Raw genomic sequence first — 56410 nt, 5'->3', positions numbered from 1 at the left:
CGACACCGCCGAGAAGCTCGGCTTCGACACCGGGCTTGCCGTCGAGCATCCGCTCGATCCCGACTGGCATCTGCCGGTGTGGGTCGTGAACTATGTGCTGATGGACTATGGCACCGGTGCGATCTTCGGCTGCCCGGCGCACGACCAGCGCGACCTCGACTTCGCGCATAAATATGGGCTGCAGGTCCACCGCGTCATCGCCGACGGCGACGAGAGTGCGCAGCATTTCACCGGAACCGAGGCCTATACCGGCCCCGGCAAGCTGGTGAACAGCCACTTCCTCGACGGCATGAGCATCGACGCCGCCAAGGCCGCGGTCGCCGCGCGCGCCGAGCATGAGGGCTGGGGCAAGGGCACCACCGTATGGCGCCTGCGCGACTGGGGCGTCTCGCGCCAGCGTTATTGGGGCACCCCGATCCCCTTCATCCATTGCGACGCGTGCGGCCTGGTGCCGGTGCCGAAGAGCCAGCTGCCCGTCATCCTGCCCGAGGACGCCGATTTCTCGGTCCCGGGCAACCCCTTGGACCGCCATCCGACGTGGAAGCACGTCGCCTGCCCGAGCTGCGGCGGCGCGGCGCAACGCGAGACCGACACGCTCGACACCTTCGTCGATTCGTCGTGGTATTTCCTGCGCTTCGCCTCGGCGCCGAGCGATCGGCCCTTCGATCCCGAGGTGATCCGCCGCTGGCTGCCCGTCGACCAGTATATCGGCGGCATCGAGCATGCGATCCTCCACCTGCTCTACGCGCGCTTCTGGACGCGCGCGCTGCAGAAGATGGGAATGATCGACATCGCCGAGCCCTTCGCCAGCCTGTTCACGCAGGGCATGGTGACGCATGAGACCTACAGCCGCGAGCAGGGCGAAGGCCTGCCGCCGATCTTCTTCACCCCCGAAGAGGTCGAGCGTAGCGCCGAGGGCGCGACGCTGATCGCCGAAGGCACGCCGGTACAGGTGGGGCGTGTGATCAAGATGTCGAAGTCGAAGAAGAATGTCGTCGATCCCGATGCCATCCTCGACCAATATGGCGCCGACGCCGCGCGCTGGTTCATGCTCTCCGACAGCCCGCCCGAGCGCGACCTGCCGTGGAGCGAGGCGGGCATCGAGGGCGCGTGGCGCTTCGTCCAGCGCTTGTGGCGGATTTTCGGCGACACCGAGACGGTCGGTGATGGCGGCGAGGACAAGGCGCTGGCGCGGAGGCTCCACCAGACGATCGCCGGGGTCGCCGCCGATATCGAGGCCTTGGGCTTCAACAAGGCGGTCGCCAAGGTCCACGCGCTCGCCAACGAGATCGAGAAGGCGCAGCCCTCGGCGACGCGCGCCGAGGCGTGCCGCACGCTGATCCTGCTCGTCGCGCCGATGCTGCCGCATCTCGCCGAGGAAGCCTGGGCGGCGCTGCCCGCAGGTCAGCGCAGCACTGCGATGATCGCCGACGCGGCATGGCCGGCCGCCGACCCCGCGCTGCTCGTCGACGACGAGGTGACGATCGCGATCCAGGTCGCGGGCAAGCTGCGCGATACGATGACCGCGGCGAAGGGCGCCGACAAGGACGCGCTCGAAGCCGCGGCGCTCGCGCGCCCGCGGATCGTCGAGCTGCTCGGCGGCGCGGGGCCCAGGAAGGTGATCGTGGTGCCCGACCGCTTGGTGAATATCGTACCCTGACAGGATGGCCCGGAACTTATCCTCCCCCTTTCCGTTCGCATCGAGCGAAGTCGAGATGCCCATCGGCGTGTCTCGACTTCGCTCGACACGAACGGGGATTAGAGGCATGGATGACCGCAATGCGTAGCCTTCTCACTGCCTCGATCGTCGCTGTGTCGCTGCTTCTCGGCGGCTGCGGCCTGCGTCCGCTCTATGCCAGCGGCAGCGAGGGCGCGGTGGCGACGATCCTCGCCGACATCGACGTCGCGCCGATCGAGGGGCATAATGGCTGGCTCGTGCGCAACGCGCTCCGCGACCGGCTCGTCGCGGCGCAGAACGGGCAGGGCGCGGGCAAGCGCCTGCGGCTCGACGTGCGGCTCGAGGACAGCATCACCGGCTTCGGCGTGCGTGCCGACGATGCGGTGACGCGCGAACGCCGGACGCTGCGCGCGCGCTACCAGCTCGTCGATGCCGGCACCGGCCAGGTACTGCTCGATGCGACCGCCTTCTCGGACGCCGGGATCGACGTCGTCGGCAGCGAATATGCGACGATCGCCGCCGAATCGACCGCGCTCGAACGCCTGTCGCAGGCGGTCGCCGACCAGATCGTCGCGCGCATCGCGGTCTTCGCCGACCGTGGCGGCGGCCGGACCCCCGACGCCCCCGCCACGCCCAGCGGCTAGGCGCGCGTGAAGAGCGTCAAGCCCGCCGAGCTGGAACGCGTCACGCGGCTCGACCCCGCGGTCCGCCTCACCCTGCTGACCGGCCCCGACGAAGCGACGATGGAGACGCTCGCCGCGCGGCTGATCGCCCTCGCGGGCAAGGAGGCCGAGCGGCTCGACCTGACCTCGTCGCAGATGAACCAGGACCCCTCGCTGCTCGCCGCCGAGGCGGCGTCGATGTCGCTCTTCTCGAGCGCGCGCGTCATCCGGCTGGAAATCGCTGGCAGCGGCGACGACTGCCTCGCCGCGGTCGAGGCCTTGCTGGCGAGCGAAAATGCGATCAACCCGGTGGTTGCGACCGGCGCCTCGATCACCGCCAAGTCGAAGCTGGTCAAGCTGGTCGAGGGATCGAATAGCGCGGTCGCCGCCATCTGCTACCAGCCCGACCGCCGCGCGCTGATCGGCATCGCGATGGCGGCCGCCGAAGAACAGGGGCTTCGGCTCGGCAATGCCGAGGCGCAATTGCTCGTCGACCTCGTCTCGGGCGACCAGGCGCTGATGCGCCGCGAGCTCGAGAAGATGGCGCTCTACCTCGACGCCGGCCCCGACCGCCAGCGCCAGGTCACCGCCGCCGACCTCGCCGCGCTCGGTGCCGCGACGCACGAGGAGGATGTCAGCGAATGCATCAACATCGCGCTCGGCGGCAAGGTGCGCGAACTGCCCGCGATGCTCGCACAGGCGGCGGCGGTCGGCGTCGCCGAGATTCGCCTGATCCGCGCGCTCGCGATCCGCGCGACGCAATTGGCGCGGCTGCGCGCCGAGGTCGATGCCGGCGCGCACCCCGCGACCGTGGTGTCGGCGCGCAGCAGCGGGATATTCTGGAAAGAGCAGGGCGCGGTGACCGCGCAGCTCCACATCTGGGATTCGGTGCGCATCGCGCGGCTGATGAGCCGGCTGCTCGACTGCGAGCGCGCGCTCAAGGCGTCGGGCACGGCGGGTGCGGTGCTGTTCCGCAAGCTCGTCACCGACATCGCGCACCAGGCGGCGCGGGCGCGTTGACCCCAGCCGATCCTCCCCCGCAGGGGGAGGGGGACCATGCGAAGCATGGTGGAGGGGCACAGGAGGTGTTTCCTTCCGCCGATACGTCGCGCGACGCCGACTGTACCCCTCCACCACCCTTCGGGTGGTCCCCCTCCCCGTTCCGGGGAGGATCCTTATCCCCTGGGGAGGGTCCGCCGCGGCCGTGCCCTTGCCGCGGCGGACCGCTCCCGCCCCATCCCTCGCGGGACGGGGGGAGAGCCCTCAGAACTGCCCGCGCAGCGTCAGGCCGTAAGTGCGCGGCTCGCCGGGGAAGCCGACGAACAGCTGGTTCGCGGTCCCCGCCAGCCCGCTCGACGCCGGCGCGGCGACGGCGCGGAAGGTGCCGCCGCCCTGCAGCGGCATGTCGGCGCCGATCATATAATATTTCCTGTTGAAGATATTCTGCGCCCACAGCTCGACACCCCAGCGCCGCCCGGCGCCGTAGATCCCGAGCCGGCCGTTGAACACCGCGAAGCCGTCCTGGATCTTCTCGACATCGAGGTCGGACCCGGTGTTGGTGTCGCTCTGCATACGCGTGTCGAAATAGACGAGCCCGGTCAGCCCCGAATTGCCGATTGGCGGGGTCCAGCTGATCCCCGCGGTCGCGACATATTGGGCGGCGTTCGACACCCCGCGCCCGGGCAGCTGGAACAGCACCGGCGACAGCGGCCGCCCGCCGGTACCCACCAGGTTGCGGCGATAGAGGGTGTCGACATAGGTCAGCCCCATATTGACCGTCAGGTAGCGCGCGGGGCGCAGGAAGGTCTCGATCTCGATCCCCTTCGCGCGCACCCCGGGCTTCAGCTGGTCGGGCGCGCAGGCGCCGGTCAGCGCCGAGCCGTCGCTGTCGGCGCCGCCGAGGTCGGTCTGGCACGCCTGGATGTTGGTGACCTCGAAATTGACCCCGTTGAAGGTGTTGAGCTGGTAATTGCTATATTCCTGATAGAAGGCCGCGAGGTTCACGTCGACGCCGTCGCCGTCATATTTGACCCCGAATTCATAGGCATCGACCTTCTCGCTCGCGAATTGCAAATCGCTCGCCTCGGGCCGGCCGTTGCCGCTCGTGTTGGCGGGCAGCGCGAGCCGCGCCGCGCAGGCGGCGTCGAACGCGGTATTGCACGGCCGGTCGAGCGCCGAGAAGTCGAGGTTGAAGCCCCCCGCCTTGTACCCCTTCGACGCCGAGCCATAAACGAGCAGGTCCTGGGTCGGTTTCCAGCTGAGCACCACCGTGCCGGTCCACTCATTGTCCTTGAACTTCGTGCCCGGGCTGCCCGCGGGCAGGTCGGGCGCGGTGCCGTTGATCACGCACGGCAGCGAGGCGAGCGACTGGAAGGGCGAATTGACGATCAGCGAGCAGATGCCGTTGTTGAAATTCGCATCGGCATCGAGCGTCTTGCGCTCGCTGGTGTAGCGCGCGCCGACGGTCAGCGTCAGCGCATCTTCGATGATGTCGAAGCTGTTGTGGGTGAAGACCGCGAAATTGCGACTCTTCTGCTCGAAGGTCGACCCCGCGTTGCCGGTGCCGTTGATCGCGAGGTTCGGCTGGCCGAGCGCCGCGGCGAGCGAGCCGAAGCCCGGGCGCGCCGGATTGGCGATCAGCGCCTGGAGCAGGCTGCGCGTCGCACCCGGCGGCAGCACGTTGATCGTGCCCTGCACCACGGGGACGTTCACGCAGCTCGTATTGCTCGGCAGCACCGCCGACGGCAGCGCCTGCGCGAACAGCAGGCAGTTGGCGAATTTCTCGTAATTGGCGCCGTAGACGATGTCGTCGTCGACATCGAGCCGCTCGTTGGCGTAATAGCCGCCGACCAGCCAGTCGAGCCGCCCGTCGAACGCCTCGCCCTGTAGCCTGAGTTCCTGCGTGAACAGCCGGAAGCGGCGGTCGAGATCGGTGCGCCGCAGGATGTCGAGCGCGTTGAAGTCGGCGTCCTGCCCCTGCGCATTCTTGTAGTCGCGGTACGCGGTGATCGCGGTCAGCGATGCGCCGCCGAGGTCCCAGCTGACCTCGCCCGACACGCCCCAATCCTTGGTGTCCGAGCGATAGCTGACCCCGGGGGTCGTCGCCTGGCGGCGCACGAAGCTGGTCCCCGCGGGCGCCGGCTGGTGGTTCGACCCGAGCACGAGCAGCAGCGGCAGCAAGGTGTTCGGCGACGCGACGGGGAAGCCGTCGGGGCCGCGCGCCAGGTTGCGCACGGGGTTCAGCAGCACCCCGCCGCAGCAATTTTCCTTGCGCTGGCTGTAATCGGCGATCAGCCGGACCTTGAGGCTGTCGTTGGGCTCGAACGCCAGCTGGCCGCGCACCAGCCAGCGGTCGCGGTCGTTGATGTCGGGCTCGCCCGGGGTGACGTTCTGGATAAAGCCGTCGCGCTTCTGCCACACGCCGTCGACGCGCACCGCGGCGCTGTCGCCCAGCGGGGCGTTGATCATGCCGTCGGCGCGCCAATAATCATAATTGCCATAGCTCACCGACCCCTTGGCACCGAAGCCGGTCATGTCGGGACCCTTGGTGACGATGTTGATCAGCCCCGCGGTCGAGTTGCGCCCGAACAAGGTCCCCTGCGGGCCGCGCAGCACCTCGACGCGTTCGATATCGCCCAGCTCGGACAGGCCGACCCCGGTGCGGCTGCGATAGACGCCGTCGATGAACAGCCCGACCGAGCTCTCGAGCCCGGGATTCTCGCCGACGGTGCCGATGCCGCGGATACGCGCGGTGAAATTGACCTCGCTCGTCGCGCCCGAGACGAGCAGCGACGGGGCGACCTGCCCCAAAGCACGAACGTCGGTCGCGCCGGTCTTTTCCAGCGTGTCGCCCGACACCGCCGACACCGCGATCGGCACGTCGGAGAGCAATTCGCTGCGCCGCGTCGCGGTGACGATGATCGTGTCGTCGTCGGTTTCGGCGGCGGGCGCCGGCGCGTCCTGCGCCAGGCCCGGCGTTGCCAGCAGCAGGGCCGCGAGCGCCGCGCCCGGCGCGGTGCTGCGGGCGAAACGCGCAATTCTCCTGTCGGTCATTTTCATGTCATCCTCCCACCAAGCTTCTTTTTATTCTCAGCGATGATAACAGATTTTTCGGCGATGCCAAAACCAAAAACCGCCCGCATCCGGTGGGATGCGGGCGGCTCTGAAAGTCCGGAGAACCGGATGTCTGGCGCTTAGAATTTGCCGCGCAGCGTCAGGCCATAGGTCCGGGGTTCGGCCAGGAACTGCGAGAAGATCTGGCGCCCGCCGGGGAAGCCGTTCGCATCGTTGAACGGCGCCGAGCTCGTGCCCGCCTGGAAGGGCGAGTTGAACGCGACCTGGGCATAATCGGCGTTGAGGATATTCTGCGCCCACAGTTCGACCGCCCACTTCTCGTCGGGGCCGCGCACGCCGAGGCGCGCGTTGAACACCGTGAAGCTTTCCTGTTCCTTCTGCGGGAACAGGTCGGAACCGGTGTTGTAGCCGCTGGTCGCGCGGCCATCGACATAGACGAGGCCGGTGAGCCCGCCGCTGCCGATCGCCGGGGTCCAGGTCATGCTGGCGGTGCCGACCAGTTCGGGGGCGTTCGACAGATTGTCGCCCGGCAGGAAGCGCAGCGCGGGGTCGAGCGGCCCGCCGGCGTTGGTGCCGACCAGGTTGGCGCGATATTTGGTCTTCGAATAGGTCACGCCCGCCGCGAGGCGAAGGTCGTCCGACGGCGCGAAGGAGGATTCGAGCTCGAAGCCCTCGGCGCGCACGCCCCAGCTGACATCGCCCGTCGGGCAGGCGCCGGTGGCGGCGCTCGCGTCGCGGTCGGCGCCACCCAGGTCGGTTTCGCAGCCGTTGATGTTCTGGACCAGGAACACCGTGCCGTTGAAGGTGTTGAGCTGGAAGCTCGAGAAGTCCGACCGGAACAGCGACACGCCGAGGTTGAACCCGCCCGCCGAATATTTGGCGCCGATTTCATAGCTGTCGACCTTTTCGGGGTCGAACTGCAGATTGTTGACCAGCGCCTGCGCACCGCCCGGGGTCGCCGCGAACGGCAGGATCGGCGATTTCAGCGCCGAGCGGTCGAGGTTGAACCCGCCCGCCTTGTAGCCGCGCGAATAGCTGGCATAGGTCAGCAGGTCTTCCATCGGCTTCCACGACAGGATCGCGGTGCCGGTGAACTCGTCCTCGCTGCGCTTGCTGTTGATCGACACGCCGTTGAGCTCGGCGGTCGAATTGCCCTGGCAGCCGAGCCCGATCAGCGCCCCGGCCAGCGCGCGCGCGGTGGCGCGCTGGGTCAGCACTGCCGGGGTGTCGCCCGGCTGGTTCGCCTGCGTCAGATCGTCGAGCAGCAGCCCCTGGATCGTCGTGCACCGCGTGTTGTCGTTGGTGAAGCTCGCGTTGAACTTCTTCTTGTCGTTGGTGTAGCGGATGCCGAACGTGAAATCGAGCGTATCGGTGATGTGGAAGATATTGTGCGTGAACAGCGCCCAATTCTTGCCGTTCTGGCGATAGGTGTCGTTGATCGTGCCGAGGTTGTTCAGGCTGTCGAGCGCGGTGAAGCCCGCGACGATGTCGGCACCCGACGCCCCGGTCGCGCCGGCCAGCGTCGCCGGGCCGACCACCGGAGCGACGCAGAGCGGGCTGGTCGGCGAATAGAGGCCGGCGAGGCCGCCGCCCGAGATGATGCGGCAGGTCGCGAAACGGCCGTACTGGTTGCCGAAGCGGAGGTTGTCGCGGACGGTCAGCTTCTCGTTGGCGTAGAAGCCGCCGACCAGCCAGTCGAGCTTGCCGTCGAACGCTTCGCCCTGCAGGCGCAGTTCCTGGGTGAAGGTGTGGAACTGGCGATAGGCGTCGTCGTCCTCGGCGCGGTAGAGGATGTCGACCGTGCCATAATCGACGTCGCCCGCCTGGCCCGAGCGATATTCGCGGTAGCCGGTGATCGAGGTCAAAGTCGCGCCGCCCAGATCATAGTCGATCTGGCCCGAGAAGCCGTAATCCTTGGTCTTGCCGGCATAGCTGCGCCCGGGGGTGACCGACAGGGTGCGCGCATAGCGCTGGCTGAACGCCGGCAGCGCCTGACCGAGGTCGCGCAGCACGTTGATGATGTTGTTGCCGTTGGTCTGCAGCGGCGCCAGCGGCACCGACGGGTTGTTCAAATTGCCGACCGCGGCGTTGACCGCGCCGTCGACATAGGTCGCGCCGCAGCATTTCTCGTCGCGATAGGTGTAATCGGCGATCAGCCGGATCGACAGCGCGTCGGTCGGCTCGAACAGCAATTGCCCGCGCACGAAATAGCGGTCGCGGTCGTTGATATCGGTGTTGTTGTTGACGTCGCGATAGAAACCGTCGCGCTTGACCCAGATGCCGTCGAGGCGCGCGGCGATCGTGTCGCTCAGCGGGCCGGTGATGCTGCCGCCGAGGCGGAAATAGTCATAATTGCCATAGGTCGCCTCGGCGGTGCCGCCGAACTCGAAATCGGGCTTTTTCGAATAGATGCTGATCAGGCCCGCCGACGAGTTGCGGCCGCCGAGCGTGCCCTGCGGGCCGCGCTGCACCTCGACGCGGTCGATCTCGCCCAGTTCGTTGAGGCCGATGCCCGAGCGCGAGCGATAGACGCCGTCGATGAACACCGGGACCGAGCTTTCGAGGCCGGGGTTGTCGCCGACGGTGCCGATGCCGCGGATACGCGCCGAGCCATTGGCTTCCGACCCGGTCGACGAGACGAGCAGCGACGGTGCGACCTGGTTGAGCTGGCGGATGTCGTTGGCGCCGCTGTTCTGCAGCGCTTCGGCGTTCACCGCCGAGATCGCGACCGGCACGTCCGACAGCAATTGCGAACGGCCCTGCGCGGTGACGACGATTTCGCTGTCGGCGCTTTCGTCGGCGGTCGTCGCGGTGTCGGTCGCCGTATCCTGGGCATAGGCGGGAACCGCCATGCCGACGATCGCCAGCGAGGCGCCGAGCGCGCTGGTGCGCAGAAGGCGGGCAGCACAAAGGGTATAGGATTTCATTTCGGGCACTCCTCTCAACATTTCGTTGTTATTATTGGACCCACTTCATACGCATAATTATGCGGCGATCCAGCCGAGGGCGCGCGTTTCCATCATGTTTTCGGCGAGTGCGGCTTTTCGGTCACAGGCGCAAAAGCGCGGATTTCGGGGGAATCAGGCACGGCGCGGCATTGCCGTAACGTCATCCGCGGCGCGGGCGCCGCAGCGCAGCGACAGCAATTTCCCGCCCGTCACCAGCATCGCGCGATAATCGCCCGCGAAATTGGCCGCGATCGCCGTGTCGCCGACGTCGAGCCCGCCGGTCAGGCTGCCGAAAGCGGGCAGGATCAGCCGCCGCGCGTCGCCCGCGAAACAGGGCCGCGACACCAGCCGCCCGCGCAGCTGGAGCCTCAGCTTGGGGTGGAAATGCCCCGATATCTCGGGCCGCGTCTCGCTGCTCACGCACTGGTGGCGAAAGATAATGCCATCTACTTCGATCTCGTCGGCGACGGTGCCGCCCCACGCGCCGCCCGCCAGCCCGTCGTGATTGCCCGCGATCCAGGTCAGCTGTGCGGCGCCCGCCTGGCGGACCAGCCGCTCGGCGACCGCGGGGGCGATCCGTGTCGCGGCGGCGCGGTCGTGGAAACTGTCGCCGAGGCACCAGATCGCGCGCGCGCCCGTCTCGGCGGCGAGCCGCGCCAGCCGGTCGAGCGTATCGTGGCTGTCATAGGGCGGCAGCGGCTGGCCGTGCGCGGCGTACCAGCTCGCCTTCTCGAGGTGCAGGTCGGCGACGATCAGCGCGCCATGGCGCGGCCAGAACAGGGCGCGCCCCGCGAGCGGAACGAACCGATGTCCGGCAAAATCGAGCAAGGGTGCGGCGGGCATGGCTGGCGCTATGCCGCCATGGCACGATTCCGTCCAGTATATGGTCTCGTTTCCGCGGCTGCCGCTAGCTGCCCTTCGCCGCGAAATTGGCGGCGAAGCGCTGCCCCGTCGTCCGTCCCGCGCGATCGGGCAGGTCGAACACGACCCGCCGGTTCGGGAAATCGATCTCGACCCGGTCGAACAGCGCGAGGCTGTCCATGCCGAGCAGCAGCGCGGGCCGCTCGACGAGCCCCAGCGCGCGGAACGCCTGGCTGTCGGCAAAGCTCACCGGCAGGTCGTTGACGTCCATGCCGGTGATGACGATGCGCTTGATCACGGTGCGTTTCGCGGGGACATTTTCGCCGGTCACCGCGCCCAGCGTCGTATCGATGAAGGGAAAGCTGTTCGCGCGCCTCGACGCGACGAGCCGCTGCAGCGCGAGGTTGCCGACGCTCGTCTGCGCGCCGGTGTCGACGATCACGTCGATGCGCTTGCCGTCGAGCCGCGCGTCGGACAGGATCAGCCGCCCCGCCGAGTTGCGCGCGGTGACGACGATCGCATCGTCGTCGCGGATCAGCGGCCGCGCGCGCTTGCGCGTCTCGAGCACCTGCATGCTTTCCTTGGTGAAATCGATCAGGATGCGCCGATCCTCGAGCATGTCGACCCCGATCAGCCCCGCGGCGCCGATGTGGCGCCCGAAAAAGGAGGGCGCGTCGAAGCCGTGCATGCTGAGATTGGTCATCTGCAGCGCGGCAACGCGAAAACTGGGCACCGTCGCCGACCCGCCGATCGTCGCCATGCGAAGCTTGCCGCCCTCGACCAGCTTCAGCCGGTCGGCGAGCTCGCGCGCGATGATCGTGCGCTCGGCGCCGGTGTCGACCAGGAAGGAAAAGGGCCCCTGCCCGCCGACCATCACCTGCACCGCCATCCGCCGCGTCGCGTCGAGGTCGAAGGGCTGGATGAAGGGGGTGATCTCGCTCGTCAGCGCGGGTTCGACGATCGGCGCCGTGGCGGGGGCGGGCACCGCGGGCGGCGCCGGCGGCTGGCTGGCGCCGAGCAGCAGCGGCGCCGCGGCGAGCGCGCTCCAGATCATCGGCCGCCTCAGGACATGGGTCATCGCGGGCATCCTCATTATATTTGCGCGCAGTCTACGCCTCTACGCGGTTCGCGGCAAGCGGCGCGGGGGTTACGGAAGAGGGCGATGAGGGTGGCGGCTTCGGGGTGGAGAGCTGTCGTTGCAGTTCTTCCCTTCGTCATCCCGGACTTGATCCGGGATCCGCCTTTTTCTTCAAGACAAGGCAGACCCCGGGTCAAGCCCGGGGTGACGGTTATGGGTTACGCGAATGCCGCATTTCACCCGAAACCGGCCTTCGCCTCTCAAACCCCCATCGCCGCCTCCGCCAGCTCATCCGCCAATTCCCCCAGCAGCGCGTCGTCGATATCCGCCGCGGCGACATTTTCGCGCCCGATCAGCACCAGCACCGGGATCGCCAGCGGGCTGATCCGCTCGAGCCTTTGGTGCAGCATCGTCCCCGCCGCGCGGTCGAGCAGGTCGCCGAGGCGCGCGACGTCGGTCAGCCGCTCGCGCGCATCGGCCCAGGCCGCCTCGAGCAGCAGATGGTCGGGCTCGTACTTGCGCAGCACGTCGAAGATCAGGTCGGTCGAAAAGGTCACCTGCTTGCCCGTCTTGCGCTTGCCCGGATGCTGGCGCTCGATCAGCCCGCCGATCACTGCGACCTCGCGGAACGCACGCTTGAGCAAATGCGACCCCTCGACCCACTCGACGAACTCGTCCTCGAGGATCGCGGCGTCGAACAAGGCCGCGGGGTCGGTCACCGGGCGCAGCGACCAGATCGCCAGCGCATAGTCCGACGCGACGAAGCCGAGCGGCTGCAACCCCGCGCGCTCCATCCGCTTCGAAATCAGCATGCCCAGCGACTGATGCGCATTCCACCCCTCGAACGGATAGGCGACGAGATAATGATTGCCCTCGTGCGGAAAGGTCTCGACCAGCAATTCGCCGGGGCGCGGCAACACCGAGCGCAACTGCTGCATCTCCAGCCAGAAGCGCACATCCGCGGGAAAGCGCGCCCAGCTTTCGGGCTCGGCGAGGAAAGCGCGCACGCGGTCGGCGAGCCGCGTCGTCAGCGCCATGCGCGCGCCGACATAGGAGGGGATGCGCGCCGGCCGCGTCGTCGCGCGCACCAGCAGGTCCATGTCGCGGATCGCCTCGACCTCGAGGCTGAGCCCCGCAAAGGCGAAAGTGTCGCCGGGACTCAGCGTGCTCGCGAAATATTCCTCGACGCTCCCTAATCTGCGCCCGTTCTTGAAGCGCACGTCGAGCGTCGGCGCGTCGACGATGATCCCGGCGTTGAGCCGGTGCTGCGCCGCCAATCGCGGATGCGCAATCCGCCAGCGGCCTTGCCCGTCGGGGGCGAGGCGGCGGAAGCCGTCGTAGCTTTTGAGCGCATAGCCCCCGTCGCGCACGAAGCCGAGCAGCCGCGCGAAGGTCGTGGCATTGACCCAGCGATAGGGCGCCGCCGAGCGGATCTCTTCGAGCAATTCCGCCTCGGCAAAGGGCGCGGCGCAGGCGAGCGCCATCACATGCTGCGCCAGTACGTCGAGCGCGCCGGGGCGGAAACGGTCGGCGTCGCGCTCGCCCGCGCCCACGGCGTCCAAGGCCGCCTGCGCCTCGAGATATTCGAAGCGGTTGCCCGGCACGATCAGCGCCTTGCTCGGCTCGTCGAGGCGGTGGTTGGCGCGCCCGATCCGCTGGAGCAGCCGCGACGACCCCTTGGGCGCGCCCATCTGGATCACGCAGTCTACGTCGCCCCAGTCGAGCCCCAAATCGAGGCTCGACGTTGCGACCAGCGCGCGCAGCCGCCCCTCGGCCATCGCCGCCTCGGCGCGCTGGCGCGCCTCGCGGTCGAGGCTGCCGTGATGGATCGCGATCGGCAGCGACAGGTCGTTGACCTTCCACAATTCCTGAAAGATCAGCTCGGCCAGCCCGCGCGTGTTGCAGAAGATGATCGTCGTACGGTTCTTCGCGACCTCGGCCATCACCTGGTGCACCGCATAGCGGCCCGAATGCCCCGCCCAGGGCACCGCGCCCTCGGGCAGCAATATCGATATATCGGGGTCGGCCCCCGCCTCGCCCGCGACGATGGTGACCGTGTCGCCCGCGGCTTCGGGCGCGAGCCATTCGGCATATTGCGCCGGATCGGCGATCGTCGCCGACAGCCCGACGCGGCGCATGCCGGGGACGATCTGCCGCAGCCGCGCCAGCGCGAGGCTCAGCAAATCGCCGCGCTTGCCCGGCGCAAAGGCGTGGATCTCGTCGATCACCACGGTCTGCAGATCGGCGAACATGGTGAAGCTGTCGGGATAGGAGAGCAAAAGCGACAGCGATTCGGGGGTGGTCAGCAGGATGTTCGGCGGCCGGCTGCGCTGGCGCGCCTTCTTGTCCGACGATGTGTCGCCGCTGCGGCTCTCGACGCTGATCGCGAGCCCCATCTCCTCGATCGGTATGATCAAATTGCGTTCGACGTCGGCGGCGAGTGCCTTGAGCGGCGACACGTACAGCGTGTGCAGCCGGTCGGAGGGACGCGCCGCCAGATTGACGAGCGTCGGCAGGAAGCCCGCGAGCGTCTTCCCCGCCCCCGTCGCTGCGACGAGCAACGCATGCTCGCCGCGCGCCGCCGCCGCGAGCATAGCGGCCTGATGCCCCCGCACCCGCCACCCGCGCGCGGCGAACCAGTCGGTGAAAGGGGCGGGCAGCGGCATGGGGGAGATGTGGGATGATATGCGCATGGGAGCAAGTGCCGCTCCCCTCCCTGCAAGGGAGGGGCTGGGGGGTGGGTGCGCCGCACCGCGGCGCCGCGACCTGTCGAGATGGCGTTAACTCGCTTCGCTCGTACCCACCCCCAACCCCTCCCTTGCAGGGAGGGGAAGGACGCCCATCGACAACCTCCCCAAAACCCGCAATACACCCGCCGGGGTCGCGTCCTTGGGGGATGCTCATGTTCAAATCCACACTGGCTGCGAGCGCCGCTGCGGCGCTGCTGTTCCCGTTGCCGGTCGCCGCCGAAGAGCCGATGATGAAGCTCGCGGGCATGCTGCGCTGCGCCGCCGTCTATCAGGTGACCAGCGAAGCCGCGCCGAAGGACAGCGCGGCCCAGCTGGCCGCGGGGCGCCATTTCCTGCAATATTATATGATCATGCTCGCGCTCGCCGAGAACAAGCCCGACGACAAATTCGACGCGAAGACACTGAAGACCTTGTTCGAAGCCGAAAATGCCATCGCCGATTCGGACGCGGTGCTCGCGCGCGTCGAAGGCAAGACCGACGTCTTCGCCGCCGACATCGCCACCTGCGCAGGCTTCCGCGAGCGCCAGCCCGAGCTGTTCGCGAGCGCCGACCGGACGATCGACACGATGGCGAAGGCGCAGGTGTCGAATTAGGGAAGCGATCCTCCCCCTGCGGGGGAGGATCGCTCAAACCCGCGCCCCCACCTTCCCCAGCAACCCGCGCCAATGCTCGCCCAGCCGGCGCTGGAACAGCATCAGCTCGAAGCCGTGCCGCGCGACATGCTTCTGCGGGATCGCATCCCAGCCGCGATGCTCGACCGTCACCCGCGTTTCGGCGCCGACCGCCTCGAAGCGCACCTCGACCTCGGTCGTCTGCCCGGGTTTGAAACTCGGCAGCCGCCAGCCGAACGCCAGCCTTTCGCCGGGCTCCCAGCAGCGCACCGCGCCGATCTCCCACTCGTGCCCGTCGGCGAAGCGCGTCACCAGCCGCCCGCCGGGGCCCTCGGGGTCGAAGCGCAGTTCGCCGTCGCCCTGCCGCGACAGCGCGAACAGCGCATGGCTCTGCCACCACAGCCCGATCTCGCGCGTGAACACGTCGAACGCGCGCGCCGGCGAGGCCGCGACGCGCAGCGCGACGATCACCGCGGCGTTCATGCGCCGCCCTCGATATGGCGCTTGAATGCCGCGAGCTGGTCGGCCCATAGCGCCTCGGTCTCGGCCAGCCATTGCTTGAGTTCGGCGGTCGCGCCGTCCTTCAGCCGATAGATGCGCACCCGCGCGTCGAAGACTTGGAAACCGTCCTCGACCAGCCCGCCCTCCTTCAGCGCGCGCAGGTGCCGGCTCATCGCCGGCGGCGCGAGGCCGAGCGCCGACGCCAGCTCGCCCGCGCTGTGCGGGCGCTGCCCCAGCAGCTCGACCGCGCGCCGCCGTTTCGGGTCGGCGAGCGCCGCGAAGACGCGGTCGACCCGCTCGCTCGATCTTTCGGCGCTCAATCGTCGAGCCGCGTCTTGGTCGTGAAACCGCCCTCGGCATCCCACTGCTCGGCGCTCTTTTCCTCGACGGTCACGCCAAAGGTCCAGATATGCCCCTCGGGGTCCTTGGCGCGGTAGCTGCGGTCGCCGTAGAATTGCGTCTCGGGCTCGGCGACGATCGCCGCCCCCGCGGCGCGCGCGACTTCGCAATGCGCGTCGATATCCTCGCCGACCGCCAGCTGCACATGCACCGTCTGGCTGTTCTTGCCGCCCAGCGACTTCGGGCTCTTGTGGTCGGCGGACCATTCATTGCCGACCATGATCGTCGAATGGCCGTAACCCATCTCGCTATGCGCCAGATTGCCCTCGGCATCGAGCAGCACGAACAAGGGTTCGAAGCCGAACGCCTCCTCCAGCCAGCGGAACGCCGCCTTGGCATCCTGGTAACAGACGGCGCTCGAAAGCCCCTTGCCGCGCGGATGATCGACCATGTTTCTTCTCCCGATTCGGATATGATTTCGTATCTGTACAATATTTTCGCATAAATGAAAATACATGCAATCGCGAATGAAGTTGCTAGGGATAGGGCCATGACCGACCTCGCCCGCTGCCTCGCCGAAGCTTATGAAATCGCGCTGCCGCACCGCGGCCAGGGCAAGGTCGCCGACTATATCCCGGCGCTGGCGAAGGTCGATCCGAACCGCTTCGGCATGGCGCTCGCGCTCCCCGACGGTACGCTGCACACCGCCGGCGATGCCGGTGAGGCCTTCTCGATCCAGTCGGTGTCGAAGGTCTTCACGCTCGCGCTCGCGCTCCGCCGCGTCGGTTCTTCGCTCTGGGACAGCGTCGGCCGCGAACCCTCGGGCAGCGCGTTCAACTCGATCGTCCAGCTCGAAAACGAGGCGGGGGTGCCGCGCAACCCCTTCATCAACGCCGGCGCGATCGTCACCACTGACCGGCTGATCGACGGCCGCGACCTGGATGAGACGGTCGACGAAATCCTCGCCTTCATGCGCGCCCGTGCCGGCGACGAAGCGGTCGATATCGACCTCGACGTCGCCTTTTCCGAATCCGAAACCGGCGCGCGCAACCGCAGCCTGACGCATTTCATGGACGCCTTCGGCAATTTGCGGCATCCCGTCGAGACCGCGCTCGGCGTCTATTTCCGCCAATGCGCGATCGCGATGGGCTGCACCCAGCTCGCCCGCGCCGGGCTGTTCCTCGCCATGGAAGGCCGCGACCCGCGCACCGGCGAGCAGCTCCTCGAAGCCCACCGCGCGCGCCGCATCAACGCGATCATGATGCTGTGCGGCCATTACGACAACAGCGGCGAATTCGCCTTCCGCGTCGGCCTGCCGGGCAAGAGCGGGGTCGGCGGCGGCATCCTCTGCATCGCGCCGGGGCAGGGCTCGATCGCGGTCTGGTCGCCGGGGCTCAACGAGGCGGGGACCTCGCTGGTCGGCGCGATCGCGCTCGAACATTTCGCCTATGCCGCGGGCTGGTCGGTGTTCGATTAGCGGAGAGGGGGAGCTTCGGGGTGGGACTGAGCCATTCCCCTCCCTTCTAGGGAGGGGTTAGGGGTGGGTAGCGAGCGCAGCGAGCAAGAGGCAGAGCGCCGCCTTCGGCGGCAAACCCACCCCCAGCCCCTCCCTTTCAGGGAGGGGAGCTAACGGCGAATAACGCCCGTCATCGGGCCTCAATCCTCCAGCAACGCCAGCCTCACCCGCGCCGTCCCGCTGCGGTGCATGCCGATTTCCTTCGCCGCGGCGTGGCTGATGTCGATCACCCGTCCGCGCCCGAACGGCCCGCGGTCGTTGATCCGCACCACGACGCTCTGCCCGTTCGACAAATTGGTCACGCGCACCTTGCTGCCGAAGGGCAGGGTGCGGTGCGCCGCGGTCAGCTTGTTCGGATCGCAGACCTCGCCATTGGCGGTGCGGTTGCCGGCGATTTCGCGGCTGTAATAGCTCGCCATTCCGGTCGCGACTTCGGTTTCGGCGGCGACCTCGTCGTCGTCGCCCGCATCCTGCGCGGTCGCCGGAAGCGCCAGCAGTACCGGCATCAGCATGGCCAAGAGCGCCCGCATGACATCCTCCCCTGTTCTCCGGCGCCACCGAACCGCGCCCGGCCCGCCAAGGCAAGCCGGGCCGCGTTACGCCGCGCGGTAATTGCGGTCAGACGTCGAGATTGGCCACGCTGAGCGCGTTGGTCTGGATGAAATCGCGCCGCGGCTCGACCTCGTCGCCCATCAGCCGCTCGAAGATTTCGTGCGCGACGTCGGCCTGTTCGGCCTCGACGCGCAGCAGCGAGCGGTTCGACGGATCGAGCGTGGTTTCCCAAAGCTGCTCGGCGTTCATCTCGCCCAGCCCCTTGTAGCGGCTGATCGCGAGCCCCTTGCGGCTGTGCGCGAAAATCGCCTCGAGCAGTTCGGACGGGCGCGTGATCGGCGTGACCTTGCCGCCGCTCGCGGCGGGCAGGTCGCTGTCGGTCGCTTCGGCATCATCTTCGGCGGCCTCGGCGGCGGCGAGCGCGGCGGCGTCGGCCGCCTGTGCCGCGGCGCTGCTGCCCTTCACCAGCCGCGCCGGATGGGCATAGGTTTCGGCCTGTTCGGCGGCGAGCGTGTGCAGCCGGCGCGCTTCCTGGCTCGCGAGGAAGGCAGCGTCGATCGCATGATGGTCGCTGACCCCGCGCCAGCGCTTTTCGAGCGTATAGCCGCCACCTGCCGCGACGATCGTCCATTTCGCTTCGGCGCCGCCGGTCAGCGCGCGCTCGGCGGCGTTGAGCCACTCGGCGGCGCGGATGCCGGCTGCGGTGCGTCCGGCGCTGTCGAGCGCTGGATCGAGCGCGCCGTTCAGCGCCAGTGCTTCGACCAGCTCGTAATTATGGCCGCGCGGGACATAGCGCATCAGCGCGCGGAGGCGCCGCCCATGCTCGATCAGGCTGCGCAGATCGGCGCCCGACCGCGCGCCGCCCATGGTTTCGAGCATCAGCGCGTCGATGCCGCCGTCGACGAGGTAATTTTCGAGCGCGCTGTCGTCCTTCAGATAGACCTCGCTCCGCCCCTTCGCGACCTTGTAGAGCGGCGGCTGGGCGATGTAGAGGTGCCCGCCCTCGATGATCTCGGGCATCTGGCGATAGAAGAAGGTGAGCAGCAAGGTGCGGATATGCGCGCCGTCGACGTCGGCGTCGGTCATGATCACGATCTTGTGATAGCGCAGCTTTTCGAGGTTGAACTCGTCGCGGATGCCCGTCCCGAGCGCCTGGATCAACGTCCCGACTTCCTTCGACGAGATGATGCGGTCGAAACGCGCGCGCTCGACGTTCAAAATCTTGCCCTTGAGCGGCAGGATCGCCTGCACATGCCGGTCGCGGCCCTGCTTGGCGCTGCCACCTGCCGAATCGCCCTCGACGAGGAAGAGTTCGCATTTGGTGGGGTCGCGTTCCTGGCAGTCGGCGAGCTTGCCGGGCAGGCTCGCGATGTCCATCGCGCCCTTGCGCCGCGTCAGTTCGCGCGCCTTTTTCGCGGCCTCGCGCGCCGCGGCGGCGTCGATCACCTTCTGGATCACCGCCTTGGCATAAGCGGGATTTTCCTCGAGCCATTCGGTCATCCGGTCGGCCATCAGGCTTTCGAGCGGCTGGCGCACCTCGGACGAGACGAGCTTGTCCTTGGTCTGCGAGCTGAACTTCGGATCGGGCAGCTTGACCGACACGATCGCGGTCAGGCCTTCGCGCATATCCTCGCCGGTCAGCGAGACCTTCTCTTTCTTGAGGATGCCCGACTTGTCGCCATAGCCGTTGAGCGTGCGCGTCAGCGCGGCGCGGAACGCCGCGAGGTGCGTGCCGCCGTCGCGCTGCGGGATGTTGTTCGTGAAGCAGAGGACATTTTCATAATAGCTGTCGTTCCACTCGAGCGCGACGTCGATGCCGATGCCGTCGCGCTCGCTGCTGATCGCGATCGGATCGGGCAGCAGCGCGGTCTTGTTGCGGTCGAGATAGCGGACGAAGGCGCCGATCCCGCCTTCGTAGAACAGGTCGTGGCTGACATGCTCGGCATGGCGCGCATCGACCAGCTTGATCCGCACCCCCGAATTGAGGAACGCCAGCTCGCGATAGCGATGCTCCAGCTTCTCGAAATCGAATTCGAGGACGTTCTTGAAGGTCTCGGTCGACGCCTGGAAGGTCACGCGCGTGCCCTTCTTGCCCGCCGGGGCGGGGCCGTTGATCTTCAAGGGCGCGACCGAATCGCCATGCTCGAAGCGCATCCAATGTTCTTCGCCGTCGCGCCAGATGGTGAGTTCGAGCCATTCGCTGAGCGCGTTGACGACCGAGACGCCGACGCCGTGCAAGCCGCCCGACACCTTGTACGCATTGTCGTCGCTGGTGTTCTCGAACTTCCCGCCCGCGTGGAGCTGGGTCATGATGACCTCGGCCGCCGAAATGCCTTCCTCGGCGTGGATGCCCGTCGGGATGCCGCGGCCATTGTCCTCGACGCTGACCGACCCGTCGCTGTTCAGCGTGATCAGGACGAGGTCGCAATGCCCCGCGAGCGCTTCGTCGATCGCATTGTCGCTGACCTCGAACACCATGTGGTGCAGCCCCGACCCGTCGTCGGTGTCGCCGATATACATGCCCGGCCGTTTGCGTACCGCGTCGAGGCCCTTCAGAACCTTGATCGAATCGGCGCCATAGGCGTTGGCGTTGGGCTGGTTGGCGGGCGCGACCGGCGCCATATTTTCTGGGGTGTCCGTCATAACGATTATATAGGGTCGGAGCCCCGAAAACCCAAGCGAAAATGCGCCTCTCGCCCCCATGGCATGGGGCGTTGCGCCGCCGCGCCGCGGCGGCTAGTTTCGCGCTCATGAACCATCGTCTCCCCGCTTCGCTTGCCGTCCTTCTCGCCTTCGCGCTCGCCGCCTGTTCGCAGCCCGCGCCGCCCGCCGACAATGCCCCGGTCGTCGCCGGCGAGCCGCTCGCGTCGCGCCCGGTGATGATCGGCACTGAGGGTCCCCAGCTTCCCGCCTGTTCGAGCATCAGCCGCGTCAAGGACGGCGGCACCGACGTCTATTGGGCGCCGGGCGAAACGCGCGCGGTCAAGGCGAAGCTCGCCGGCGGGGTGCGCGTGTCGCTGTGCGAGGCGACCGACGACGACGCCTGGTTCGGGGTGATCTTCCCGCCCGCGGGGCAGGACGACACGCTCTGCGGCATCGGCCGTCCGATCCGCACCGCGCGCGAATATCAGGGTCCGTGCCGCTGGGGCTGGATCAAGGGCGGGACGGTCCGGCTGGGGGCCTGAATAAAGCCCCTCCCCTTCAGGGGAGGGGTTGGGGTGGGGTCTCGCAGCTTAGAGCAAGGCCGATGGACCCCACCCGCTGCGACTAACGAACAAGTTCGTAAGTCTCGCTGCCCTCCCCTGAAGGGGAGGGCTGGTTCACCCCCGGCAATCCTCGATCAGCCGGCCGATCTCCGACTGCACGGGCAGCGTCAGCGTGCTGCCGTTGCTCGCTTCGAGCGCGAAGCGCCCGCGGCTGAAGGCGATGCGGTCGAGCTTCACGTCCCGCGCGCCGAGCGCGACGCGCCCGCCGGTCAGCCGCAGCGGGTCGGTCCCCGCGCTGGTCCTCAGTTGCACGTCGAGCGGCGTATCGGCCGCGCCCAGCCCGGCGCCGAGCTCGATCGATCCGCCGCTGCAGACCATCGTCACCAGCGGCGATGCGGCGCCCGCCTGCGCGAAGCGCGCGGTGCGCGATCCCGCGTCATAGCGCCATTCGCCGGCGTCGAGCTGGCGCTGGTCCCACGGCCGGGCGGGCGACGCGGGCGGCAAGGGCGCCGGGGCGGGCGCGACCGCGACGGGCCGCGGCTGCTGCACCGGCGCCGGGGTCGGCACCGCGGTGCAGCTCGCGATCGCCAGCGTCATCGGCAGGGCCGTGCCATAGCGCCACCAGGCGCGCTTTCTGCTCATCGGGAAAACCCCCGCCAGTCGATCACTTCATCGAGGCCAACGCGCGGCACCGGCCATTGGTTCACCGCGGCGCTTTCGTCGGCGTAACCGATCGCCAGCCCGGTGAAGAGGATCTGCTCGTCGCCGAGGCCCAGCGTCTGCCGGATGGTTTCGCCATACATCGCCCAGCATTCCTGCGGACAGCTGGCGAGGCCGTGCTCGACGAGCAGCAGCATCACCGACTGCAGCCACATCCCCATGTCGGACCATTGCGGCGGCCCCATGATCCGCGAGCAATGGAGGAACAGCATCACCGGCGCGCCGAAGCCGGTGTAATTGTGCATGAACTGGCCGAGCCGCCCCTTCTTGTCCTCGCGCGGAATGCCGAGCGCGGCATAGAGCCCCTCGCCGACCCCGAAGCGCCGCGTCTCCCACGGATCGGTCAGCCCCTTGGGATAGATGTCATATTCGGCCTGTTGCCCCTCGCGCCCCATCGCGATGCGCGCCGCGACGGCGTCCTTCACCGCCTGCCAGGGCTCGCCCGCCAGCACCACCGCCTGCCAGGGCTGGAGGTTGCCCCCCGACGGCGCGCGCTGCGCGGCGGCAAAAACCGCCTCGAGCAGCGCGGGATCGACCGGCCGGTCGGCAAAGGCGCGCACCGAGCGGCGCTTGTGCAGCGCCTCGGTCACCGAAGCTGCGGACGTGTCAGTCGCTGGCATATTTATCCTCTCGCCGCTTGCCGAACAGCAATTTGCGTTCGAGCCGCGCCTTGAGCTGCCGGTAATAGGAGAGGAGGAAGGCATCGTCCTCCTCCGCCACCGGCCGCCCGATCTTGGCGCGGATCGTATCGGCGACCTCGCGCATGGCGCGCGGATCGCGGACGCGCAAGACCCGCTCGAGCTCCTGCAACTCGTAAATGCCGTAAACCGCGAGTTCGTTCTCGCCGAATAGCATCGCCGCCGTGCTGTCGGCCTCGGCGGCGATATCGCGGTCGAGCCGCACGCGCTGCGCCATCACGACCCAGGTCCCCGCGATCAGGTCGCCCATCCGCATCCGGTCCTTGTTGAACAGCAGGAACAGGCTCAATGTCAGCGACCATAAGATGCCCGCCGCCACGGTCAGCCCCGACACGCTGTCTTCGCCCGCGCCGAAGCCCAGCATCATCAGCGGCAGGAACATCTCCAGCTCGCGGATCAGGTTGCGCGCGACCACCGCGTCGGCGGTCAGCCGCCCGCCGTCGCGCGCGACGACGCGGATGCCCATCAGCCGTTTGCCCGGCGTCGCGGCGCGCTGCCCCAGCTCGAAGCCGATGAACCAGAAGGTGCGCAGGAGGAAGGCGCCGAGCAGCCAGATCGAAACCGCGACCGACGATTGCGAGGATACGCCGATCCACAGCATGAACAGGCTGAACAGGAACAGCACCAGGACCATCAACCCGATATCGACGACCAGCGCGCCGAACCGCAGCCCCGAACTCGCGATCTTCAGCTCCAGATCGACCCCCTCGGGGGTGATGAACTGGCGCAGCTTCCCCTTGCGCTCCAGCCGTTCGCGCGCGTTGGACGCGGCGCTCATGCGGCCTCGCCGCGGCGCGGGATATAATAGTAAGCGAGCCAGAAGAGCAGCATCGCCGTGCCGATCGCATAGCGCGTCACCGTGTCGGTGATCAGCTGGCGCCCGAAGCCTTCGAGCAGCCCGGCGACGAGCAGCATGATGATCACCCCGACCATCACCTTGCCCGCGGTGCGTCCGGCGTCGGAGGCGGCCTGCAACCGGCTGCGCGCGCCCGGAAAGACCACCGCGGCGCCGATGCGCAGCCCCGCGGCCCCCGACAGCGCGGCGGCGAACAGCTCGGTCGTGCCGTGGATGAACAGCCAGCCGCCGAAATCATAGCCCAGCCCCTTGGAGGTGAAGATGGCGACGATCGCGCCGATGTTGATGCCCTGGTAGAATTCGAGCATCATCGTCGGGATGCCGAAGGCGAAACCCAGCGCGAAGGACATGATCGAAACGCCGCTGTTGTGCGTGAACAGGAAGGTCGCGAAGATATGCAGCGCGCCGTCCGCCTCGCCCGCCGCCGCCTTGCCATGGCCCAGGGTCGACCGGAGATATTCGGCGGTCGCGCGCGGGTCGCGCCCGCCCGCCATGCCCTCGTCGACGAAATTATAGAACCATTGCGGGTCGTTGGTGACCAGCGACCAGCTGGTCAGCGCGCCCAGCACGATGATCAGCGCGATGATCAAAGTCTCTTTCCACACCGCCTGCACCGCGAGCGGCCAGTCGCGCGCGAAGAAGCGCGCCAGCCGGTCGAGCCGCGACTGGCGCACGCCATAGATCAGGAAATAGCCGCGCATCGACAGCGCTTCGAGATGGTCGAGCAGCGCCTTGTCGAGGCTCGTCGCACGCGCGATCGACAGCGACGACAGGGTGGCGCGATAGAGCACCGGCAGCTGGAGCAGTTCCTCGCTCGACAGCCCCTTGGCGCCCTTTTTCTCGAGCCGCGTCAGCAGCGCGTCGAAGGCGATCCAGTCGGCCTCGCGCTCGGCGCGGAAGCGCACGGTCGAGAAGGCCGGCGCGCCGATCGCGGCGGCGGGGACGGACGGCACGATCACAGGCTGCCCTCGCGCTTGATGTTCAGATAGGCGTCGATCACCCCGCCCGCCATCGCATCGGCGGGCACTTCGAGCACGTCGGCGCCCAGCCGCTGCAGCCGCGCGATGACCAGCTGGCGGTCGCGCAGCATCGCCGCGGCGACGTTCGAGCGGGTGACGTCCGCCGCGCTTTCGGGGCGGCGCCGTTCCTCGCTTTCCAGCTCCTCGTCCTTGAGCACGACGAACAGCAGCCGATGCTTCTTCACCAGCCGCCCCGCCGCGCGGATCATCAGGTCGGCGCTCGTCGCGTCGGTGAATTCGGTGAACAGGATGATCAGCGACCGGCGGTTGAGCTGCGCCGACAGCGTCGTCAGCGCGAGGGTGAAATTGCTCTCGACCGGGGCATAGTCGATCAGGCTCGCGGCGCGTTGCAGCGCCGGGAAATCCTGCGTGTGCATATAGGCGGGGGTCATCGCCTGCGGCTTGGCCGCGAAGGAAAACAGGCTGATCCGGTCGTTGATCTTCAGCCCGACATAGGCGAGCAGCAGCGCCGCCGACACCGCGCGGTCGACGCGCGGCATGCCGTCGACGGCCTCGGCCATCGTCCGTCCGCCGTCGATCGCCAGCACGACGCGATTGTCGCGTTCGACGCGATATTCCTTGGCGAGCAACTTCACATGGCGCGCGGTCGCGTTCCAGTCGATCGACCGCCGGTCCATACCCGGCTGAAACTCGGCGAGCGCCTCGAATTCGGCGCCCTCGCCGCGGATGCGCTGCTGGCGCAGCCCGAACCAGCTGTTGCGCTGGAACAGCCGGCTGCCCTCCTCGGTCACCGCGCGCAGGCTGGGGACGACCGCGATGCTGCCATCGACGCCGAACTTGCGCTGTTTCCACACCAGCCCCAGCGGCCCGCGCCAGCGGATCCACGCCGCGTCGATCACCGCCTTGCCGCGCCGGCTCGCCGCCAGCGGCATCATCCGCGTCAGCGGCCCCCCGTCGGCGGCGCGCATTTCGTCGGTGAGCCGGCCTCCGACCGCCAGCCGCTCGTCGACGGCGAGCGCGACCTCGGCGTGCTTCGGCACCCCGCGCGGGCTTGCCGCGGTCAGCCGCAGGTCGAACGGATCGCCCACCCCGACCTGGTGCGGATATTTGGCGTCGAGCGTCAGATGGCGCGGATGCGCGCCGGCGAGGCCGTCGACCAGCAGACAGGCGACCAGGAAAGCGATCCAGCCGGGCGCGAACAGCCACAGCTCGGGCCGGATCAGCCCGAGCAGGAGCGCCACGGGGGCGCCAAGCAGCAGCAAGAAAATCGCCCGGCGGGTCGGGTAGATCACCGCGGGACTTCCTCGCGTTCGAGCAGCGCGCCGACGACCTGTTCGACGCTACGCCCCTCGATCTCGGCCGCGGCCGACAGGATCACGCGGTGGCGCAGCACGCCGGCGGCGAGGCGCTGGATATCGTCGGGGATCACATAATCGCGCCCGTCGAGCGCCGCCGCCGCGCTCGCGGCGCGCGCGAGCAGCGAGGCGGCGCGCGGGCTCGCGCCGCACTCCAGGTCGGCGCTCTCGCGCGTCGCGCGGACCAGCCTTACGATATAATCGACGATCTCGTCGGCCAGCCGGACGTTCGAGATGATGTCGATCGCCTCGCCGATCGTCGCGGCATCGGCGACCTGCGCCACCCCGAAGTCGGCGACCGCGGGGCTCTTGAAGCGCCCGCCATGCTCGGCGACGATCCGCCGTTCCTCCTCGATCGCCGGATAATCGACCACCAGCTTGAACAGGAAGCGGTCGAGCTGCGCCTCGGGCAGCGGATAGACGCCCTGCTGCTCGATCGGGTTCTGCGTCGCGAGCACGGTGAAACGCGGGCTCATCACATGCGCCTCGCCGTTGATCGTCACGCGCCGCTCCTGCATCGCCTCGAGCAAAGCCGCCTGCGTCTTGGGCGGGGTGCGGTTGATTTCGTCGGCGAGCAGCAGTTCGGTGAAGATCGGCCCCTTGGTAAGGGTGAAGCTCGACGTCTGGAAGTTGAACAGGTTCGACCCCAGGATATCGCCCGGCATCAGGTCGGGGGTGAACTGGATGCGCCCGAAATCGAGCCCGCTCGCGCGCGCGAAGGCCTGCGCGAGCAGGGTCTTGGCGGTTCCCGGCGGCCCTTCGAGCAGCACATGGCCGCCCGCGAGCAGCGCGATCGTCACCATCCGCGTCAGCGGCTGCTGGCCGAACACCGCCTTGGCGACCTCGGCGTCGATCGCGGCGCCCAGCGCCTGCACGCGCTCGACGCCCTTGGCCCCGTCGCCCTTGGCGAGTAGATCAGCTGTCACGGATTAAGTCCTTCCTGATGTCGTGCAGCGCCTGCGCGTCTGCGAGGAATTCATGCTTGTTGCGCGCGAGCGGCAGCCGCCGCGCGAGCGAGGAAAACAGGTCGCCGCCCGGCGGCAGATGCCGGTCGATCCAGCTGTCGGTCGCGGCGGCGTCGAGCCCCGCGGGGGCGTGCAGCCGCCGCGCGATCGCACCGCGCAGGCTCGCGACATAGCTGTCGGCGCCCTCCAGCTCGCGCTCGGCCTGCTTGATCAGGTCGGCGCTGTTCGCGATCAATGCCGCCTTCGACACCGCGATGGCGCGCTCGGGCCTCAGCGCCGGGCCGAAGCGCGCCCACGCCTGCCACAGCGCGAACAGCCCCGCCGCGATCAGGCACAAGGTGATACCGATGAACGGCGGGACGAAAGCGAAGCGGAGCAGCGAACGTCCGCCGCCGAGCCCGTTCAAGGTCACGTCGAAGGCGATGCTGTCGGCGTCGGCGTCCTCGGCGATCCCGTCGATCAGCATCGCCGCGCCGCGCGCGCGGTCGCGGCTGGCAAAGGCGAAATTGTTGATCAAATCGGGGTCGGCGAGAATATAGACGTCGCGTTCGCGCGACCGCGCCAGCACCGCGCCGCCGCCCGGCGCCGCGGCCAGCGTCTCGATCGCGTCGCCCGATACCGTCTGCACCCCGGCAGGCAGCGACAGGCTGATCTGGCGCCCCGCGACCCATGCCGGGGCCTCCGCTGCCTGGCCCTTCGACGCCTCGATCTTGACCTTGCCGAAGGACGTCTCGGGCAGCAGCTTCGACGGCGGCACGACCGGGGCGCCGACGCTGACCCAGCCGGGTTTGGTGTCGCTCCCCGGGATGCGCATCGCCCGCCATTTGGGCAAGATGATCAGCACCGGCGAGCCCCCGGCGTTCGCGAGCAGCTCGGCGATTTCTTCGGGACGCGTGTCGTGTTTCGGGGTCAGGACGATCAGCGGCTGATAATCGTCATAGCTATAGGTTTCGATGCCGCGCCGGATATCGACCGTCGCGCCCGCGCGTTCGACCAGATCGACGATCCCGGCATAGCCCGGCGCCGCCTTCGACAGCGCATGACCCTGGCCGTCCTTGCCGCTGCTCAGCTGTGGGCCGAGCGCGACCAGCGCCCACAGCGCGATGAAGGCGATGATGCCGATCACGACCACGCCGGCGATCAGCCGCGGGTTGAAGGCGCCCTCGCCGCTCGCCGTCTCGCCGCTCATGCGCGCGCCCAATTCTTCGGCACCGTCATCTCGGCATAGGCGGCGCGGCATTGTTCCCAGGCGCCGGCGTCGATCGCGCGGCCGCCGAACAGGCTGATCTCGACCGCGCGCGCGATGCGGCTGAACGCCTCGCGCGCGACCGCGGGCAGGTCGGTCGCGCCCGCCAGCTCGCGCGAGGTCATCGCGGGCTTGACCAGCCCGGGGCGGCGGCCCTCGATATCCTCGACGCTGCGATAGAGCAGCAAATGCGCGGCCTCGGCGAAACGCCCCGCCGCCGCCAGTGCATCGGCCTCGGCGAGCAGTGCGCGCGCCGCGCCGGCCTCGGCCTGCCCGACCAGCTCTTCCTCGTCCGCCGCGCCGCGCTTGCGGCGCAGACGCAGGTCGTCGACCCAGGTCGCAAAGGCGGGGACGAACAGATAGAGCAATAGCAGGACGAGCAGGATCCCCGCGATCCACAGCAAAGGCTGCGCCGCGGGAGCGAGGAATTCGAACAGGTTGCGGATGCCCCGCCCGATCGCGGCCAGCCAGCCGGGGGTTTCGGGCACCGGCGGCGGCGGCGGAAATTCGGTCTGGATCGTGCCGCCCGCCATCGTCTGCACATAGCCCGGCTCGACGAGTTCAGGATCGACGAGCCAGCCTTCGCCGCCTTCGCGCGGGGTTTCGGCGGCGGCCGACGCCTGGGCGATCCACAGCGATATCATGTTGAAAAGAGTGCCCGGCCCCGCATCGTCATTGCCGTTGGTGGTAGCGCGCCCGGCGGCGCGATGGCAAGAGATGCTTGCAAGCGCCCACGCGCCATAATAGCGCGCCGCGACGAAGCGGCACATGGTTACGCCTGCAACGACGATGATATGGGAGGACCGGCGTGGACGCGGCGCAGGCGGTACATGAAAAATTCCTCGCCGCACTGGCGGAAGGCCGGCTGCCCGGCCGCGCCGATGCGCCGGACCCCGCGGCGATCGGCCTGTCGCGCGCCGAGGCGACCGACATCTTCCTGTCGCAGCTGACCAGCCGCCAGATGGACCGGCTGTCGCGCCATCTGCAGGCGCGCGGCGAGGGCTTCTATACGATCGGTTCGTCGGGGCATGAAGGCAATGCCGCGGTCGCCGCGGCGCTGCGCGTCACCGACATGGCCTTCCTCCATTATCGCTCGAACGCCTTCCAGCTCCACCGCGCGCGCCAGCTTCCGGGGGGTACCCCGACGTGGGACATGCTGCTCAGCTTCGCCGCCTCGTCCGATGACCCGATCTCGGGCGGCCGGCACAAGGTGATCGGCTCGAAACCGCTCGCCATCCCGCCGCAGACCTCGACCATCGCCTCGCATCTGCCCAAGGCGGTCGGCGCGGCCTTCTCGATCGGCATCGCGCGCCGCAATGGCATGAAGGACCTGCCGCTGCCTGACGATGCCGTGGTGCTGACCAGCTTCGGCGATGCCTCGGCGAACCATTCGACCGCGCAGGGCGCGTTCAACACCGCGGGCTGGGCGGCGTTCCAGGGCTCGCCGATGCCGCTGATCTTCCTCTGCGAAGACAATGGCATCGGCATTTCGACACGCACCCCGACGGGCTGGATCGAGGCGCAGTTCCGCCACCGCGCGGGGCTCCACTATATCCAGTGCGACGGCACCGACCTCGCCGCGGCCTATGCCGGGGCAAAGGAAGCCGCCGACCATGCGCGCCGTACCCGCAAGCCCGTCTTCCTCCACATGGCGACCGTGCGTCTCTATGGCCACGCCGGTTCGGACGTACAGGGCGCCTATCTGCCCAAGGCGCTGATCGAATCGGACGAGGCGCGCGATCCGCTGCTCAAGGGCGCGGCGCTGATGGCCGGGCAGGGCTGGATGACCGCCGCCGAGATCGCCGAAGCCTATGAAGAGATCGGCGCGACGCTCGCGCGGCAAGCCGAGGCGGCGATTCTGCGTCCCAAGATCACGACACCGACGCATGTGATGGCCAGCCTCGTCCCGCCGAAGCGCGAGGTCATGCGCGCCAATACCCCCTCGGCCGAGGATCGCAAGGCGATGTTCGGCAGCGACGCGGCGCAGATGGACAAGCCGATGCACATGGCGCGGCTCCTCTCCTGGGCACTCGCCGACCTGATGCTCGCGCACAAGGAAATCGCCGTCATGGGCGAGGATGTCGGGCCGAAGGGTGGCGTCTACAACGTCACCGCGAAACTCCACCAGCGCTTCGGCTCGTCGCGCGTGATCAACACCCTGCTCGACGAGCAGGCGATCCTCGGTCTCGCGATCGGCATGGCGCACAACGGCTTCGTGCCCATGCCCGAGATCCAGTTCCTCGCTTATGTCCACAATGCCGAGGACCAGATCCGCGGCGAGGCGGCGACATTGAGCTTCTTCTCGAACGGACAATATACCAACCCGATGGTGATCCGCATCGCGGGGCTCGGTTACCAGAAGGGCTTCGGCGGCCATTTCCACAACGACAACAGCCTCGCGGTCTTCCGCGACATCCCCGGGGTGATCCTCGCGGTGCCGTCGAACGGCCGCGATGCGGTCGCGATGCTCCGCGAATGCGTTCGCCTGGCGCGCGAGGAACAGCGGGTGGTGGTGTTCGTCGAACCGATCGCGCTCTACATGACGCGCGACCTGCACGAAGAAGGCGACGGCCTGTGGACCAGCGTCTATGAGGCGCCGGGCGAAGGCGCGCCGATCGGCTTTGGCGACGTCGGCGTCCACGGCGACGGCACCGATCTCGCGATCGTGACCTACGGCAACGGCACTTATCTGTCGCGGCAGGCCGAGAAACTGCTCGCCGAGGACGGCGTCAAGGCGCGCGTGATCGACCTGCGCTGGCTCGGCCCGGTCGACGAGGACAAGCTCGTCGCGGCGGTCGGCGAAGCCAAGCGCATCCTGATCGTCGACGAATGCCGCATCACCGGCTCGCAGAGCGAGGCGCTGATGGCGAGTTTCGTCGAGCGCACCCCCGACAAGAAGCTCAAGCGGATCGCCGCCGACGACAGCTTCATCCCGCTCGGCCGCGCGGCGACGCTGACGCTCCCCAGCCGCGATTCGATCGTCGCTGCCGCTCGAGAGCTTCTGGCCAAGAGCTGATATTCACAAGCCGTTCGCCCTGAGCTTGTCGAAGGGCCGTCCTTTATCTTTGACGACGCAGAAGGAAGAACAGTGCTTCGACAAGCTCAGCACGAACGGATGAGAGGGTAGCGATGACCGCAGCAAAGAAAACCGCGCTCGTCGTCGCCCCCGGCCGCGGCACCTATGGCAAGAACGAACTCGGCAGCATCGCGCGGCTCCACGGCGCGCGCTTTGCCGACCTCATCGCCAATTTCGACGCCCAGCGCACCGAGCGCGGCCAGCCGACGGTCACCGAACTCGACGGCGCCGACCGCTTCAGCGTCGCGACCCATATGCGCGGCGATGTCGCGGCGCCGCTGATCTACACCGCCACCGCGCTCGATTATCTCAGCATCGACCGCGACAGGTTCGACGTGGTCGCGGTCGCGGGCAATTCGATGGGCTGGTATAGCGCGCTCGCGCTCGGCGGCGCGGTGTCGGTCGCCGACGGCTTTCGCATCAGCAACGCGATGGGCCTCAACAGCCAGACGCACGGCCCCGGCGGGCAGATATTGCTGCAGGTCGTCGACGAGGACTGGCGCCCCGTTCCGGGCCTGCGCGACCGGCTGCTCGACCTCGTCGCGTCCATCGCGGCGCGCGCCGGCCACGCCCTCGCGCTGTCGATCGATCTCGCGGGCATGCTCGTCCTCGCGGGCAATGAGGAAGGCCTCGCCGCGCTGCTCGCCGAGGCACCGCCGACCCCCGGCCGCGATCCGCTGCGCCTCGCGGGCCACGGCCCCTTCCATACGCCGCTGATGTTCGGCAGCTCGGACAAGGCGAAGGCCGAACTCCCCGCCTCGCTCTTCGTCGCCCCCGCGATCCCGATGGTCGATGGCCGCGGCCATATCTGGCGGCGCTTCGCCAGCGATCCCGCCCAGGTCTGGGACTATAGCTTCGGCCACCAGATCCTCGCGCCTTACGACTTCGCGCTGTCGGTGCAGGTCGCGGTCAAGGAATTCGCCCCCGACGTCGTCATCCTGCCCGGCCCCGGCGACACGCTCGGCGGCGCGATCGCGCAGTCGCTGATCGGCATCGAATGGCAGGGGATCGCCGGCAAGGCCGACTTCATGGCGCGGCAGGCGTCGGACCCGATCCTGCTGTCGATGGGCCGCGCCGAACAGCGCGCGCTGGTCATGCGGTAGGAGTCGCCCGTTGGGGCCGGCGAAGGGGGACCCTCGCCGGCCCCGCCGGTGGTTGGAACGGCCGCGTGGGTGGCTTGGCCGCGCGATCGAACGGCAGCGCCCCCGGGGACCAACTCAGGGGCACGGCGCCGTTCATCCTGTCTTTAGGACGCTTGCCGGTCCCGCGGTCGCGCCGCGGCGGCGATCATGCTCCGTAACGGACCATGTCGGGCGCCGGGCCCGCTCCCATTTCGGCCATAAAGCGCAGCCGCAGCAGCTCGGCGATGCTCCCCGCTTCGGCGCGGCGCATGATGTTCGCGCGGTGCACCTCGACCGTGCGCGGGCTGAGTTCGAGCCTGCGGGCAATGGCCTTATTGCCCAGCCCCGCCGCGATCGCATCGAGGATATCCTGCTCGCGCGGGGTCAGCGCCGCCAGCCGCGCGGTCGCCTCGCGCCGCCGCGTCTCGGCCTGCCGGCGCAGCCGCCATTCGTCGATCGCGGCGTCGATCGCCGGGCGCACCCGCCGCGGGTCGAGCGGCGCGGGCAGCAGGTCATAGGCGCCGCCGCGCAGGACCGTGCGCGCTTCGGCCATGCCCAGCCGCTCGGCGGCGACGAGCAGCACGATGTCGGGCCGCCCGCAGATGCGCTCGAGCAACGCCGCGCCGCCGGTGCATCCCGGCTGGTCCCAGTGCATCAGCACGATGCCACCCGCCGCCTCGGCGCCTGCCGCCAGATAATCGTCGGCGCTCGCAAAGCCGCGCACGACGCGCGGCACCCCCGCGACGAGCGCGCGGAAACAGGCGCTGCGCTCGATCGCGTCGGGCAATATCAGCTGGATCTGGCCATGGTCCTCGCTCACCCCTCCCTGCTGCCGTGCCCGGCCGCGCGCGGACAGCGCAGATACTTCCGCGCCGGCGCCAGATCGGAGAAGAGGGATTGCGCGATCCCTATCGGGCCGCGGCGGGGCGGAGTATCTGAATTGTGAGCGTTGGTGACCCCTACGGGAATCGAACCCGTGTTTCAGCCGTGAGAGGGCCGCGTCCTGACCGCTAGACGAAGGGGCCGCGCAAGCGACCGCCGATGGTGACCCCTACGGGACTCGAACCCGTGTTTTCGCCGTGAAAGGGCGACGTCCTAGACCGCTAGACGAAGGGGCCGTCGTTCGGTGAGCGGGCGCCTTAGACTCGCATATCGGCGCGGTCAAGCGCTTCGCTGCGCCGCCATGGTCAATCGGCCCAGGCGGCATCCTCGAGATGCAGCTCGGCGGCGGGGCGGCTGCCCCAATCGTCGCGTTTCGCGCGCCCCGCGAGCCAGAGCTTGCGCCCGCGCGCGTGGAGCAAGGTCTGCCCCAGCTCGGTCTCGGCGCTGCGAAAGGCGATCGCCTTGAAGCGCGCGCCGTCGTCGCCCGACACGATCAGCCGGACATGGTCGGTGCCGACGATCCCCGCCTCGACGATTCGCACCGGTCCGGTCGCGACGCGCGGCGCGGGCCAGCCGGCGCCGTACGGCCCGGCGCTCTCGATCGCCTCGCACCACAAAGGCGAGATGCCGCGCGGCGCCAGCACCGCATCGATCAGCAGCGCGCGGTCGCTGCTCGCGCGCTCGACGTCGGCCGCCAGCCGTTCGTTGAGGAAAGCGCCGAGCGCATCGAGCTTGTCCGCCGCGACGGTCAGCCCCGCCGCCATCGCATGCCCGCCACCCGCGATCAGCAGGCCCGATTCCTTGGCGGCGAGGATCGCGGCGCCCAGGTCGACGCCCGAAATCGAGCGCCCCGACCCCTTGCCGATGCCGTCCTCGTCCAGCGCAATCACGATCGCCGGGCGATGGAGCTTTTCCTTCAGCCGCCCCGCGACGATGCCGATCACCCCGGGGTGCCAGCCGGGTCCCGCGACGATCGCGACCGGCGCGTTGGCGGCGCGCTCGCTCATCGCCATCGCCTCGTCGAGCACGCCGGCCTCGATCGCACGGCGCTCCTCGTTGAGGCGGTTGAGCTCCTGCGAAATCTCCGCCGCTTCGTCGGGGTCCGACGTGGTGAGCAGCCGCACGCCGAGGTCGGATTTGCCGACGCGCCCGCCCGCGTTGATCCGCGGCCCCAGCGCGAAGCCCATGTCGGTCGCGGTCGGCGCCTTGGTCAGCCGCGCCGCGTCCATCAGCGCGGCGAGCCCGATATTGCCGCGCCGTGCCATGATCTTCAGCCCCTGCGTCACCAGCGCGCGGTTGAAGCCGGTCAGCCGCGCGACATCGGCGACGGTGCCGAGCGCGACGAGGTCGAGCAGCTCGATCAGCACCGGCTCGCTGCGATTCGCGAAAAAGCCGCGCGTGCGAAGCTCGCGGAGAAGCGCTGCGCCGAGCAGGAAGGCGACCCCGACCGCCGCCAGATTGCCGTGCATCGCGGCATCGGGCACCTCGTCGAGGCGGTTGGGGTTCACCACCGCAAAGGCGGCCGGGAGCGTGGTCGCGCATTGGTGATGGTCGACGATGATCGTCTCGACCCCCGCTGCATTGGCCTCGGCGATCGCCTCGAACGCCTGCGCGCCGCAATCGACGGTGACGACCAGCTTCGATCCCGCCTCGCCGATCTTCACCAGCGCCGCCCCCGACGGGCCATAGCCCTCCATCAGCCGGTCGGGGATATAGGCGCCGACCGGGACATCGAGGTCGCGCAGCAGCCGCACGAGCAGCGCCGCGGAGGTTGCGCCGTCGACGTCATAATCGCCGAAGATGGTGATCGCTTGCCTATCCTCGACGGCGTCGGCGAGGCGCGCTGCGGCGACATCCATGTCCTTGAACAGCGCCGGGTCGGGCATGAAGCCGCGCAAGGTCGGCACCCGCTGGCGATCGAGATCGTCACGCGGCACCCCGCGCGCGAGCAGCAATTGCGTGACGAGGTCGTCGGGCGCCAGATTCTCCGACGCCATATCGGCGCTCGCGCGGCGCCAATGCCACGGCTGCCCGGCGATCGAGCGCGTGATACCCAGAGCGGTGTCGGTCATGCCCGTGCTTTGGCGGTCAGGATGCGTGCGCGCAACTCTTCCGCGACGCCGCGCGGGATCGCCGGGATTTCATGGCTCGCGAGCGAACTGCCCCCGGGCACCCCGAACACCAGGGTCGCAAGGCCCAGCGGGCGCAGGATGAAGTCGGTCTTGAGGTCGGCGCTCTGCACCGACGCGTGCGGCAGCAGGGTCGTCTTGGGCTTCCACATGCCGCGCCGGATCGCGACGCGGTCGCCCAGATCGACCCAGCGGTGGAAGCGCGCCCCGAACAACGAGCCCAGCGCGATCAGCACGCCGATGATCGGCCCGAGCCAGCCGAGCGGCTGCCCGAACGACACCGCGGTCAGCCCGCCGAGCGTCGCGCCGGTCGCACCGACAAAACCGCCGAGCGCGACGATGCGGTGGCTATGCTGCCAGCCCGCGTCGTCGCCCGGCCGCGCGATCGCGATCTCGGCCAGCACCGGGTCGATCTCGGCCAGCCTGGCAAAGGGGACGACCTCATGGTCCTTCTCCTTGCCCCCGTCGCTCGCCAGGCTCTGAAGCCGCAGTTGGTGCCAGCCGAAGCGTTTCCGGAACCAGCCGGTGACGAGGATCGCCGCCTGCACGCGGCGCACCGGGATCGCGACGTCGGTGCGCGTCGTCAGCCCGCGCGTGCGGCGCAGCGATTTGGGCTCGCGCGCCAGGCGGAACCCCCAGTTCGCGAAGGCCATCGTCGCGATGCCGCTGACGAAGCCGATCAGCAGCAGCGAGAAAAGCGCGCCCAGCCCCGCGACCCAGCGGTGCGCGATCACCCATTGGTCGAGCCCATATTGCCCCGCTAGGTCGATCCAGTCGCCGGGATCGAACATGTTGAAGTCGAAGGGCAGCAGGTCGTCGAAGAACTGCATCGCCGCGCCGACCACCGCGAGCGCGGCGAGCGAGAAGTTGAACAGCCCCGCGACCAGCAGCCGGCGCGGCCCCATCGCAAAGAGCAGCCGGTCCTCCTCTTCGGCAGGCGCAGCGACGGGCGCCGCATCGCCCACCGTAGCCGCCGCCGTAGCCGCGGGCGCCGCCCCCGCGCCGCTGCGATGCGCGCGGATCGTCGTGCGCAGCGCCTGCGCGGCTTCGAGCGAGATCGCGTCGAGATTGGCCTCATTCTCCTTGCCCGCGCCGCCCGCGCCGGTCTCGAACCCGACCTTGGCGATGCCGAGCGCGCGCGCGACCAGCCCCTGTTCGATGCCGACGTCCTGGATGCGGTCGAAGGGGATGGTGCGGTGCTGGCGCGACAGGACCCCGCTCTCGATCACCACCGCGTCGTCGCCGACGAGGAAGCGGAAGCGCAGCCAGTTCAACCAGGCAAAGGCCAGCGAGATGACGAGATAGGCGAGGACCGCCGGCACGATCCAGATCCATTTGCCGACCACGCCCAACCCCACGACCGCGGGCAGAAAGTTGATGCTGCGCGGCCCCAGCTTGACGATCGCCAGCGCCAGCGTCGCGGGGTGCAGCCGCTGCCAGTCGGCATCGTCGCCGGCGGGTGGGGGGGCAACGGGCGGGGCAGCGGCAGGATCGGCGGTGATACTCTCGCTCATGCGAAATCGGTCTGGATATGGCGGCGGATCGTCTCGCGCATCGCGGCGGCCAGGTCGGCGGGCAGGCCGGGCAGGGTGACCGTGCTGTTGTGCGTGCCCGAGGTATGGACGATCAGGTGCGACAGCCCGAACCAGCGCTCGACCGGCCCCTGCCCGACGTCGATATGCTGGACGCGCACGAAGGGCACGATCGTGTCGGTGCGGAACATCCAGCCGCGCGCGACGCGCAGCTGCCCCTCGCCGATCCGGTAGCCCCAGCGCTGCATGCGCCGCGCCGGGAAGCTGACGATCATCACGATCGCGATCAGCCAGGCGAGCGCGGTGATCAGCCCGTACGGCCCTTCGAGATGCCGGATCAGCAGCGCGTCGAACACGCTCGCGGCGATCGCCAGCGGCACCATGTTGAGCGCGGTCGTGACGCGCAGCACATGCGCATAGCGCCGGTCGACGGGGTCGAGCCCCTCGACCGCGTTGCTCGCATCGGGGTCGAAGGGGTCGGTCGGGTGCGCGGGGGCGACGGTGTCGGTCATGATGCTCCGTTAGTCGGTCGGGGGGTCAGGGGACAACCACATTGAAACGCGGGTCGGCGGGCGGGTGCAGCGCGAACCACGACAGGAATGCCATTCGGTCGCCGTCGATCTTTATGGCGCCCGACTGCATCAGCGCCGGGAATTGCGCCTGCCCCAGCATGACGTCGTCGAGCGTCTTGCGGTCGATGCTGATCGTCGCGGTCGGCGCGGGGTCGGTCCAGCCATAGCGCGGGAACTCGACCCCGCCGCCGACCACCACCGCGACCGTCTCCTTGCTGTCGGGCAAAACGAACTGGAACGTTCCTTTCAGGCCGCTGCCCTTGGCGGCGTCGAAGCGCGTCGCGAGTGCGTCGAAAAACACCGCGGTCGGGATCGCGCTGACGAAGCTGCGGCTCTGACCATTACCCGACACGCCATCGACCGCATTGCCGCGCAGGCTCGCGGCGGCCGCCAGATAATAGTTGCGCCACGCTCCGGACTCGGCCTGATAGCCGAGCTGGTCGTATGCCGAGGCCAATGCCGACCGCGCATCCCTATTCTCGGGCTCGGCGAACACCAGCTTGTTCAGCAATTCGGCCGCCCAGCGATACTCGCCCGCCGCAATGGCCTTCTTTCCCGTCGACAGCAATTTGTCGGCGCCGCCGGCGAGTTCGACATATTTGGGTGCCGACTGTTCGGGCGGGATCGGGTTGAAATTGGCGGGATTGCCGTCCCACCAGCCGAAATAGCGCTGATAGACCGCCTTCATGTCGTGGTTCAGCGTGCCATAATAGCCGCGCGTCGCAAAATCGCGGCCCTGCACCGGCGCCTCGGCGGTCTGGTCGGCGAGCTCGTGCAGCGTCGCGCCGCGATTGGCGAGAAAGAGCGTGCGGTCGTGGACATAACGATAGGCGTCGCGCTGGTTCGCGAGCAGGTCGCTCACCTCGGCGGCGCCCCACGTCGGCCAGTGGTGCGACGCCATCGCCACCTCGGCCTTGCCGCCCCATTTGACCAGCGTGGCGTCGATCACCTTCGACCAGTGCAGCGCATCGCGCACCTGCGCCCCGCGCAGGGTCAGCACATTGTGCAGCGTGTGCGTCACCACCTCGGTCGTATGCAAGGCCTTATAGGCGGGAATGTAGAAGACGAACTCCGACGGCGCCTCGGTCCCGCCGGCGTCGAGGAAGTCGAACGCCAGCCCGTCGATCGTCAGCGTGCCCCCCTGTTCGCCCAGGGTCTCGGTCGGCTCCATATAGCCGATCGTGCCCGACGACAGCTTGGGCCCCAGCCCGGTGTCGACCTGCCCCGCGGGCCCGGGCGCGAGGATCGACCCGAACATATAGAGTGCGCGCCGCCCCATCGCGGTCCCCGCGAGGACATTTTCGGCGGTTGCTTCCTCCGAAAAACCGTGCGGCGCGACGATGCGGATCTTGTCCTTCCTGACCTGCTCGGGGGTGACGATGCCGCCGACCCCGCCGAAATGGTCGCTATGGCTGTGGCTGAAGATCACCGCCCTGATCGGCTTCCTGCCCTCCTTCGCCTCGACCGTGTCGGCAAAGAGCTTCCACCCTGCCGCCGCGGCTTCCTCGGACAGCAAGGGATCGACGATGATCCACCCCGACTTGCCGCGGATGATCGTCATCACCGAGATGTCATAGCCGCGCAGCTGCCAGATCTTGCCCGGCACCACCTCGAACAGCCCGTGCACCGCGTCGAGCCGCGCCTGCCGCCACAGCGACGGGTTCACGGTATCGGGCGCCTCGGCCGCGTTCAGAAACGCATAGGGCCGCCGGTCCCACACCGTCTTGCCGTCGCTGGTCAGGATCACCCCGCCCGGAATCTCGGCGAGCTTGCCGCGCGTCGCATTGGCCATGTCGCGCGGGTCATCGAGCGGCAGGCGCTTCGCCAGCTCGGCCTGCGCGGTACGCGTTGCCTCGCTCGCCGCGTCCTGCGCGGCGGCGGTCAGCGGCAGGCTCGCCGCGAGCAGCAGCAGCGTCAATCGGCGCATGACATGTCTCCCCCTCTTTGGAGGGCAGCTTGCGCGCCGCGCCGCGGCTTGGCAAGCATCGGCGCATGACCGACGCGCCGCACCTCCTGATCGCCTGGCACAGCCGCACCGGCGGCAGCGAAGCCCTCGCGCGCGCCGCCGCCGAGGGGGCGGAGGCGGCAAGGCTGGTCGTGGCGGCGGATGTGACTCCGGGCGACCTGCTCGCGGCCGGCGGCTATCTTTTCGTCGGCCCCGAAAATCTCGCCGCGCTGTCGGGCGCGATGAAGGAGATGTTCGACCGCAACTATTATCCGTGCCTGGGCAAGCTCGAAGGCCGCCCCTATGCGACGATCATCTGCGCCGGGTCGGATGGCGAGAATGCCCAGCGCCAGCTCGACCGCATCGCCACCGGCTGGCGGCTCAAGCGCGTCGCCGACCCGATGATCGTCAACACCGCGGCGCAGACCCCCGAAGCGATCCTCGCGCCCAAGACGATCCCGGAGAGCCGCCTCGCCGAAGCGCGCGACTTGGGGGCTGCGCTGGCGGAGGGGTTGGCGGCGGGGATATTCTGAAAAAGCCGATCCTCCCCGGAACGGGGAGGGGGACCATCGAAGATGGTGGAGGGGCACAGGAGGCGCGCACCGCGCCCGACCGCATGTGCCCCTCCACCACCCTGCGGGTGGTCCCCCTCCCCCGTCGGGGGAGGATCGTGTCATTCCGCACACCCCCGCCAATGATCGGCCAGCTTCGCCTTCCAGCTCGCTTCACCATAGCCGGTCCGGATCAGCCGCAGCCGGAAATCGCGATATTCTTTATGGTTCGCGAGCGGCAATCGCGCCTCGAGCAGCACCCCCGACCGCGTATCGAACCAGAAGCTCCCGTTCCCGGCGGCACCCGAAGCGCGATAACGCACCGCCGGCCCGCCGAAATGCCGCGTGCGCTTCGCCCCGGACAAGGTCATCCGCCCCCGATTGGTGAAATCGAAGCCGTCGTCGGTGCTCAGGATCAGCGGCAGGTCGAACGAAAAACTCGCTCCTGCCCCGATCTCCTTCGGCGGATAGGCCGCCATATCGGCAAAATCGAAATCATAGACCCGCCACGGCGAACGCACCGCGACATCGAAAGCGGGCGCCGCATCGCGCGTGCCGGCGCGGACCTGCAACCGGCCGCCGTCGGCGCTCGTCGTCAGCCACGCAAAAGCCTCCTGCGTCAATTCGCGCGTCAGCCGCCCGCCGACCAGCGCCACCGCCTGCCCGCTCGCGCGATCGATCTCGGCGGTGACATAGGCCGCGTTGGTGCAGCGCGACTTTTCCTTCATCACCGCGACGCGTCCCGGCGCTTCGGCAAAGACGTAAATATCCTCGGCCTCGCTGCCGTCGCCGTTGGTGCGGCGATAATGATGCACCGGCCGCAGATCGGCGGCGGGAGCGGCAAGGGCGAGCAACAGCGACAGCATCACATACTCCAACTGTATTGTAATAATAATACAGCTGGAGTTGCGAGGCAAGCACGCCCTGGCGATGGCCCGCTCAGAAACTCACCGTAGCATTGAAGCTGTTATAGATCGCATCGCCATTGCGCGGGGCGTTGGGGGCGTCGCGCAGGAATCGTCCCTTGGCGAGCAGCAGCCCGCTCCATTCGAGCCGCAGGCGCTTGGGGATCAGCCAGTAACGCAGCCGGGCTTCGACCTGATGCCCCGCGAACCGCCCCGAACCGCCGCTCGCATCGCGAACGCCGGTCGTCGAGAAGCTGTCGAAGCGCGACGCGAGCCACAGCGGACGATAGGCGATGAAGCTGTCGAGCCGTTTCGAAGGCGCCATCTCGAGGCGCAGCGCCGGCGAGACCAGATTGGCGCGGCCGATGGCGTTATAGAGCCCCGCCGGTGCGAGCTCGCCCCGGCGCATGCCGAACAGCGTGTCGAAGCGCCCGAACTTCGCCCCGCGCCCGTCGCCGCTGGCATAGTCGAATTCCAGCGACAACCGCGGCGACCAGCGATGGCGAAAGCTGTATCCCGCCTCGAGATGCGCAAACCATGCCGACACGCCCTGCGACGGCGCGGTTGGTATCAGGCTGCTGCTGATCGTCCCGACCTGATGGATGGTCTCGCTCTCATAATCCCAGCGGCCCGGCGCGGGGTCGCGATAGAAACGCAGCCCGACGGTGTCGAGCGACCGGTCGCGCGTCGGGCGTCGCGGTGCGTCGCGCTCGCCGAGATGATAGAAGGAGAATTCCAGCGCGGGCCCCTTGTCGCCCAGCCTTTGGGTCGCCAGTCCGCCCCACAGGACAAGGTCGAAACTCTCGCGATCGAACCGCACCTCATTGTCGTCGATCGACGCGCGATCGTCGGGCAGGCGGACCTGCGGCAGCGCATAGATCAGCGTCGCCGACGTGCCGCCGCCGAGGCCAAGATCGGCGCTCAGCCCGGTATAGCCGTTGGTGGTGTTGCGATAGTCGTCGGCGGCGACCAAGCGGCGCGACCCGAGGTTGAGCGTGAAGCGGCCCGCCTGAAGCCCGAGGCGTGTCTCCTTGCCGAACGCGCCCGGAATCTCGTACCCGACATAAGCCTGCACGAGCTCGGCCGCATTGACCTCGCCCGTGGTCACCGGGGTGCCTGGATCGCCGCCATAGACCCGGCTGTCGTAAAGCTCGCCGCCGATGCGAAACCGGCCGCTGCGATATTCGGCGCCAAGGATGGTGCGCAGGTTCAGCAGGTCGTCGGATTCGTTGAAGCCGGTTCGCGCCTGGCCATCGATGCTTTCGTAGCGAAGCCGCACGCTCCCCGTGACGGTCAGCCCGTCCTCGGCAAAAGCGGGGACCGAAAAGGCGAGGAAAAGGGGAAGGGAGAGATATCGCAAGCAAACCTCCTCATCTCCGGAACTCGGAGACAAACAGGCAACGCTTGAGCGCGAAGGCGCTTGTCCGGGAGGTTGCATCGCCCCGGTGGATTCACCCTAGGATGAATGACCATCGGCGGCAAGCGGGGACGGCTGGCGCCGGGTCACCGGGCGGCCGCGACCCGTCTCACCCCAGCCGGTGCTCGCCCGTCACCCAGCGTACCGTGCCCGACGAGGCGCGCATCACCACCGTCTCGGTGGTCATCACCCCGTCGCGGCGGTGCTTCACCCCGCGCAGCAGCGACCCGTCGGTCACCCCGGTCGCGGCGAAGATCACGTCGCCCTTGGCGAGGTCCTCGAGGTCGTAGACGCGGTCGAGGTCCTCGACGCCCCATTTGGCCGCGCGCCGCCGCTCGTCGTCGTTGCGAAACAGCAGCCGGCCCTTGAACTGCCCGCCGACGCAGCGCAGCGCCGCCGCCGCGAGCACGCCCTCGGGCGCGCCGCCGCTGCCCATATAGATATCGATATTGGTCTCGGGGTTGGTCGTCGCGATCACGCCGGCGACGTCGCCGTCGGGGATCAGTGCGACGCCGCAGCCCAGCGCGCGCAGCTCGGCGATCATCGCCTCGTGGCGCGGCCGGTCGAGCACGCACACCATGATCTCCCGGGCGCTGCAGCCCTTTTCGCGCGCCACCGCTTCGACATTCTCGCGGATGCTGTTGCCGAAATGGACGATGTTCGGCGAGTAACCGGGGCCGACCGCCAGCTTGTCCATATAGACGTCAGGGGCGTTGAGCAGGCAGCCTTCTTCCGCGATCGCGAGTACCGCGAGCGCGTTGGGCCCCGCCTTGGCGGTGATCGTCGTGCCTTCGAGCGGGTCGACCGCGATGTCGATCTTCGGCCCCTTGCCCGGCGCATTGCCGACCTTTTCGCCGATGAACAGCATCGGCGCCTCGTCGCGCTCGCCCTCGCCGATGACGATCGTGCCGTCCATATACAGGTCGTTGAACGCGTCGCGCATCGCCTCGACCGCGGCGGCATCGGCCGCCTTTTCGTCGCCGCGCCCGATCAGCTTGGCGGCGGCGATCGCCGCGGCTTCGGTGACGCGCACCATTTCGAGCACGAGCACCCGGTCGAGATTGCTGCCGGTCTTCGTCATGTCGCTCACTCTCCGTCTTTACTTGTTCCGCCCCGTCGGCATGGTGGGCGCCATATGGTCGGTAACGCCGCTTGTCGAGAAACCATCGCGCGATTCGCCGCGGCTTTCGCCGCCGCCTGTGTCCTCCTCATGACGTGGGCCATGACGCCCGCCGCCGCGCAGGAGGCGCCGCCCGCCTCGCCGCCCGCCGCCGCGCCGGTCTATGGCCCGCCCGCGCCCAAGCCGCGCGTCGATGCCGAAAGCGCCGCGGCGAAGGCGAAGGAGCTGGTCGATCCGATCAGGCGCTGCAAGCCTGCCGAGGACGGCTCGATCGAGGTCTGCGGCAGCGACACCGACCGCCACCGCCTGTCGCCCGAACTGCGCGCGATCGCCGGGATCGGCACCTCGACCAAGGACAGCATCCCGCACCAGCCGGTCAGTGCGATGACGCTCGATCGATTGCCCTATAACTGGATGTCGTTGGGCGGCCGGATGAAACCCGGCCCCGAATATAATCATCTCTACGAAATGGCGAAGCGCGCGACCGACCCGGAAACCGGCGTCCCACCGCCCGCCGAGGAAGAAAAACCCTAGGCGAAGACCTCGGCCGCCTTGGTTCCCGGTTCCGACGCGCGGTACAGGCCCGCGGGGACCAGCAGCTGGGCCGCAAAATAGACGCCGAACAACAGCACCCAGCCGATGCTCGTCAGCGTCTCGACCAGCCCGCCCGGCGCGTTGGTCGCGATCACGAAGCCGTGCAGCGCGCCCAGCGCAGCGAACGCGATCCCGAAGGCGATGTTGTAGAGCAGGAAAAAGCCGAACAGCCACCACTGCCTGTTCGCGGTGCGCCGCCACGATTCGACATAGGGCGAAAAGGGCTCAAGCGATCCGCGTGCCGCCATGATCGGGCCAACGAGGCAGAAGCGCGCAAGCAGCCACGACCCGAGCAGCGAATAGACAATCTGGCGGATCGCCGTGACGAGCGGACCCGCCATCAGCCATTCGGCCGTCCCGATCGCGAGGACGAAGGGCAGTATCAGCACCAGCGCGACGACCAGATAGAGCAGGACATAGGCGAGCAGATAGGCGAAGCCCGCGACCATCCCGTACATGATCTCGGAGATATAGCCCTCGCGCATCTCCGCGAGCAGCGCGTTCCACGCGGCGAGCATCGCGCCCATCACGATCACCGTGACGATGCCCAGCAGGTAGAGCGGCCCGGTGATCGACCCGCCGACACGATAGGTCCAGGGATCGGATGCGATCGCCATCAGGTTGCGCAGGCTGAAGATCGGCTCGCTCGACAGCAACAGATAGGGCAGCACGACGCCGAGCACGGCATAAGCGAGCAGCGCCTGCCAATGCTCGCCCGCCAGCCGGCGCGCCTCGCCCAGCCCGCGTCCGATCTCGATGTCCATCAATACGCCCCCGTTGTTCCCTGCGCCATGGGTAACAGGGGAAAGGGCGATTGCAAGCGAGCCTGAAATCCTCCCCGCCCCGCGGGGAGGGGGACCGCCCGCGAAGCGGGTGGTGGAGGGGGCTGGCGGCCTGACGCTACGCTGCGCAAGGGCGCCACCACCCTCCGTCAGCGCGTCGCGCTGCCACCTCCCCGCGGGGCGGGGAGGATTTGGATGCTACAACGCCAGAATCGGCATGTGCATCGGCGCGCCGACGACATGCTCCGACGCCGCCAGCGTCGTCAGCGCCGCGGCGATCGCGCGCGCAGGGCCTTCGTGGGTGACGATCGCGATCACCACGCCGTCCTGGTCGTCGGTGCCGCGCTGGATGAAGCTTTCGATCGACACGCCGGCGTCGCGCATCGCCGTGGCGATTTCGGCGAGCACGCCGATGCGGTCCTCGACCACCAGCCGGACATAATGTTTGCCGACGCGCCCCCCGGCGTCGGCCTTGGGCGCCGCGTCGAGCGCGTCGACGGGCATCGCGAAGGCGGGGCCATATTCGTCGCGCGCGATGTCGATGATGTCGGCGACGATCGCCGACGCGGTCGGCCCCGCGCCCGCGCCCGCGCCCTCGAAGAACAGCCGGCCGACGAAATTGCCCTCGGCGACCACGGCGTTGAGCGACCCCGGCACATAGGCGAGCGGGTGGTCGGCGGGGACGAGGCACGGCTGGACATGCTGATAAAGCGCCCCATTGCCCTGGCCGCCGTCGCGCTCGGCCATGCCGATCAGGCGGACGCGGTGGCCCAGCGCCTCGGCCTCGCGGATGTCGGCGGCGATGATGTCCCGGATGCCGTTCGTCGTCACTGCGTCGATGTCGAGCCGGGTCCCGAAGCACAGCGCCGCGAGGATCGACAGCTTGTGCGCGGCGTCGATCCCGTCGACGTCGAAGGTCGGGTCGGCCTCGGCATAGCCCTCGGCTTGCGCGGCGGTCAGTGCGTCGGCGAAGCTCGCACCGTTCCGCTCCATCTGCGTCAGGATATAATTGCAGGTGCCGTTGAGGATGCCATAGACCCGCGCGATCTCGTTCGCCGAGGCGCCCTCGCGGATCGCCTTGATCACCGGGATGCCGCCCGCGACCGCGGCCTCATATTTCAGCGGCGTGTCCTTTTCCTCGGCGAGCCGCGCGAGGTCGAGCCCGTGATGCGCGATCATCGCCTTGTTCGCGGTGACCAGCGCCTTGCCCGCACCCAGCGCGTGGCGCGCCAGCGTCAGCGCCATGCCGTCGGCGCCGCCGATCATCTCGACGACGACGTCGACATCGTCGGCGGCGACCAGCGCGCCGAGGTCGTCTTCCCAGCGATAGGGCGACAGGTCGACCCCGCGGTCCTTGTGCCGGTCGCGCGCCGACAGCGCGACGATCTCGACCGCCCGCCCCGCGCGCCGCGCGATCAGCTCGCGGTTCGCCTGCAACAGCTTGACGACCCCGCCGCCGACGACGCCGAGCCCCGCGAGCGCGACGCGCAGCGGCGGACGGGGGGCAGCGGGGGCAGGCGAAGGCGACATGCGGGCACTCCTATAGTGATGCCAGCGCCCCTATCGGCTTTTCGGAACGAAACAAGCTGTCGTTTCCGCTGCGCGGAAGCGCGCGGCACCGGCCCGCTCCCCCACCCGGCCTCCCCAGGCTACTATCGTCGGGGAGGCCGGGTGGGGGAGCGGGCCGGCGCCGCCTTCAGAAAATCAATTCCCCGGCGCCTTCCTCGTCCGCGTGCAGTCGCCGAGCGCGCCGAGCACGACCGCATAGTCCGACGCCGCCTTGCGCTGATCGGCGGCGCTGGTGCCCGCGAGCTTGTCCAGCGGCAGCTGGCGCGGCAGCCCGCAGGCGAGGCGATACCACGCGAGCGTGTCGCGCGGCGGCACCGCGGCCGATCCGTCGACGATCTCGCCGAACGCCGCGGCCCAGCGCCGCGACCCGTCGGCGCTGGTCAGGATCGTCAGCGACATCGGCTCGCCCGTCGCGGTGTTGAAGAACAATTGCGTCTCGCCCTCGCCGGGCAGCGTGCCGGGGACGTGGAATCCATTGTCGACCCCGGTGATTGCCGGTGGCGCGCCGGGCTTGACCAGCTCGGTCAGGATCGCGCGCAGCCGCGCCTCGGTCGCGGGATCCCACGGCAGCTGCGCGTCGGGCGCGACCAGCCGCACGCTGCCGGTGTTGCTGCTGCCCGCGGTGGCGCCCGCGACCGGGCGCGCGAAAAGCAGCACCGGCTGCTTCTTCCTGAGCTTGACCGGCTTGCCGTTCGCCGCGTTGGGCAGGTCGACCAGGTAAGCGATGCGCGCGGCGAGGGGGCCGCTGCCGCGAATCAGGCTGATCACGTCGGCCTCGACATAGATTCGGCTGTGCCCCGCCGCGACGCCCGGCGCGCGCTCGGGCTTGAGCGCGCTGGCAGAGGCGACGCGCGCGTGGATCGCCATCGGCGCGATGGTGGCGATGTCGGCGATGTCGGCATAGCTGTACGGGCTGGCAGGCGCGGCCGCCGCCGGCGCCTGCATCGCCGAAACGGCCGGGATTCCAGCATTTAAGCCGGCCAGCGCAGCGAGGGTGGCGGGGAGGAGGATACGCATGGCTGGTCCTTTTTGCTCGGTCTCTGACACCGGTTGCACCGGCGGCGTGCCATCATGGCGCGCCCCACATTAACCGCTGATAAAGGGTTTGCGAACTCGCCGCCACCGCGATAGGACGTGCGACGAAGCGGCCGGTAAGAACAGAACAGCCGGACGCTAGCCCGCCGGGTCTGCGGAACGCATCGGAAATCATCCGGGCATTTGGCAACTCCCCCCGTCGGTATGGATTGGTGTCAGGATGATCTAGCAAGGAGCGTCGTCCCTGAATGGCTTATGGTGATAATGTCGACCCTAAAAACAGGGTAGTGGCAATCGTCTTGGTCGGTCTGTTCACCGCTGTTCTGGGCTACGGCCTGGTTAACGGCCTGAACATCAGTATCGTCAAGAAGCTTGCCGAGAAATTGGACGTGGTGGACGTCGAAGAGCCGCCGCCGCCCGAGGAGCCGCCGCCGCCGCCGCCGCCGGACAATGTCCTGCCGCCGCCGCCGCCGGTCGTGACTCCGCCGTCGCCGATTCCGCCACCGGTGAGCACGAACACCGTGCAGTCGGTGCCGACCCCGCCGCCGACTCCGCCGGCGCCCAAATATATTCCGCCCGCTCCGCCGGCGCCGCCGCCGTCTCCGGATCTCAGCGCCGCCGGTACGCCGCGCGGCAATCCGGGCCGCTGGGCGACCAACGACGACTATCCGGCCCGTGCCATGCGCGAAGAGCGCGAAGGGACGACCGGGTTCCGCGTGTCCTATAACGCCGAAGGCCGCATCACGTCGTGCGACGTGACCGCGTCGAGCGGCCATGCCGACCTCGATGCCGAGACCTGCAAGCTCATCACGCGCCGCGGCCGGTTCAATCCGGGCAAGGACCGTGCGGGCAACCCCACGGGCGGCTCGTACAGCAATCGTATCCGGTGGCAGATCCCGCGCTGATCGGCGCAGGTATCCGCCTCCATATCCAAGTTTCTCGATTTTCGGACTTTGAGAGGGAATTTCCAGTATGTTTAATCTGATCGCAAATGCCGCTGCTGCCGCACCCGCGGCCGCCCACGATGCCGGCCTCAGCCTGATGCCCGCGTCGATGTGCGTGAAGGAAGAAGGCACGAGCCCCTATGGTCTCGTCCCCGCGCTCTGCGAAGGCGGCGTCGTCTCGCAGCTCACCTTCCTCATCCTGCTGATCATGTTCGTCGGCACGCTCTACATCCTGTTCACCAAGCTGTTCGAACAGAATAAGGTGATGAACCAGGGCAAGGCCGTCGACGCCAATTTCTGGCGCGCGCCGACGCTCGCCGAAGGTGCGGCGAAGCTCGAAAAGAACAGCGCCTATCGCCAGGTCGTCGAAGACGGTCTGCGTGCCAACGAAGAGCATAACAAGCTGACCGACCCCGTCGAAGCCCACGACTGGATGCACGGCACGCTCGAGCGTTCGCAGAACCACATCAACTCGAAGCTCAACGGCGGCCTCGCCTTCCTCGCGACCGTCGGTTCGACCGCGCCGTTCGTCGGCCTGTTCGGTACCGTTATCGGTATTCTTCGCGCGCTCGTGAAGATCGGTGCATCGGGTCAGGCCTCGATCGACACCGTCGCCGGTCCGGTCGGTGAAGCGCTCATCATGACCGCCATCGGTCTGATCGTGGCGGTTCCCGCGGTGCTCGCCTTCAACTGGCTGCAGAGCCGCAACAAGGCGATCGCCCGCCGTCTGTCGACCTTCTCGAACGACGTTCTCGGCTCGATCATGTCGGGTGGCCAGGTCAAGCCGGTGACCCCCGCCGCCAAGGCCGCGCCGGCTGCCGCGCCGAAGAAGTAAGATCGACCGTCCGGCGCCCGTCGCCGCCGCCTCCGGGCGGCGCTTCGGGGGCCGGATCGTCCCGTGAAACTATTTGTGACAGGATGCTGATCCTATGTCGATGAGTGTAGGCGATAAGGGCGGCGAAGACGCCCCAATGTCCGAAATCAACACGACGCCGCTCGTGGACATCATGCTTGTGTTGCTCATCATCTTCCTCATCACGGTTCCCGTGGTGCTGGAGACGGTGAACCTCAAGCTGCCCGACGTGGCGTTCGAGGTGACGACGACGAAGCCCGAAAATGTGCTGTTGTCGGTCCGCTCGGCGGACACCGACGGCGACGGCGAGCCCAATCCCGAAAGCACCGCGTGCGAAGTCTATTGGGGCCAGACCCCGGTCGATTCGAAGGTGCTGCTGGAACGTGGGCAAAAGAAGCTCGAAGACCTGATCGCCGACATCGGCGGCGTCGAAAACATCACCGAGGAAAATTTCCCCGAAGTGCACATCCGCGGCGACGTCAACACGCCGTATCAGTGCATCGGCGGTGTGATCTATACGATGCAATATGCCGGCTTCCAGAAGATCGGGTTCATTTCCGAACCGGCTCCTGGCTCGGGTACGGTGGGTCGTCTCTGACGGCGTTCCGTCACAAGCTATGAAGGAATAATCGCATGTCCATGGCAGTTGGAGATCGGGACGAAAATGAACCGATGATGGAGATGAACACGACGCCGCTGATCGACGTCATGCTCGTGCTCCTCATCATGTTCATCATCACCATCCCGGTCCAGACCCACGCGGTGAAGATCGACCTGCCGGTCCCGACCGACGCCGAAAGCAACGTCGATCCGGAAAAGAACAAGGTGATGATCGACCCCGCCGGGACGATCACCTGGAACGGCACGCCGGTCGATCTGGCGCAGCTCGAAAATTATCTGCTCCAGACCAAGGCGCTGCCGGTCGAGCCCGAACTCCAGGTTCAGCCCGACCCCTATGCCCGCTACATCGTGGTCGACCGCGTGATGGCGGTGATCAAGCGCAGCGGCGTCGGCAAGCTCGGCTTCGTCGGCAACGAACAATATGCGCGCGTCTTCTGATCGCTGATCGGATCGCGTGAAAAAGGCAGGGGCCGCGAAGCAATTCGCGGCCCTTTCCCTTTGGGGCGGACGGCGCGGTCGATGGCGGGTTTCGGGCGGGACGGGACGTTAGCGTAAACCTCATCCGTCACCCCGGGCTCGACCCGGGGTCTGCCTTGTCTTGAAGAAAAAGGCGGATCCCGGATCAAGTCCGGGATGACGAAGGGAAGAACCGCAACGGCAGCTCCCCACCCCAAAGCCGCCATTGCGATCTCCGCCCCGATATGACCGCTTTTCCTTTCCCCCCATTCGCCCTAAAGACGCGCCGCCCCCAGAAGCAAAGGTAGCAGCATGAAAATCGCCATGATCGGAACGGGCTATGTCGGCCTCGTCTCGGGTGCCTGTTTCTCCGATTTCGGCCATGACGTGGTATGCGTCGACAAGGATTCGTCGAAGATCGACGCGCTGCACGCGGGGCGCATGCCGATCTACGAACCGGGGCTCGACGCGCTCGTCGCGGCGAATGTCGCCGCGGGCCGCCTGTCCTTCACCACCGAACTCGCGCCCGCGGTCGCCGGCGCCGACGCGGTGTTCATCGCGGTCGGCACTCCCTCACGCCGCGGCGACGGCCACGCCGACCTCAGCTACGTCTTCGGCGCCGCCGAGGAACTCGCCGCGACGCTGACGCACGACTGCGTGATCGTCACCAAGTCGACCGTGCCCGTCGGCACCGGCGACGAAGTCGAACGCATCCTGCGCGAAGGCGCGCCGGGGCGGTCGCACAGCGTCGCGTCGAACCCCGAATTCCTGCGCGAGGGCGCGGCGATCGGCGACTTCAAACGTCCCGACCGCATCGTCATCGGCGCCGAGGACGTTCGCGGCGAGGCGGTGCTGCGCGAAGTCTATCGCCCGCTCTTCCTCAACGAAGCGCCGATCCTGATCACCCGCCGCCGCACCGCGGAGATGATCAAATATGCCGCCAACGCCTTCCTCGCGACCAAGATCACCTTCATCAACGAGATCGCTGACCTGTGCGAAGCCGTCGGTGCCGAGGTGCAGGACGTCGCGCGCGGCATCGGGCTCGACAACCGCATTGGCGGCAAATTCCTCCACGCCGGCCCCGGCTACGGCGGCAGCTGCTTCCCGAAAGATACGCTCGCGCTCTTGAAGACGGCACAGGACAATGACGTCCCGCTCCGCCTCGTCGAGGCGACCGTGCTCGCCAACGACCTCAGGAAGCGCGCGATGGGGCGCAAGATCGTCACCGCGCTCGGCGGCAATGCGCGCGGCAAGACCGTCGCCTTGCTCGGGCTGACCTTCAAGCCGAACACCGACGACATGCGCGATTCGCCCAGCCTCGCGATCGTCCAGACCCTGCTCGACGCCGGCGCGCGCGTCACCGCCTACGACCCCGAGGGCATGGAAATCGCCGCGCCGATGATGCCCGAGGTCGAGATGAAGGCCAGCGCCTATGCCGCGGCCGAGGGCGCCGATGCCGTCGCGATCGTCACCGAATGGGACGCCTTCCGCGCGCTCGACCTCGCGCGGCTCGGCGCGGGCATGACCGACAAGCTGCTCGTCGATCTGCGCAACGTCTATCGCCGCGACGAAGTCGTGCGCCACGGTTTCCGCCACATCGCTATTGGAACCGGCGGCGAATAGGGGCATCGTCGCGATGGATGGAACAAATCCGCCGCCGCGGCATTGCGAGTCCGACGATCTTTCCGGGGAGCAAGTGAATGACGATGCGTTCGACCATGGGCCGTAACCTCGCCATCGGCGCCTGCGCGCTGTCGGCGCTCGCGCTCGGCGGCTGCGATTTGCTGGGCAAGAAAAAGGATCCCGCGTCGAACCTGCCCCTCCCCGACGCCAGTGCACCGCTGTTCGACGCGCGCGGCGCCGATCGCGGCCGCGTCGACATCTACCGCGACACCGACGGCCTACGCCTCGAACTCGTCGCGCGCGGCTTCGCTGCCGGCACCTATGGCATGCATGTCCATACCGTCGGCCGCTGCGACACGCCCAAATATACGACCGCCGGCCCGCACTGGAACCCGACGAACGTCCAGCATGGCCGCGACAACCCGATGGGCGCGCATCACGGCGACATGCCCAACCTCGTGATCGAACCCGACACCATCGGCCGCGCGACGCTGCGGCTCGTCGGCTCGCGATTGTCGGGCGACGGCGCGCTGCTCGACGCCGACGGCGCGGCCTTCATCATCCACGCCAAGCCCGACGATTATAAGACCGACCCCAGCGGCAACAGCGGCGACCGCATCGTCTGCGGCGTGATTAAGGCGCGGGCGGGGTAATTATCACGTCGCCCCCGCGCAGGCGGGGGCCGCTATCGGTTTAAGCAGCGTCGTCGAGCGAGGCGGCCAGCGGCCCCCGCCTGCGCGGGGGGCGACGTGCAGATCAAACCCGCGCGCGTTCCTCGATCGTCGCTTCGGCCTCTGGCACCGCGCGATAGGCGTAGATCAGCAGCGCCAGCGCGATCGGCGCGACGCCGATCAGCGACAATATGCCGGTGCGCAGGTCGCCGACCGGCTTGCCGTCGACGATCGTGCCCGCCAGGTCCGAAATCTGCCCGACCATATAGGGTCCGAACGACAGACCGACGAGCGTCGTGCCGAGGAAGAAGGCGGCGGTTGCGGTTCCGCGCATGCGCGGCAGCACCAGGTCCTGCGTCGTCGCCGCCGCGGCGCCCAGCGCGGCCGCGCCGAACATGCCGGCGAGGAAGTTCATGACATAGAAGAGCGTCGGGTCAGGGGTCGTATAACCGATCCAGATCGGGATGATCGGCGCAGCGACGCCGAAGATGATCATCAGGATGCGGCCGGCAGGATTTCGCTTGCGCAGCCGGTCGGCCATCCAGCCGCCCAGGATGACGCCGACAAATCCGCTGACCGCGCCGTTGCCGCCCAAGATGAGCGCCAGCTCCTGCTTGGGCAGCCCCAGCACGATCTCGGCATAGGGTGCCGACCAGAAGGCGAGCGCATAGGCGGCGAGGCTGACCATGCCATAGCCCAAGGTCGTGCAGATGAAGGCCGGGGTGCCCCAGATCAGGCGGAAGGTCGCGGGATCGCGCGCGCGCAGCGTGCACGCCCAGGAAAAGACGGCATAATAGCCGATCCCGACCGCCGACCATTGCGGCAGATTGCCGGTCAGCGCGATCATCCACCAGGCAAAGGCGGCAATGGCGGCGGCGAAACCAAGGTTGATCGCGAGCGCAGCCGCGCCGCGCTGCGCTGCGCCGATCAGCGTGAAAGGCGGCACGATCATCGACAGGTCGCGCGCGAATTCGCGGAACGGCGCCGGCGAACTCGGGCTCGGGGTTCCGTCCATCGCGCCGCGCACCGGCTCCTTCAGCGTCGCGACCCACAAGGCGACGAGCAGTCCGGGAATGCCGACGGCGAGGAAGGCCGCCTGCCAGCCGACCAGCCCCATCGGTCCGCCGCCCGGATAGGCCTGGTTCCACGCCTGGACGATCGAGGCGCCGATGAACAAAGACACGCCGCCGCCGAGGTAAAGCCCCGACGAATAGATGGCGAGCGCGGTCGCCTTCTGCCGCTTGGGGAAATAGTCCGAAATCAGCGAATAAGCGGTGGGACTCGCAGTCGCTTCGCCGATGCCGACCCCCATGCGCGCGGCGGTCAGCGTGAACTGGTTGCGCGCGAAGCCCGACAGCGCGGTCATCGCCGACCACAAGGCGAGGCCGATCGACAGCAGCTTCACCCGGCTCCAATTGTCGGCGAGACGGCCGAGCGGGATGCCGAACAGCGCGTAGAAGACCGCGAAGGCCGCGCCGCCGAGGAACCCCATGTCGCCGTCGGTGAGCTTCAGATGCGCCTTGATGTCGACCGCGAGGATGCTGATCACCTGCCGGTCGATGAAATTGAGGATATAGACGACGACGAGGACCGACAGGACATACCAGCTGTAGCCGGTCGCGCGCGGCTCGCCCTCGGCGGTTGCGGCCGGGGGCGATGATGCGGAATCCTTGTCGGTCTCGACCATCTGGCAACCCTCTCCCTGACCCGTTATCGTTGGCGGCCATGGCTAGCAGAGCCGCGAAAAGGCGCAAGTTGAAAGTCGGTTCAACTTTGGGTGCGAGGAAGGGCGATATGCGCGACGATCGAGACATTGCGAAACCCGCGATCCTGTTCCTCTGCCTCGGCAACATCTGCCGCTCGCCGCTCGCCGAGGGTGCCGCGCGCGCCGCCTTCGCCGCCGCCGGGCTCGACGCGGCGCTCGATTCGGCGGGCACCGGCGACTGGCATGTCGGCCGCCCGCCCGACACGCGCGCGCAGGCCGAGGCGCGGCGGCGCGGGATTGACATTTCGGACCTGCGCGCGCGCCAGCTCCGCGCCGCCGACTTCGCCGACTTCGACCTGATCCTCGCCGCCGACGAGACCAATTTGCGCGACGCCCGCGCGCTGGCGCCGGCGGGCGCGACGGCGGAGCTTAAACTGATGCTCGATCTCGTCCCCGGCCGCGCCGGCGAGAGCGTCACCGATCCCTATTATGGCGACGACGGCGGCTTTGCCGCGACGTGGGACGATGTCGCCGCGGTCGCCGCAGCGCTGGTCGCCGCAGCCTCGGGTTCGAGCGGATAGCGCGCAACGGGGTGATAGCGCGACCCGCCGTGGCCCATCGCGCTTTCGTAGAGCGTGACATGGCCAAAGGCGAAGGCGGGACTCGCGAGGTCGCTGTGCAGCGCGAGGAAGGGTGCGACCGGCCCTGATCGGCGGTTGAGGCGGGCGAGGGTGATGTGCGGAACGAAAGCGCGCGTTTCGGGCCCGACCCCGACGCGCGCGAGCAACTGATCGACCTTGCGGTGCAGCGCGGCGATCGGCTCGTGCGGCTCGACCCCGGCCCACACCATATGCGGGCGTCCCTTATGTTCGAACAGGCTGACCCCGGCGATGCGCGCGGTCACCGCCGACGCGTGCAGCGCGCCCAGCGCGGCGGCGATGTCCTCGGCGCGGTGGCGGTCGACCTCGCCGATGAAACGCAAGGTCAGGTGGAGCTGCTCGTCGTCCTGCCAGCGCGCGCCCGAAATGCCATGCATCGCGGGGATCAGCGCAGCGCGGACGGCGTGCGGCGGGCGCAACGCGACGAACAGGCGGTGGGTCGACATGGCCGCACCAGCATAAGCCTTCCGCAGGCCACGAAAACCCGAAAGACGCGGCATTTCCGGTTTCGCTTGAAAGCAACGCGGAAAATGCCGATATTGCTGGCTACGGCCGGTATGGGCTGGTCGGTTATGGAGTGAAAACAATGGCTAATTGGAACGACCCCAATATGGCGGCTTCCGGTTTTGGCGCCGGCGCAGACGCGAGGGACCAGGCCGTCGATGCCGGCCTGCGGTCGTACATGCTGTCGGTTTACAACTATATGGCCTCGGGCGTGCTGCTCACCGGCATCGTCGCGCTGCTCGCGTTCCAGACGGGCGTGACGCTGTCGCTGGTCCAGAGCCCGCTGTGGTTCGTCGTCGCGCTGTCGCCGCTGGCGTTCGTGCTGGTGCTGAGCTTCGGGATCAACCGCCTGTCGACCACCGCGATGCAGGCGATCTTCTGGACCTTCGCCGTGGTGATGGGCCTGTCGATGTCGACGATCTTCCTGCGCTTCGGGATGGGTTCGATCGCGCAGACCTTCTTCGCGACCGCGGCCGCTTTCATCGGCCTCAGCCTCTACGGCTATACGACCAAGAAGGATCTGTCGGGTTTCGGCACCTTCCTGATCATGGGCGTCGTCGGCATCATCGTCGCGATGCTGATCAACCTGTTCGTCCAGTCGAGCGCGCTGATGCTGGCGATCAGCGTGATCGGCGTGCTGATCTTCGCGGGCCTCACCGCCTATGACACGCAGAAGATCAAGAGCATGTATTTCTATGTCCGCGGGTCGGACATGATGGGCAAGTCGGTGATCATGGGGGCGCTGAACCTCTATCTCGACTTCGTCAACATGTTCACTTTCCTGCTCAACATCTTGGGCAGCCGCGACTGAGCGGACGGACGAACGATCGGACAAGCGAGCCCGGCGGAGCGATTCGCCGGGCTCTTTTTTGCGCGGGAAGGGGCAGGAATGAAGGCGATCTGGGGCGCGCTCGCCGCGGCCGCGATGGGGATGGCTGCCCCGGCGACGGCCGCCGAGGTCCAGCCATGCGCGGTCGAGCGTCCCGCCGACGGCGACCTCAAGGCGCATGCGGCGCGCCTGTTCCCCGCCGCCGACGCCGCCATGATCGACGCGCTGCTCGCCTGCCTCGGCGACCCCGATCCCGCGGTGCGCGACGGCTTCGCCTTCACCCTGTGGAGCGAGGGGCTGCGCGGCGGGCATGTCTCCCCGGCGTCGATGCGCCATGCGAACGCGCGGCTGCAGGCGCTGGTCGCTCAGCCCGACGACAAAGCGGGCTTTCGCAAACCTTTCGCCGCGCTCGCGCTGTCCGAAGTCGCGCGCGCTGACCGCATCGCGCCCTTCCTGACCGGGATCGAACTGCACGCGCTCGCCGCGTCGGGAGCCGCCTATCTGCGCGGGGTCACCGACTATCGCGGCTTCGTCGCGGGCGAAGGCTGGCGCCACGGCGTCGCCCACGGCGCCGACCTGCTGCTCCAGCTCGTGCTCAATCCGCGGCTCGCGCGGGCCGATGCCGACCTGCTGCTCGGCGCGATCGCCGCGCAGGTCGCGCCGCCGACGCCCGTCTACTATGTCCATGGCGAAGCCGGACGGCTGGCGCGGCCGATCCT

The 56410-nt window shown here is 68.3% G+C and carries 50 protein-coding genes and 2 tRNA genes (2 of these 52 only partly in view); 19 read left to right on the top strand and 33 right to left on the bottom strand.

From position 1 onward, the window contains the following. From leuS to holA, 3 genes are all read left to right on the top strand, one after another. Nucleotides 1-1660: the 3' portion of a leucine--tRNA ligase gene (leuS, locus tag AC1RNQ_RS20295; protein ID WP_493174116.1), read on the top strand. Its footprint begins 890 nt before the window's first position; only the last 1660 of its 2550 coding nucleotides appear in the window; the start codon falls outside the window, past its left edge; it ends in the stop codon at nt 1658-1660. Nucleotides 1661-1779: 119 nt separating this feature from the next. After that, nucleotides 1780-2322: an LPS assembly lipoprotein LptE gene (gene lptE / locus AC1RNQ_RS20290; RefSeq protein WP_493174114.1), complete on the top strand. Its 543-nt coding sequence runs from the start codon at nt 1780-1782 to the stop codon at nt 2320-2322. Nucleotides 2323-2328: 6 nt separating this feature from the next. Next, a complete protein-coding gene (gene holA, locus AC1RNQ_RS20285; protein ID WP_493174112.1) occupies nt 2329-3360 on the top strand; it encodes a DNA polymerase III subunit delta in 1032 nt (343 codons plus the stop codon). A 243-nt stretch (nt 3361-3603) separates the two neighbouring features. Here the strand turns inward: holA and AC1RNQ_RS20280 are convergent, their stop codons facing one another. From AC1RNQ_RS20280 to AC1RNQ_RS20260, 5 genes are all read right to left on the bottom strand, one after another. Beyond that, nucleotides 3604-6399 (bottom strand): TonB-dependent receptor, encoded by a 2796-nt coding sequence (locus AC1RNQ_RS20280; protein ID WP_493174110.1) that lies wholly within the window; start codon nt 6397-6399, stop codon nt 3604-3606. A 134-nt stretch (nt 6400-6533) separates the two neighbouring features. Further along, entirely contained in the window at nt 6534-9341 is a 2808-nt protein-coding gene (locus AC1RNQ_RS20275) for a TonB-dependent receptor (RefSeq protein ID WP_493174108.1), read from the bottom strand. Nucleotides 9342-9494: 153 nt separating this feature from the next. Beyond that, on the bottom strand, nt 9495-10205 hold the full coding sequence (gene pdeM, locus AC1RNQ_RS20270) for a ligase-associated DNA damage response endonuclease PdeM (RefSeq protein ID WP_493174106.1): 711 nt from the start codon (nt 10203-10205) through the stop codon (nt 9495-9497). A 64-nt stretch (nt 10206-10269) separates the two neighbouring features. Beyond that, the gene (locus tag AC1RNQ_RS20265) at nt 10270-11301 is read right to left on the bottom strand and encodes a retroviral-like aspartic protease family protein (protein ID WP_493174104.1); all 1032 of its coding nucleotides are present in this window, start codon (nt 11299-11301) and stop codon (nt 10270-10272) included. 260 nt (nt 11302-11561) lie between these two features. Further along, nucleotides 11562-13967: a ligase-associated DNA damage response DEXH box helicase gene (locus tag AC1RNQ_RS20260; RefSeq protein ID WP_493174102.1), complete on the bottom strand. Its 2406-nt coding sequence runs from the start codon at nt 13965-13967 to the stop codon at nt 11562-11564. Nucleotides 13968-14203: 236 nt separating this feature from the next. Between AC1RNQ_RS20260 and AC1RNQ_RS20255 the strand changes: the two genes are divergently transcribed. Continuing rightward, nucleotides 14204-14644: a hypothetical protein gene (locus AC1RNQ_RS20255; RefSeq protein WP_493174100.1), complete on the top strand. Its 441-nt coding sequence runs from the start codon at nt 14204-14206 to the stop codon at nt 14642-14644. 33 nt (nt 14645-14677) lie between these two features. Here AC1RNQ_RS20255 and AC1RNQ_RS20250 read toward each other — a convergent pair whose 3' ends face one another. From AC1RNQ_RS20250 to AC1RNQ_RS20240, 3 genes are read right to left on the bottom strand one after another with little or no spacing between them, the layout of a single operon-like run. Further along, nucleotides 14678-15145, bottom strand: coding sequence for an SRPBCC domain-containing protein (locus tag AC1RNQ_RS20250; RefSeq protein WP_493174098.1), 468 nt, complete (start codon nt 15143-15145; stop codon nt 14678-14680). Continuing rightward, on the bottom strand, nt 15142-15483 hold the full coding sequence (locus tag AC1RNQ_RS20245) for an ArsR/SmtB family transcription factor (protein WP_493174096.1): 342 nt from the start codon (nt 15481-15483) through the stop codon (nt 15142-15144). Before AC1RNQ_RS20245 ends, AC1RNQ_RS20250 begins: the two co-directional genes overlap by 4 nt. Continuing rightward, nucleotides 15480-15953, bottom strand: a complete 474-nt coding sequence (locus AC1RNQ_RS20240; RefSeq protein WP_493174094.1) for a VOC family protein — start codon at nt 15951-15953, stop codon at nt 15480-15482. Before AC1RNQ_RS20240 ends, AC1RNQ_RS20245 begins: the two co-directional genes overlap by 4 nt. A 99-nt stretch (nt 15954-16052) precedes the next feature. Here AC1RNQ_RS20240 and AC1RNQ_RS20235 point away from each other — a divergent pair, with 99 nt between their 5' ends. Beyond that, nucleotides 16053-16979, top strand: coding sequence for a glutaminase (locus AC1RNQ_RS20235; protein WP_493174092.1), 927 nt, complete (start codon nt 16053-16055; stop codon nt 16977-16979). Between the two features lie 179 nt (nt 16980-17158). Here the strand turns inward: AC1RNQ_RS20235 and AC1RNQ_RS20230 are convergent, their stop codons facing one another. Both AC1RNQ_RS20230 and gyrB read right to left on the bottom strand, forming a co-directional pair. Next, the gene (locus AC1RNQ_RS20230; RefSeq protein WP_493174090.1) at nt 17159-17548 is read right to left on the bottom strand and encodes a septal ring lytic transglycosylase RlpA family protein; all 390 of its coding nucleotides are present in this window, start codon (nt 17546-17548) and stop codon (nt 17159-17161) included. Between the two features lie 88 nt (nt 17549-17636). Next, nucleotides 17637-20213 (bottom strand): DNA topoisomerase (ATP-hydrolyzing) subunit B, encoded by a 2577-nt coding sequence (gene gyrB / locus AC1RNQ_RS20225; protein WP_493174088.1) that lies wholly within the window; start codon nt 20211-20213, stop codon nt 17637-17639. A 107-nt stretch (nt 20214-20320) separates the two neighbouring features. Between gyrB and AC1RNQ_RS20220 the strand changes: the two genes are divergently transcribed. Then, nucleotides 20321-20755: a hypothetical protein gene (locus tag AC1RNQ_RS20220; protein ID WP_493174086.1), complete on the top strand. Its 435-nt coding sequence runs from the start codon at nt 20321-20323 to the stop codon at nt 20753-20755. A 135-nt stretch (nt 20756-20890) separates the two neighbouring features. Here the strand turns inward: AC1RNQ_RS20220 and AC1RNQ_RS20215 are convergent, their stop codons facing one another. From AC1RNQ_RS20215 to AC1RNQ_RS20180, 8 genes are all read right to left on the bottom strand, one after another. Further along, nucleotides 20891-21418 carry a hypothetical protein gene (locus AC1RNQ_RS20215; protein ID WP_493174084.1) on the bottom strand — a complete coding sequence of 176 codons (528 nt, stop codon included), beginning with the start codon at nt 21416-21418 and terminating at the stop codon, nt 20891-20893. After that, complete coding sequence (locus AC1RNQ_RS20210; RefSeq protein ID WP_493174082.1) at nt 21415-22116, bottom strand: nitroreductase; 702 nt, start codon at nt 22114-22116, stop codon at nt 21415-21417. Before AC1RNQ_RS20210 ends, AC1RNQ_RS20215 begins: the two co-directional genes overlap by 4 nt. Then, a complete protein-coding gene (locus AC1RNQ_RS20205) occupies nt 22103-22972 on the bottom strand; it encodes an RDD family protein (RefSeq protein WP_493174080.1) in 870 nt (289 codons plus the stop codon). The genes AC1RNQ_RS20210 and AC1RNQ_RS20205 overlap by 14 nt, the downstream gene beginning before the upstream one ends. Beyond that, nucleotides 22969-24006, bottom strand: coding sequence for a stage II sporulation protein M (locus tag AC1RNQ_RS20200; protein WP_493174218.1), 1038 nt, complete (start codon nt 24004-24006; stop codon nt 22969-22971). Before AC1RNQ_RS20200 ends, AC1RNQ_RS20205 begins: the two co-directional genes overlap by 4 nt. Further along, nucleotides 24006-25322, bottom strand: coding sequence for a DUF58 domain-containing protein (locus tag AC1RNQ_RS20195; RefSeq protein ID WP_493174078.1), 1317 nt, complete (start codon nt 25320-25322; stop codon nt 24006-24008). The genes AC1RNQ_RS20200 and AC1RNQ_RS20195 overlap by 1 nt, the downstream gene beginning before the upstream one ends. After that, on the bottom strand, nt 25319-26215 hold the full coding sequence (locus AC1RNQ_RS20190; RefSeq protein ID WP_493174216.1) for an AAA family ATPase: 897 nt from the start codon (nt 26213-26215) through the stop codon (nt 25319-25321). Before AC1RNQ_RS20190 ends, AC1RNQ_RS20195 begins: the two co-directional genes overlap by 4 nt. 85 nt (nt 26216-26300) lie before the next feature. Beyond that, nucleotides 26301-27539, bottom strand: coding sequence for a DUF4350 domain-containing protein (locus tag AC1RNQ_RS20185; protein WP_493174076.1), 1239 nt, complete (start codon nt 27537-27539; stop codon nt 26301-26303). Further along, complete coding sequence (locus tag AC1RNQ_RS20180) at nt 27536-28366, bottom strand: DUF4129 domain-containing protein (RefSeq protein WP_493174074.1); 831 nt, start codon at nt 28364-28366, stop codon at nt 27536-27538. Before AC1RNQ_RS20180 ends, AC1RNQ_RS20185 begins: the two co-directional genes overlap by 4 nt. 38 nt (nt 28367-28404) lie before the next feature. Here AC1RNQ_RS20180 and AC1RNQ_RS20175 point away from each other — a divergent pair, with 38 nt between their 5' ends. Beyond that, complete coding sequence (locus AC1RNQ_RS20175; protein ID WP_493174072.1) at nt 28405-30612, top strand: thiamine pyrophosphate-dependent enzyme; 2208 nt, start codon at nt 28405-28407, stop codon at nt 30610-30612. Between the two features lie 113 nt (nt 30613-30725). Continuing rightward, nucleotides 30726-31775, top strand: coding sequence for an ACP S-malonyltransferase (locus AC1RNQ_RS20170; RefSeq protein WP_493174070.1), 1050 nt, complete (start codon nt 30726-30728; stop codon nt 31773-31775). 184 nt (nt 31776-31959) lie between these two features. On the opposite strand, the gene AC1RNQ_RS20165 is transcribed toward AC1RNQ_RS20170, so the two are convergent. From AC1RNQ_RS20165 to AC1RNQ_RS20135, 7 genes are all read right to left on the bottom strand, one after another. Then, nucleotides 31960-32613 carry a response regulator transcription factor gene (locus AC1RNQ_RS20165; RefSeq protein ID WP_493174068.1) on the bottom strand — a complete coding sequence of 218 codons (654 nt, stop codon included), beginning with the start codon at nt 32611-32613 and terminating at the stop codon, nt 31960-31962. A gap of 130 nt (nt 32614-32743) precedes the next feature. After that, a tRNA-Glu gene (locus AC1RNQ_RS20160) sits at nt 32744-32818 on the bottom strand. 17 nt (nt 32819-32835) lie between these two features. Next, nucleotides 32836-32911, bottom strand: a tRNA-Glu gene (locus tag AC1RNQ_RS20155). Nucleotides 32912-32980: 69 nt separating this feature from the next. Next, the gene (gene recJ / locus AC1RNQ_RS20150; RefSeq protein ID WP_493174066.1) at nt 32981-34747 is read right to left on the bottom strand and encodes a single-stranded-DNA-specific exonuclease RecJ; all 1767 of its coding nucleotides are present in this window, start codon (nt 34745-34747) and stop codon (nt 32981-32983) included. Beyond that, nucleotides 34744-36318 carry a PH domain-containing protein gene (locus AC1RNQ_RS20145; protein WP_493174064.1) on the bottom strand — a complete coding sequence of 525 codons (1575 nt, stop codon included), beginning with the start codon at nt 36316-36318 and terminating at the stop codon, nt 34744-34746. Before AC1RNQ_RS20145 ends, recJ begins: the two co-directional genes overlap by 4 nt. Next, the gene (locus tag AC1RNQ_RS20140; protein ID WP_493174062.1) at nt 36315-36848 is read right to left on the bottom strand and encodes a PH domain-containing protein; all 534 of its coding nucleotides are present in this window, start codon (nt 36846-36848) and stop codon (nt 36315-36317) included. The genes AC1RNQ_RS20145 and AC1RNQ_RS20140 overlap by 4 nt, the downstream gene beginning before the upstream one ends. A 25-nt stretch (nt 36849-36873) precedes the next feature. After that, nucleotides 36874-38835, bottom strand: a complete 1962-nt coding sequence (locus AC1RNQ_RS20135; RefSeq protein WP_493174060.1) for an alkyl/aryl-sulfatase — start codon at nt 38833-38835, stop codon at nt 36874-36876. A 65-nt stretch (nt 38836-38900) separates the two neighbouring features. Between AC1RNQ_RS20135 and AC1RNQ_RS20130 the strand changes: the two genes are divergently transcribed. Continuing rightward, nucleotides 38901-39386 (top strand): flavodoxin family protein, encoded by a 486-nt coding sequence (locus tag AC1RNQ_RS20130; protein WP_493174058.1) that lies wholly within the window; start codon nt 38901-38903, stop codon nt 39384-39386. A gap of 140 nt (nt 39387-39526) precedes the next feature. On the opposite strand, the gene AC1RNQ_RS20125 is transcribed toward AC1RNQ_RS20130, so the two are convergent. From AC1RNQ_RS20125 to glpX, 3 genes are all read right to left on the bottom strand, one after another. After that, nucleotides 39527-40270 (bottom strand): hypothetical protein, encoded by a 744-nt coding sequence (locus AC1RNQ_RS20125; RefSeq protein ID WP_493174056.1) that lies wholly within the window; start codon nt 40268-40270, stop codon nt 39527-39529. Nucleotides 40271-40343: 73 nt separating this feature from the next. After that, nucleotides 40344-41669 carry an alginate export family protein gene (locus AC1RNQ_RS20120; protein WP_493174054.1) on the bottom strand — a complete coding sequence of 442 codons (1326 nt, stop codon included), beginning with the start codon at nt 41667-41669 and terminating at the stop codon, nt 40344-40346. A 166-nt stretch (nt 41670-41835) separates the two neighbouring features. Beyond that, complete coding sequence (gene glpX, locus AC1RNQ_RS20115) at nt 41836-42807, bottom strand: class II fructose-bisphosphatase (RefSeq protein ID WP_493174052.1); 972 nt, start codon at nt 42805-42807, stop codon at nt 41836-41838. A gap of 141 nt (nt 42808-42948) precedes the next feature. On the opposite strand from glpX, the gene AC1RNQ_RS20110 reads away from it, so the two are divergent. Further along, nucleotides 42949-43380 carry a hypothetical protein gene (locus AC1RNQ_RS20110; protein ID WP_493174050.1) on the top strand — a complete coding sequence of 144 codons (432 nt, stop codon included), beginning with the start codon at nt 42949-42951 and terminating at the stop codon, nt 43378-43380. Here AC1RNQ_RS20110 and AC1RNQ_RS20105 read toward each other — a convergent pair. From AC1RNQ_RS20105 to AC1RNQ_RS20095, 3 genes are all read right to left on the bottom strand, one after another. Beyond that, complete coding sequence (locus tag AC1RNQ_RS20105) at nt 43377-44204, bottom strand: hypothetical protein (protein WP_493174049.1); 828 nt, start codon at nt 44202-44204, stop codon at nt 43377-43379. The genes AC1RNQ_RS20110 and AC1RNQ_RS20105 overlap by 4 nt on opposite strands. Before the next feature lie 216 nt (nt 44205-44420). Beyond that, complete coding sequence (locus AC1RNQ_RS20100; RefSeq protein ID WP_493174047.1) at nt 44421-45752, bottom strand: homoserine dehydrogenase; 1332 nt, start codon at nt 45750-45752, stop codon at nt 44421-44423. A 174-nt stretch (nt 45753-45926) separates the two neighbouring features. Beyond that, nucleotides 45927-46808 carry a hypothetical protein gene (locus tag AC1RNQ_RS20095; protein ID WP_493174046.1) on the bottom strand — a complete coding sequence of 294 codons (882 nt, stop codon included), beginning with the start codon at nt 46806-46808 and terminating at the stop codon, nt 45927-45929. Between the two features lie 266 nt (nt 46809-47074). On the opposite strand from AC1RNQ_RS20095, the gene AC1RNQ_RS20090 reads away from it, so the two are divergent. The 6 genes from AC1RNQ_RS20090 to AC1RNQ_RS20065 all read left to right on the top strand — a co-directional run bounded on the left by AC1RNQ_RS20090 (nt 47075) and on the right by AC1RNQ_RS20065 (nt 51976). Continuing rightward, on the top strand, nt 47075-47731 hold the full coding sequence (locus tag AC1RNQ_RS20090; protein ID WP_493174044.1) for an energy transducer TonB: 657 nt from the start codon (nt 47075-47077) through the stop codon (nt 47729-47731). 67 nt (nt 47732-47798) lie between these two features. After that, nucleotides 47799-48605, top strand: a complete 807-nt coding sequence (locus AC1RNQ_RS20085; protein ID WP_493174042.1) for a MotA/TolQ/ExbB proton channel family protein — start codon at nt 47799-47801, stop codon at nt 48603-48605. A 94-nt stretch (nt 48606-48699) separates the two neighbouring features. Beyond that, a complete protein-coding gene (locus AC1RNQ_RS20080; RefSeq protein WP_493174041.1) occupies nt 48700-49221 on the top strand; it encodes an ExbD/TolR family protein in 522 nt (173 codons plus the stop codon). Between the two features lie 35 nt (nt 49222-49256). Continuing rightward, a complete protein-coding gene (locus AC1RNQ_RS20075; protein ID WP_493174039.1) occupies nt 49257-49682 on the top strand; it encodes an ExbD/TolR family protein in 426 nt (141 codons plus the stop codon). A 330-nt stretch (nt 49683-50012) separates the two neighbouring features. After that, nucleotides 50013-51323, top strand: coding sequence for a UDP-glucose dehydrogenase family protein (locus AC1RNQ_RS20070; RefSeq protein ID WP_493174038.1), 1311 nt, complete (start codon nt 50013-50015; stop codon nt 51321-51323). A gap of 77 nt (nt 51324-51400) precedes the next feature. After that, on the top strand, nt 51401-51976 hold the full coding sequence (locus tag AC1RNQ_RS20065; protein WP_493174037.1) for a superoxide dismutase family protein: 576 nt from the start codon (nt 51401-51403) through the stop codon (nt 51974-51976). A gap of 103 nt (nt 51977-52079) precedes the next feature. Here AC1RNQ_RS20065 and AC1RNQ_RS20060 read toward each other — a convergent pair whose 3' ends face one another. Beyond that, nucleotides 52080-53681 (bottom strand): spinster family MFS transporter, encoded by a 1602-nt coding sequence (locus tag AC1RNQ_RS20060; RefSeq protein WP_493174035.1) that lies wholly within the window; start codon nt 53679-53681, stop codon nt 52080-52082. A gap of 107 nt (nt 53682-53788) precedes the next feature. Between AC1RNQ_RS20060 and AC1RNQ_RS20055 the strand changes: the two genes are divergently transcribed. After that, a complete protein-coding gene (locus AC1RNQ_RS20055; protein ID WP_493174033.1) occupies nt 53789-54280 on the top strand; it encodes a low molecular weight protein-tyrosine-phosphatase in 492 nt (163 codons plus the stop codon). On the opposite strand, the gene thpR is transcribed toward AC1RNQ_RS20055, so the two are convergent. Continuing rightward, nucleotides 54187-54804: an RNA 2',3'-cyclic phosphodiesterase gene (gene thpR / locus AC1RNQ_RS20050; protein WP_493174031.1), complete on the bottom strand. Its 618-nt coding sequence runs from the start codon at nt 54802-54804 to the stop codon at nt 54187-54189. The two genes, AC1RNQ_RS20055 and thpR, sit on opposite strands and share 94 nt — an antisense overlap. A 140-nt stretch (nt 54805-54944) precedes the next feature. Between thpR and AC1RNQ_RS20045 the strand changes: the two genes are divergently transcribed. Together AC1RNQ_RS20045 and AC1RNQ_RS20040 are read left to right on the top strand one after the other, a co-directional pair. Next, nucleotides 54945-55673, top strand: a complete 729-nt coding sequence (locus AC1RNQ_RS20045; RefSeq protein ID WP_493174029.1) for a Bax inhibitor-1/YccA family protein — start codon at nt 54945-54947, stop codon at nt 55671-55673. Between the two features lie 78 nt (nt 55674-55751). Further along, on the top strand, nt 55752-56410 hold the 5' portion of the coding sequence (locus AC1RNQ_RS20040) for a DUF2785 domain-containing protein (RefSeq protein ID WP_493174027.1). It continues 238 nt past the right edge of the window; 659 of the gene's 897 nt are visible here — the first part of the coding sequence; its start codon is at nt 55752-55754; the stop codon falls past the right edge of the window.

It is taken from the genome of Sphingopyxis sp. GW821-FHT12F08 (assembly GCF_058806755.1).
Note: the sequence above shows the minus strand (reverse complement) of the source record. Positions and strands in the feature narration are given on the sequence as shown.

Excerpts from the sequence above, each read along its gene's own strand:
- lptE (WP_493174114.1), top strand. The coding sequence starts at position 1,780 with ATGCGTAGCCTTCTCACTGCCTCGATCGTCGCTGTGTCGCTGCTTCTC.
- AC1RNQ_RS20280 (WP_493174110.1), bottom strand. The coding sequence starts at position 6,399 with ATGAAAATGACCGACAGGAGAATTGCGCGTTTCGCCCGCAGCACCGCG.
- AC1RNQ_RS20275 (WP_493174108.1), bottom strand. The coding sequence starts at position 9,341 with ATGAAATCCTATACCCTTTGTGCTGCCCGCCTTCTGCGCACCAGCGCG.
- pdeM (WP_493174106.1), bottom strand. The coding sequence starts at position 10,205 with ATGCCCGCCGCACCCTTGCTCGATTTTGCCGGACATCGGTTCGTTCCG.
- AC1RNQ_RS20265 (WP_493174104.1), bottom strand. The coding sequence starts at position 11,301 with ATGACCCATGTCCTGAGGCGGCCGATGATCTGGAGCGCGCTCGCCGCG.
- AC1RNQ_RS20260 (WP_493174102.1), bottom strand. The coding sequence starts at position 13,967 with ATGCCGCTGCCCGCCCCTTTCACCGACTGGTTCGCCGCGCGCGGGTGG.
- AC1RNQ_RS20255 (WP_493174100.1), top strand. The coding sequence starts at position 14,204 with ATGTTCAAATCCACACTGGCTGCGAGCGCCGCTGCGGCGCTGCTGTTC.
- AC1RNQ_RS20250 (WP_493174098.1), bottom strand. The coding sequence starts at position 15,145 with ATGAACGCCGCGGTGATCGTCGCGCTGCGCGTCGCGGCCTCGCCGGCG.
- AC1RNQ_RS20240 (WP_493174094.1), bottom strand. The coding sequence starts at position 15,953 with ATGGTCGATCATCCGCGCGGCAAGGGGCTTTCGAGCGCCGTCTGTTAC.
- AC1RNQ_RS20235 (WP_493174092.1), top strand. The coding sequence starts at position 16,053 with ATGACCGACCTCGCCCGCTGCCTCGCCGAAGCTTATGAAATCGCGCTG.
- AC1RNQ_RS20230 (WP_493174090.1), bottom strand. The coding sequence starts at position 17,548 with ATGCGGGCGCTCTTGGCCATGCTGATGCCGGTACTGCTGGCGCTTCCG.
- gyrB (WP_493174088.1), bottom strand. The coding sequence starts at position 20,213 with ATGACGGACACCCCAGAAAATATGGCGCCGGTCGCGCCCGCCAACCAG.
- AC1RNQ_RS20220 (WP_493174086.1), top strand. The coding sequence starts at position 20,321 with ATGAACCATCGTCTCCCCGCTTCGCTTGCCGTCCTTCTCGCCTTCGCG.
- AC1RNQ_RS20215 (WP_493174084.1), bottom strand. The coding sequence starts at position 21,418 with ATGAGCAGAAAGCGCGCCTGGTGGCGCTATGGCACGGCCCTGCCGATG.
- AC1RNQ_RS20210 (WP_493174082.1), bottom strand. The coding sequence starts at position 22,116 with ATGCCAGCGACTGACACGTCCGCAGCTTCGGTGACCGAGGCGCTGCAC.
- AC1RNQ_RS20205 (WP_493174080.1), bottom strand. The coding sequence starts at position 22,972 with ATGAGCGCCGCGTCCAACGCGCGCGAACGGCTGGAGCGCAAGGGGAAG.
- AC1RNQ_RS20185 (WP_493174076.1), bottom strand. The coding sequence starts at position 27,539 with ATGAGCGGCGAGACGGCGAGCGGCGAGGGCGCCTTCAACCCGCGGCTG.
- AC1RNQ_RS20180 (WP_493174074.1), bottom strand. The coding sequence starts at position 28,366 with ATGTGCCGCTTCGTCGCGGCGCGCTATTATGGCGCGTGGGCGCTTGCA.
- AC1RNQ_RS20170 (WP_493174070.1), top strand. The coding sequence starts at position 30,726 with ATGACCGCAGCAAAGAAAACCGCGCTCGTCGTCGCCCCCGGCCGCGGC.
- recJ (WP_493174066.1), bottom strand. The coding sequence starts at position 34,747 with ATGACCGACACCGCTCTGGGTATCACGCGCTCGATCGCCGGGCAGCCG.
- AC1RNQ_RS20145 (WP_493174064.1), bottom strand. The coding sequence starts at position 36,318 with ATGAGCGAGAGTATCACCGCCGATCCTGCCGCTGCCCCGCCCGTTGCC.
- AC1RNQ_RS20140 (WP_493174062.1), bottom strand. The coding sequence starts at position 36,848 with ATGACCGACACCGTCGCCCCCGCGCACCCGACCGACCCCTTCGACCCC.
- AC1RNQ_RS20135 (WP_493174060.1), bottom strand. The coding sequence starts at position 38,835 with ATGCGCCGATTGACGCTGCTGCTGCTCGCGGCGAGCCTGCCGCTGACC.
- AC1RNQ_RS20130 (WP_493174058.1), top strand. The coding sequence starts at position 38,901 with ATGACCGACGCGCCGCACCTCCTGATCGCCTGGCACAGCCGCACCGGC.
- AC1RNQ_RS20125 (WP_493174056.1), bottom strand. The coding sequence starts at position 40,270 with ATGCTGTCGCTGTTGCTCGCCCTTGCCGCTCCCGCCGCCGATCTGCGG.
- glpX (WP_493174052.1), bottom strand. The coding sequence starts at position 42,807 with ATGACGAAGACCGGCAGCAATCTCGACCGGGTGCTCGTGCTCGAAATG.
- AC1RNQ_RS20110 (WP_493174050.1), top strand. The coding sequence starts at position 42,949 with ATGACGCCCGCCGCCGCGCAGGAGGCGCCGCCCGCCTCGCCGCCCGCC.
- AC1RNQ_RS20105 (WP_493174049.1), bottom strand. The coding sequence starts at position 44,204 with ATGGACATCGAGATCGGACGCGGGCTGGGCGAGGCGCGCCGGCTGGCG.
- AC1RNQ_RS20100 (WP_493174047.1), bottom strand. The coding sequence starts at position 45,752 with ATGTCGCCTTCGCCTGCCCCCGCTGCCCCCCGTCCGCCGCTGCGCGTC.
- AC1RNQ_RS20095 (WP_493174046.1), bottom strand. The coding sequence starts at position 46,808 with ATGCGTATCCTCCTCCCCGCCACCCTCGCTGCGCTGGCCGGCTTAAAT.
- AC1RNQ_RS20090 (WP_493174044.1), top strand. The coding sequence starts at position 47,075 with ATGGCTTATGGTGATAATGTCGACCCTAAAAACAGGGTAGTGGCAATC.
- AC1RNQ_RS20085 (WP_493174042.1), top strand. The coding sequence starts at position 47,799 with ATGTTTAATCTGATCGCAAATGCCGCTGCTGCCGCACCCGCGGCCGCC.
- AC1RNQ_RS20080 (WP_493174041.1), top strand. The coding sequence starts at position 48,700 with ATGTCGATGAGTGTAGGCGATAAGGGCGGCGAAGACGCCCCAATGTCC.
- AC1RNQ_RS20075 (WP_493174039.1), top strand. The coding sequence starts at position 49,257 with ATGTCCATGGCAGTTGGAGATCGGGACGAAAATGAACCGATGATGGAG.
- AC1RNQ_RS20070 (WP_493174038.1), top strand. The coding sequence starts at position 50,013 with ATGAAAATCGCCATGATCGGAACGGGCTATGTCGGCCTCGTCTCGGGT.
- AC1RNQ_RS20065 (WP_493174037.1), top strand. The coding sequence starts at position 51,401 with ATGACGATGCGTTCGACCATGGGCCGTAACCTCGCCATCGGCGCCTGC.
- AC1RNQ_RS20060 (WP_493174035.1), bottom strand. The coding sequence starts at position 53,681 with ATGGTCGAGACCGACAAGGATTCCGCATCATCGCCCCCGGCCGCAACC.
- AC1RNQ_RS20055 (WP_493174033.1), top strand. The coding sequence starts at position 53,789 with ATGCGCGACGATCGAGACATTGCGAAACCCGCGATCCTGTTCCTCTGC.
- thpR (WP_493174031.1), bottom strand. The coding sequence starts at position 54,804 with ATGTCGACCCACCGCCTGTTCGTCGCGTTGCGCCCGCCGCACGCCGTC.
- AC1RNQ_RS20045 (WP_493174029.1), top strand. The coding sequence starts at position 54,945 with ATGGCTAATTGGAACGACCCCAATATGGCGGCTTCCGGTTTTGGCGCC.